At 66.1% G+C, this 57,252-nt stretch carries 50 protein-coding genes and 1 tRNA gene (2 of these 51 running past the window's edge); 24 read left to right on the forward strand and 27 right to left on the reverse strand.

The genetic code is table 11. The annotated features are described in order from the left end of the window. A protein-coding gene (locus tag AB1K63_RS11025) for a crotonase/enoyl-CoA hydratase family protein (RefSeq protein WP_366960197.1) crosses the window boundary here: on the forward strand, positions 1-483 show its 3' portion. The gene continues 315 nt to the left of window position 1, outside the view; only the last 483 of its 798 coding nucleotides appear in the window; its start codon lies off the left edge, out of view; its stop codon occupies positions 481-483. A gap of 3 nt (positions 484-486) precedes the next feature. Here AB1K63_RS11025 and AB1K63_RS11030 read toward each other — a convergent pair whose 3' ends face one another. From AB1K63_RS11030 to AB1K63_RS11050, 5 genes are all read right to left on the reverse strand, one after another. Then, entirely contained in the window at positions 487-1,158 is a 672-nt protein-coding gene (locus AB1K63_RS11030) for an NnrU family protein (RefSeq protein WP_366960198.1), read from the reverse strand. A gap of 102 nt (positions 1,159-1,260) precedes the next feature. Next, complete coding sequence (locus tag AB1K63_RS11035) at positions 1,261-1,785, reverse strand: FKBP-type peptidyl-prolyl cis-trans isomerase (RefSeq protein WP_366960199.1); 525 nt, start codon at positions 1,783-1,785, stop codon at positions 1,261-1,263. A gap of 19 nt (positions 1,786-1,804) precedes the next feature. Beyond that, the gene (locus AB1K63_RS11040; RefSeq protein WP_366960200.1) at positions 1,805-3,190 is read right to left on the reverse strand and encodes an amidohydrolase family protein; all 1,386 of its coding nucleotides are present in this window, start codon (positions 3,188-3,190) and stop codon (positions 1,805-1,807) included. Beyond that, complete coding sequence (locus AB1K63_RS11045) at positions 3,187-4,557, reverse strand: amidohydrolase (protein ID WP_366960201.1); 1,371 nt, start codon at positions 4,555-4,557, stop codon at positions 3,187-3,189. Before AB1K63_RS11045 ends, AB1K63_RS11040 begins: the two co-directional genes overlap by 4 nt. A gap of 38 nt (positions 4,558-4,595) precedes the next feature. Continuing rightward, positions 4,596-6,218, reverse strand: a complete 1,623-nt coding sequence (locus AB1K63_RS11050) for a peptide MFS transporter (RefSeq protein ID WP_366960202.1) — start codon at positions 6,216-6,218, stop codon at positions 4,596-4,598. A gap of 195 nt (positions 6,219-6,413) precedes the next feature. On the opposite strand from AB1K63_RS11050, the gene AB1K63_RS11055 reads away from it, so the two are divergent. The 7 genes from AB1K63_RS11055 to AB1K63_RS11085 all read left to right on the forward strand — a co-directional run bounded on the left by AB1K63_RS11055 (position 6,414) and on the right by AB1K63_RS11085 (position 11,922). After that, entirely contained in the window at positions 6,414-6,749 is a 336-nt protein-coding gene (locus AB1K63_RS11055; protein WP_366960203.1) for a GntR family transcriptional regulator, read from the forward strand. 102 nt (positions 6,750-6,851) lie between these two features. Further along, positions 6,852-7,133: an integration host factor subunit beta gene (locus AB1K63_RS11060; protein WP_366960204.1), complete on the forward strand. Its 282-nt coding sequence runs from the start codon at positions 6,852-6,854 to the stop codon at positions 7,131-7,133. A 38-nt stretch (positions 7,134-7,171) separates the two neighbouring features. After that, positions 7,172-7,256: transfer RNA gene (locus tag AB1K63_RS11065), tRNA-Leu, on the forward strand. Positions 7,257-7,390: 134 nt separating this feature from the next. Next, a complete protein-coding gene (locus AB1K63_RS11070) occupies positions 7,391-8,062 on the forward strand; it encodes a PilZ domain-containing protein (RefSeq protein WP_366960205.1) in 672 nt (223 codons plus the stop codon). A 56-nt stretch (positions 8,063-8,118) separates the two neighbouring features. Next, complete coding sequence (locus AB1K63_RS11075; protein WP_366960206.1) at positions 8,119-9,720, forward strand: NAD(P)/FAD-dependent oxidoreductase; 1,602 nt, start codon at positions 8,119-8,121, stop codon at positions 9,718-9,720. A 20-nt stretch (positions 9,721-9,740) separates the two neighbouring features. Then, the gene (locus tag AB1K63_RS11080; RefSeq protein ID WP_366960207.1) at positions 9,741-10,151 is read left to right on the forward strand and encodes a GtrA family protein; all 411 of its coding nucleotides are present in this window, start codon (positions 9,741-9,743) and stop codon (positions 10,149-10,151) included. Further along, positions 10,138-11,922: a hypothetical protein gene (locus AB1K63_RS11085; RefSeq protein WP_366960208.1), complete on the forward strand. Its 1,785-nt coding sequence runs from the start codon at positions 10,138-10,140 to the stop codon at positions 11,920-11,922. The genes AB1K63_RS11080 and AB1K63_RS11085 overlap by 14 nt, the downstream gene beginning before the upstream one ends. On the opposite strand, the gene msrB is transcribed toward AB1K63_RS11085, so the two are convergent. The 4 genes from msrB to AB1K63_RS11105 all read right to left on the reverse strand — a co-directional run bounded on the left by msrB (position 11,909) and on the right by AB1K63_RS11105 (position 16,154). Then, a complete protein-coding gene (gene msrB / locus AB1K63_RS11090) occupies positions 11,909-12,400 on the reverse strand; it encodes a peptide-methionine (R)-S-oxide reductase MsrB (RefSeq protein ID WP_366960209.1) in 492 nt (163 codons plus the stop codon). The genes AB1K63_RS11085 and msrB overlap by 14 nt on opposite strands. Before the next feature lie 80 nt (positions 12,401-12,480). Further along, positions 12,481-13,830, reverse strand: a complete 1,350-nt coding sequence (locus AB1K63_RS11095; RefSeq protein WP_366960210.1) for a cytochrome P450 — start codon at positions 13,828-13,830, stop codon at positions 12,481-12,483. Positions 13,831-13,908: 78 nt separating this feature from the next. Next, the gene (locus AB1K63_RS11100) at positions 13,909-15,147 is read right to left on the reverse strand and encodes an ABC transporter permease (protein ID WP_366960211.1); all 1,239 of its coding nucleotides are present in this window, start codon (positions 15,145-15,147) and stop codon (positions 13,909-13,911) included. Continuing rightward, positions 15,144-16,154, reverse strand: a complete 1,011-nt coding sequence (locus tag AB1K63_RS11105) for an ATP-binding cassette domain-containing protein (RefSeq protein WP_366960212.1) — start codon at positions 16,152-16,154, stop codon at positions 15,144-15,146. The genes AB1K63_RS11100 and AB1K63_RS11105 overlap by 4 nt, the downstream gene beginning before the upstream one ends. Positions 16,155-16,220: 66 nt before the next feature. Here AB1K63_RS11105 and queG point away from each other — a divergent pair, with 66 nt between their 5' ends. After that, positions 16,221-17,279 (forward strand): tRNA epoxyqueuosine(34) reductase QueG, encoded by a 1,059-nt coding sequence (gene queG / locus AB1K63_RS11110; protein WP_366960707.1) that lies wholly within the window; start codon positions 16,221-16,223, stop codon positions 17,277-17,279. Here queG and AB1K63_RS11115 read toward each other — a convergent pair. From AB1K63_RS11115 to AB1K63_RS11145, 7 genes are all read right to left on the reverse strand, one after another. Next, positions 17,263-18,492: an FAD-dependent oxidoreductase gene (locus tag AB1K63_RS11115; protein ID WP_366960213.1), complete on the reverse strand. Its 1,230-nt coding sequence runs from the start codon at positions 18,490-18,492 to the stop codon at positions 17,263-17,265. The two genes, queG and AB1K63_RS11115, sit on opposite strands and share 17 nt — an antisense overlap. Position 18,493: 1 nt before the next feature. After that, positions 18,494-23,227, reverse strand: a complete 4,734-nt coding sequence (locus AB1K63_RS11120; protein WP_366960214.1) for an NAD-glutamate dehydrogenase domain-containing protein — start codon at positions 23,225-23,227, stop codon at positions 18,494-18,496. 106 nt (positions 23,228-23,333) lie between these two features. Continuing rightward, positions 23,334-24,314, reverse strand: coding sequence for an LLM class flavin-dependent oxidoreductase (locus tag AB1K63_RS11125; RefSeq protein WP_366960215.1), 981 nt, complete (start codon positions 24,312-24,314; stop codon positions 23,334-23,336). Positions 24,315-24,316: 2 nt separating this feature from the next. Next, complete coding sequence (locus AB1K63_RS11130) at positions 24,317-25,150, reverse strand: hypothetical protein (protein WP_366960216.1); 834 nt, start codon at positions 25,148-25,150, stop codon at positions 24,317-24,319. Between the two features lie 15 nt (positions 25,151-25,165). After that, positions 25,166-25,900 (reverse strand): alpha/beta hydrolase, encoded by a 735-nt coding sequence (locus tag AB1K63_RS11135; protein WP_366960217.1) that lies wholly within the window; start codon positions 25,898-25,900, stop codon positions 25,166-25,168. A 160-nt stretch (positions 25,901-26,060) separates the two neighbouring features. Then, on the reverse strand, positions 26,061-26,258 hold the full coding sequence (locus AB1K63_RS11140; RefSeq protein ID WP_366960218.1) for a helix-turn-helix transcriptional regulator: 198 nt from the start codon (positions 26,256-26,258) through the stop codon (positions 26,061-26,063). Further along, positions 26,255-26,863, reverse strand: coding sequence for a hypothetical protein (locus AB1K63_RS11145; protein WP_366960219.1), 609 nt, complete (start codon positions 26,861-26,863; stop codon positions 26,255-26,257). The genes AB1K63_RS11140 and AB1K63_RS11145 overlap by 4 nt, the downstream gene beginning before the upstream one ends. 137 nt (positions 26,864-27,000) lie before the next feature. Between AB1K63_RS11145 and AB1K63_RS11150 the strand changes: the two genes are divergently transcribed. The 4 genes from AB1K63_RS11150 to AB1K63_RS11165 all read left to right on the forward strand — a co-directional run bounded on the left by AB1K63_RS11150 (position 27,001) and on the right by AB1K63_RS11165 (position 32,322). Beyond that, the gene (locus AB1K63_RS11150) at positions 27,001-28,650 is read left to right on the forward strand and encodes an alkaline phosphatase D family protein (RefSeq protein ID WP_366960220.1); all 1,650 of its coding nucleotides are present in this window, start codon (positions 27,001-27,003) and stop codon (positions 28,648-28,650) included. A 65-nt stretch (positions 28,651-28,715) separates the two neighbouring features. Next, positions 28,716-29,327 (forward strand): hypothetical protein, encoded by a 612-nt coding sequence (locus AB1K63_RS11155; protein WP_366960221.1) that lies wholly within the window; start codon positions 28,716-28,718, stop codon positions 29,325-29,327. A gap of 247 nt (positions 29,328-29,574) precedes the next feature. Then, positions 29,575-31,572, forward strand: coding sequence for a threonine--tRNA ligase (gene thrS, locus AB1K63_RS11160; RefSeq protein ID WP_366960222.1), 1,998 nt, complete (start codon positions 29,575-29,577; stop codon positions 31,570-31,572). Positions 31,573-31,575: 3 nt separating this feature from the next. Continuing rightward, positions 31,576-32,322, forward strand: a complete 747-nt coding sequence (locus AB1K63_RS11165) for a sulfite exporter TauE/SafE family protein (RefSeq protein ID WP_366960223.1) — start codon at positions 31,576-31,578, stop codon at positions 32,320-32,322. A 33-nt stretch (positions 32,323-32,355) separates the two neighbouring features. Here the strand turns inward: AB1K63_RS11165 and AB1K63_RS11170 are convergent, their stop codons facing one another. The 3 genes from AB1K63_RS11170 to AB1K63_RS11180 all read right to left on the reverse strand — a co-directional run bounded on the left by AB1K63_RS11170 (position 32,356) and on the right by AB1K63_RS11180 (position 35,316). Further along, a complete protein-coding gene (locus tag AB1K63_RS11170; RefSeq protein ID WP_366960224.1) occupies positions 32,356-32,496 on the reverse strand; it encodes a hypothetical protein in 141 nt (46 codons plus the stop codon). Between the two features lie 125 nt (positions 32,497-32,621). Beyond that, positions 32,622-33,602, reverse strand: a complete 981-nt coding sequence (locus AB1K63_RS11175) for an agmatine deiminase family protein (RefSeq protein ID WP_366960225.1) — start codon at positions 33,600-33,602, stop codon at positions 32,622-32,624. 19 nt (positions 33,603-33,621) lie between these two features. Continuing rightward, complete coding sequence (locus tag AB1K63_RS11180; RefSeq protein WP_366960226.1) at positions 33,622-35,316, reverse strand: M28 family metallopeptidase; 1,695 nt, start codon at positions 35,314-35,316, stop codon at positions 33,622-33,624. Positions 35,317-35,431: 115 nt separating this feature from the next. On the opposite strand from AB1K63_RS11180, the gene glnE reads away from it, so the two are divergent. From glnE to AB1K63_RS11200, 4 genes are all read left to right on the forward strand, one after another. After that, positions 35,432-38,131: a bifunctional [glutamate--ammonia ligase]-adenylyl-L-tyrosine phosphorylase/[glutamate--ammonia-ligase] adenylyltransferase gene (glnE, locus tag AB1K63_RS11185; protein ID WP_366960228.1), complete on the forward strand. Its 2,700-nt coding sequence runs from the start codon at positions 35,432-35,434 to the stop codon at positions 38,129-38,131. Continuing rightward, the gene (locus AB1K63_RS11190) at positions 38,128-38,601 is read left to right on the forward strand and encodes a peroxiredoxin (protein ID WP_366960229.1); all 474 of its coding nucleotides are present in this window, start codon (positions 38,128-38,130) and stop codon (positions 38,599-38,601) included. Before glnE ends, AB1K63_RS11190 begins: the two co-directional genes overlap by 4 nt. Positions 38,602-39,016: 415 nt before the next feature. Then, a complete protein-coding gene (locus tag AB1K63_RS11195; protein WP_366960230.1) occupies positions 39,017-39,655 on the forward strand; it encodes a M23 family metallopeptidase in 639 nt (212 codons plus the stop codon). Between the two features lie 145 nt (positions 39,656-39,800). Next, on the forward strand, positions 39,801-41,336 hold the full coding sequence (locus tag AB1K63_RS11200) for an acyl-CoA synthetase (protein ID WP_366960231.1): 1,536 nt from the start codon (positions 39,801-39,803) through the stop codon (positions 41,334-41,336). A 355-nt stretch (positions 41,337-41,691) separates the two neighbouring features. Here the strand turns inward: AB1K63_RS11200 and AB1K63_RS11205 are convergent, their stop codons facing one another. Then, positions 41,692-42,069 carry a hypothetical protein gene (locus AB1K63_RS11205; RefSeq protein WP_366960232.1) on the reverse strand — a complete coding sequence of 126 codons (378 nt, stop codon included), beginning with the start codon at positions 42,067-42,069 and terminating at the stop codon, positions 41,692-41,694. Between AB1K63_RS11205 and AB1K63_RS11210 the strand changes: the two genes are divergently transcribed. The 3 genes from AB1K63_RS11210 (at position 42,028) to AB1K63_RS11220 (ending at position 47,724) form a co-directional block, all read left to right on the forward strand. Further along, complete coding sequence (locus AB1K63_RS11210; protein WP_366960233.1) at positions 42,028-45,024, forward strand: type ISP restriction/modification enzyme; 2,997 nt, start codon at positions 42,028-42,030, stop codon at positions 45,022-45,024. The genes AB1K63_RS11205 and AB1K63_RS11210 overlap by 42 nt on opposite strands. A 197-nt stretch (positions 45,025-45,221) precedes the next feature. Beyond that, a complete protein-coding gene (locus tag AB1K63_RS11215) occupies positions 45,222-45,875 on the forward strand; it encodes an OB-fold-containig protein (RefSeq protein WP_366960234.1) in 654 nt (217 codons plus the stop codon). 49 nt (positions 45,876-45,924) lie between these two features. Further along, complete coding sequence (locus AB1K63_RS11220; RefSeq protein ID WP_366960236.1) at positions 45,925-47,724, forward strand: flotillin domain-containing protein; 1,800 nt, start codon at positions 45,925-45,927, stop codon at positions 47,722-47,724. 79 nt (positions 47,725-47,803) lie between these two features. Here AB1K63_RS11220 and AB1K63_RS11225 read toward each other — a convergent pair whose 3' ends face one another. Next, positions 47,804-48,691, reverse strand: a complete 888-nt coding sequence (locus AB1K63_RS11225) for a UTP--glucose-1-phosphate uridylyltransferase (RefSeq protein WP_366960237.1) — start codon at positions 48,689-48,691, stop codon at positions 47,804-47,806. A gap of 86 nt (positions 48,692-48,777) precedes the next feature. On the opposite strand from AB1K63_RS11225, the gene murA reads away from it, so the two are divergent. Then, positions 48,778-50,061, forward strand: a complete 1,284-nt coding sequence (murA, locus tag AB1K63_RS11230) for a UDP-N-acetylglucosamine 1-carboxyvinyltransferase (protein WP_366960239.1) — start codon at positions 48,778-48,780, stop codon at positions 50,059-50,061. 73 nt (positions 50,062-50,134) lie between these two features. Continuing rightward, positions 50,135-50,359, forward strand: a complete 225-nt coding sequence (locus AB1K63_RS11235; RefSeq protein ID WP_366960240.1) for a hypothetical protein — start codon at positions 50,135-50,137, stop codon at positions 50,357-50,359. Here AB1K63_RS11235 and AB1K63_RS11240 read toward each other — a convergent pair. From AB1K63_RS11240 to AB1K63_RS11265, 6 genes are all read right to left on the reverse strand, one after another. Continuing rightward, complete coding sequence (locus AB1K63_RS11240) at positions 50,353-50,604, reverse strand: ribbon-helix-helix domain-containing protein (protein WP_366960241.1); 252 nt, start codon at positions 50,602-50,604, stop codon at positions 50,353-50,355. The genes AB1K63_RS11235 and AB1K63_RS11240 overlap by 7 nt on opposite strands. After that, positions 50,605-51,411: a TerC family protein gene (locus AB1K63_RS11245; RefSeq protein WP_366960242.1), complete on the reverse strand. Its 807-nt coding sequence runs from the start codon at positions 51,409-51,411 to the stop codon at positions 50,605-50,607. A 40-nt stretch (positions 51,412-51,451) separates the two neighbouring features. After that, positions 51,452-52,261: an alpha/beta hydrolase gene (locus AB1K63_RS11250; protein ID WP_366960243.1), complete on the reverse strand. Its 810-nt coding sequence runs from the start codon at positions 52,259-52,261 to the stop codon at positions 51,452-51,454. 95 nt (positions 52,262-52,356) lie between these two features. Next, a complete protein-coding gene (locus AB1K63_RS11255; protein ID WP_366960244.1) occupies positions 52,357-53,202 on the reverse strand; it encodes a hypothetical protein in 846 nt (281 codons plus the stop codon). Between the two features lie 13 nt (positions 53,203-53,215). After that, positions 53,216-53,938: an acetoacetyl-CoA reductase gene (phbB, locus tag AB1K63_RS11260; protein WP_366960245.1), complete on the reverse strand. Its 723-nt coding sequence runs from the start codon at positions 53,936-53,938 to the stop codon at positions 53,216-53,218. A 121-nt stretch (positions 53,939-54,059) separates the two neighbouring features. Next, entirely contained in the window at positions 54,060-54,821 is a 762-nt protein-coding gene (locus tag AB1K63_RS11265) for a hypothetical protein (RefSeq protein ID WP_366960246.1), read from the reverse strand. Positions 54,822-55,147: 326 nt separating this feature from the next. Here AB1K63_RS11265 and AB1K63_RS11270 point away from each other — a divergent pair, with 326 nt between their 5' ends. Then, a complete protein-coding gene (locus AB1K63_RS11270) occupies positions 55,148-55,594 on the forward strand; it encodes a DUF3576 domain-containing protein (protein WP_366960247.1) in 447 nt (148 codons plus the stop codon). Positions 55,595-55,616: 22 nt separating this feature from the next. Continuing rightward, positions 55,617-57,252, forward strand: partial view of a leucine--tRNA ligase gene (gene leuS / locus AB1K63_RS11275; protein ID WP_366960248.1) — the 5' portion only. Its footprint extends 887 nt past the window's final position; 1,636 of the gene's 2,523 nt are visible here — the first part of the coding sequence; it begins with the start codon at positions 55,617-55,619; the stop codon falls past the right edge of the window.

Raw genomic sequence — 57,252 nt, forward strand, 5'->3', positions numbered from 1 at the left:
ATCGCGGCGGTCAACGGTCCGGCGATCGGGCTAGGCTGCGATGTCGCCTGCCTCGCCGACATCCGGATCGCGGGCGAGAAGGCGAAGTTCGGCGTTACCTTCCTCAAGCTTGGCATCATACCCGGCGACGGCGGGGCCTGGATCCTGCCGCGCGCGATCGGGATGAGCCGTGCGGCGGAGATGTTCTTCACCGGTGACGTGATCGATGCGGCGACCGCCCGTGACTGGGGACTCGTCAGCCGCGTCGTGCCGCAGGACGATCTGCTGGCCCAGGCGAACGTACTCGCTTGCAGGATCGCGGCGCTTCCGCCGCACGCGCTGCGGCAGACGAAGATGCTGCTGCGGCAAGGGCACGACATGAGCTATGACGGCGCGCTCGAGCTGGCGGCGAACACGCAGGCGATGATGCACCACACCGCCGATCACGCGGAAGGCGTCGCGGCATTGATCGAAAAGCGGGAGCCGCGCTTTACCGGCGACTAGGCCTCAGCCGATCCAGCGCCAGGGGCCGGCATCCATGCTGTGCAGCCAGGTGGCCAGCAGCCAGATAGCCGCCCCTGCCATCCACGAGAGCGGTCCCACCGCGAAAATCCGCTGCATTTTCGGCCAGTAGCTCGTGTTCGCTTCCCACTGCACCCAGGCTTCGCCCATCAGAGCTTCCTTCTTGCGGTCCTGGAGCTTCGCGCCGACGAGCGCGAGGATGCCTATCGCCAGTGCGACGACGATGGTGCGGGGGGTCGGCGCGGCGGCAAGGTGGGCGAGGGCCCAGAGCGCGAAGCCCCACATCATCGGGTGGCGGGTGACGCGGAAGACGCCGGAAGGCGCTTTCGTGGCCGCTTTCTCTGCCCGGGGAGCGGGTAGCGCGGGGTTGCCGACGAGCGAGCCTGCGAAGAGGACCATGGCGACGAGCGTGATCGCGCTTGCGAGGATCCAAACGCCATCGGAATAGCCGCCCCATAGCGGAATTCCGGGGCTTAAGGCCACGAAAGCGAGGTACATCCAGACCATCGCGGCGGCGCTCACGAGCGAGTAGACGGCCATGAAGCCTGCCTCTCCGAGCGCCCGGACCATGCCGGCCCGGAAGGGATGCGACATGGCGAAATGGCTGCCGACAAAGGCCGTGCTGGCCGCGATCAACGAGACGAGAGTCTGGTCCATACGGTGCCTCCCCGTGCCGTGTGCGCCCTGCCGAACCGTGTCAGCAGGGTGCGAATAAAGCGCTGCATTGCCGGCTTCGTACAGGCGAAACCGGCCGAAGTCTCAATTTCCGCTCGGCGCCGCCGCCTGCGGATCGACGATCGCGAGCAGTTCCACCTTGAACAGCAGCGTCGCACCGCCCGGAATGGGACCTCGGCCCTGCCAGCCATAGGCCATGCTGGCGGGCGCGGCGATCTCGATCGTGTCACCCACGCCGGCCTGCGGGATCGCAAGTTGCCAGGCCGGAATGAGGCTGCGCAGAGGGAAGGTCGCAGGCTCGCTGCGTTCGTAGGAGCTGTCGAAACCGGTGCCGTCCACGAAGGTCCCGGCGTAGTGCACGGTCACCCGGTCGGTCACGGCTGGCTTCGGCCCGGTGCCGTCGCCCGCGATGCGCCGCCACAGGAGGCCGCCGGACAGGAACTGCCAGTCGCCCGACCGCGCCCGGTCCTCCAGCGCCGCCCACTGCGCCGCCTGCCAACCGATCGTCGGTACGACCGGTTCGGCCGGCGGCGGCGCGGCGACATCCTGTGCGGCAGCGGGCATCGCCAGCGCGGCGAGGCCCATGGCGAGACCCAATGGTACTGTCACGGCCCGGCGACAGGAGATCCTACCAGTCATAGGCCTTGGGCAGATCGCTTTCGTCCAGGTCGCGATAGCGGTCGCGCAGCCGGGTCTGGTGGTTCTGCAGTGGCTGTTCGACGCCGTCGATGAAGACGCGTTCCGGTGCGCTGTCGAGTTCCAGCGGATCGCCGTCCCACATCACCACGTCGCCCGCCGCGCCATTGGCCAGCACGCCCAGGCGTCCTTCGAACCCGGCAATGGCCGCCGGGACCGAGCTGATCGCGGCAAAGGCCTGGCCCCAGCTCAGCCCGTCCGCCCCGGGCACCCGGCTCAGCGCGACGAGGTTGCCGGCATATTGCGTAGCCGTGCGCGGCTGCCCGTCTGTTCCGCCGTCGAGCCCGCCGATCGCCACCTGTACGCCCGCGCGGGCCATGCGCCCCACGTTCGACTGCGTGGCGGCCAGTTGTTCGAAGCTGACGGGCAGGTCGTTCAGGGCCCGCGCGATCACGGGTATGCCCGCCTGCGCGATCCGGTCCGCGACCATCCAGCCTTCGCTCGCGCCGACCAGCACGAGCCGCAGGTTGGGAAATTCGCGCGGGAGGGAAAGCACCTGACGGATGTCCGCGGCGCGTTCCACCAGCACGTAGAGCGGCTGCTGCCCGCGGACCACGGGGACCAGCGCGGCGGCATCGAAGCGGGTCAGCAGCGTGTCGCTGGCGCGCTCCGTCTCGTTGTCGAGCAGGCGCGTGTCGATCGGCAGGTCGTCACCGCTGCGGTCGCGTTCGGGCTGCACCGCGCGGCCGACCAGCTGCGAATCGTCGCCATACTGGCCCGCTTCGCGCAAGGCGTTGCGCAGCAGCGTGTGCGCGCCGGTGCGGCTGCCCCCGCCAAGCCGCGCGCCCGCTTCGCCGAGCGCCACCATCTGGAACGCGCGCGGCCGCACGACCATCATCGGATCGTCGCCCAGGTCCACGATCGCGCCCTGCCCCGCAAAGATCGAGCTGGACGGATAGCCGGTGACAGACGCGCGCGTCACGCCGCCCGCGCGGCTGACCAGCACGTGCTGCGAGGAAGGGTTGAGCGCGGGCGCCACGTCCAGCGCGGCGCTGAAGGGCGATCCGCGCGCGGCGGTGTCGTTCGATTCGTCGACCGCATCCACATCGGCGAGGCCGAGCGAGGTGACGGCGGCGAACAGGCCGGGCGTGACCCACTTGCCGGTGCCGTCCACGGCGGTGCCGCTGGCCGCGGGCGCGCCCGAAGCAGGCCCGGCATAGACGACGCGGCCACCGCGGACGGACACCGTGCCGCCTTCGATGGGGTCGCTGCCGTCGCCGGTGGCGACCGTCGCGCCGGTGATGTCGAAATCCTGCGCCGCGGCAGGCGTGCCGAGCGCGAGCAGGGCAGTTGCGGCGAGAAGGGCGGAGCGGATCATTTGACGTCTCCTTCACCGGGCTGGCCGAGCTCGAAATCGCTTACCGGGCGGCGCTTCGCGTCCATCGCGTCGTACATCAGGGCACCGTCGATCCAGACCTTTTCGGGCCGCGAATAGACGCTGAGCGGGTCGCCGTTCCACAGCACCACGTCGGCCATCTTGCCCGATTGCAGGCTGCCGGTCATTTCGTCGATGCCCATGGCCTTGGCCGCGTTCAGCGTGATCCAGCCGATCACGACCTCGTCCGGGATGGCGATGCCGATGCGCGCGCCGGCGGCCTGCGCCTTGGCGGCTTCCTGGTTCAGGCGCTGGATGCCGTCCTGGTCGTCCGAGTGGATGATGACGCAGGCGCCCGCCTGTTGGAGCAGCGCGCCGTTTTCGGGAATGCCGTCATAGCTTTCCATCTTGAAGCCGTACCAGTCGGCCCAGACGGCGCTGCACACGTCGTTTTCGCGCAACAGATCGCCGATCTTGTAGCTTTCGACCGCGTGGTGGAAGGCAGTGACCTTGTAGCCCATCTCCTTCGCCATATCCATGACGAGCGCCATTTCGTCGGCGCGGTAGCAGTGGTTGTGGATCAGGATTTCTCCGTCGAGAACGCCGGCCAGCGTTTCGTTGGCGAGATTGCGCTTGGACCGGTCGCCATCGGCATAGGCCTTGGCATCCAGCCACATCTGCCGGTTGACCGCGAAATTGCCCATCCGGGTGGAAGGCGCGCGCCCGCGCCCGCCATAGACGCGCTTGGGATTCTCGCCGCAGGCCATTTTCATGCCGTAGGGCGCGCCGGGGAACTTCATGCCCTGCACGGTGCGCGATGCGACGTTCTTGAGCGTGACGGAGCGGCCGCCGGTCAGGTTGGCGGAGCCGGGCAGGATCTGCAGGCTGGTCACGCCGCCATTGGCGAGCGCGCGGCTGAAGCCGGGGTCCTGCGGCCAGACCGAATGTTCGGCCCACACTTCGGGCGTCATCGGGCTGGTCGCCTCGTTGCCGTCGGAATGCGCGTCCACGCTGGGGCTGGGATAATCGCCCAGGTGCGAGTGGATATCGATGACGCCCGGCGTCACGAACTTGCCGGCCCCGTCGATCCGCTGATAGCCGTCGGTCGAAAGGTCCGCCCCGCCGACCGCCACGATCTCGCCGTCGCGGAACAGGACCGTGCCGTTGTCGATCCGCCCGCCCGCGCCGTCATAGACGGTCGCGCCGACCAGCGCGGTCGGCACGCCCGGATACGGCTCGTAGGTGGAGGCATAGGGCACGTCGCCCGTGTCGGCGGCCGAACCGGTCGACGCGGCGCTTTCATTGCCCCCGGTCGTGCTGCACGCGGAGAGGGCGATGACCGCCGCCCCCATGAACACGCGGCCCGTCATCGCTCTCAATCGCATTGGTATTCCCCCCTTGGTCGATATCAGGGCTGGCGAGTGGCCGGGTGAACACCCGCGCCCTGCGGCTCGCCCGGGCCTTCGGCTTGGCCCTCGAGGTCATCGTCGGCCAGCGTCTCGAGATGCATCCACCGTTTCACGAAACGCGCGATCAGCATGACGACCAGTCCGACACCCATCGCGACAAGCCCGATTTGCCAATAGACATCGAGCGTGCCCTGGCGGGTCATTTCGCCGTCTTCTCCGCCGGTAGCGGCGCCGATCATGCCTGCCACGTAGTTGCCGCCGGCAGTCGCAAAGAACCATGCACCCATAATCAGGCTTGCCAGATGCTTGGGCGCCAGTCGGTTCATGGCCGAGAGGCCCACCGGGGAAAGACACAGCTCACCCGTCGTGTGGAACAGGTAAATGCCGAACAGGAAGATGACCGGTATCTTGGCATCGACCCCAACCGTCTCGGCACCCCAGACGAGAACGAGGAATCCGAAGCCCAGCTGAACGAGACCGAGGCCGAACTTGGCGGGCGTGGAAGGCTCCCAGCCGCGCCTGCCCAGCCATGTCCACAGAGCTGCGAAAACGGGGGCCAGCAGGATGATGTATATCGGGTTGATTGACTGGAAGATTGGAGCCGGGACGCCGCCAAGATCGATGTAGCGATCTGTGAACAGGTTCAACGAGCCGCCCGCCTGTTCGAACAGACCCCAGAAAAGCGGCTGAAGCGCGATCAGGAACAGGATCGCGAACATCCGCTCGCGCGGTTCCTTGTCGAGCTTGAACGCTTCGAAAAGAACGTATGCCAGCAGTGCGATGCCGGACAGCAGCATCAAGCCACCGACGACGGACTGGAACTGGATCAGCAGCCACATGATCGCAACACCCAGGATGCCCACGCCATACATCACCAATTCGGTGGACTTGGAAAGCGGTCTCGGCGGTTCACCCTGACCCAGAAGCAGTGGTTTACCGATCACGAAGACGATCAGGCCGAGCAGCATACCGATACCCGCTGCACCGAATCCATACGCCCAGCCAAGGGTAATGCCGAGGTAGCCGGCAATGATGGTTCCAACCGCCGCGCCTACGTTAATTCCCATATAGAAGATCGTGTAGGCGCCATCGCGACGGACGTCGGTCCGCGGATAAAGCTGGCCGACGATCACGGAAATGTTGGCCTTGAGGAAGCCTGAGCCGACGATGATGAAAGCGAGCGCAAGCCAGAAGATGTTGATGGTGGGATCGTTCTGACCGCCGGTGCCTTCGAATGCCATGAAGAAGTGACCGAAGGTCAGCAAGATCGCTCCGAAAAGTACGGCCTTGCGCTGCCCGAGATAACGGTCGGCCAGCCATCCGCCCAGAACGGGCGTGATATAGACGAGGCTGACATAGGCACCGTAGATGATGTTCGAAGCGCTGTCGTTATAGAGCCAGTGCTGTGTGAGGTAGAAAATCAGCAGGGCGCGCATGCCGTAGTAGGAAAAGCGCTCCCACATTTCGGCGAAAAAGAGAATGTAGAGACCCTTGGGGTGCCCGGCGACTTCCGGTGTCTTGCGCGTGACTGCGAGTGCACCGGCAATCAGGAATATGGCCAACACGACCGAGGCGATCGCTGCGATCCAGTCCCCCTGATTCCAAAGAGCCATGTCCTTCATGCAGTGTCCCCGTCGTATCTGTCGAATGTTTCGACCAGTTCCTCAAAGCGCGCACCCTAACGCCTGTTTCAGTTCTGTGAAGCCGTAGTTTCATTCGAAACTTCGAATGGTTGGCACGTTTTCCCCCGCGCCAGGCGCATGACAGGAACTTGACCCGCTCTGGTGTATTATGCCAGTGAGGCACCGGAGAAACCCATGAGCAACCGTCCCGTCTATCTGAAACTGCGCGACAGGATCGCGGCCGCGATCCTGGAAGGGCGGTATGCGGAAGGGGACATGCTGCCCTCCGTCCGCGCCTTTGCCGCCGAGCAGGGAGCGAACCCGCTGACCGTCGCCAAGGCGTACCAGCAGTTCCAGGCGGATGGGCTTGTGCGGGTGCAGCGGGGCATCGGCATGTTCGTGGTGCGCGGCGCGGCGGAACGGCTGCGGCAGGCGGAACGGGCCGATTTCATCCAGCGCGAATGGCCCGAGATCCGCGCGCGGCTGGACCGGCTGGGCATCGCGCCCGAAGACCTGCTGGAATCCTCCTGACGTATCGTGCGTGCCCGCCCTCGCGGAGCGATATTGCGCTATCGGGACGGCTCTGGCAGGGGATGGCGGAGGGTCACTCTCTAATCGGACGGGAGAGGTGAAATGATACGATCGGAACTGCTGCAGGCGCTTGCAGACGACAATCCGGAACTGCGGGCCGAAGAGATCGAACATTTGGTCGATATCTTCTTCGAGGAAATCACCGCGCGGCTGGCCGAAGGGGGCCGGGTCGAATTACGCGGCTTCGGCGCATTTTCCACGCGCCAGCGCGATGCGCGCACCGCGCGCAATCCGCGGACGGGCGAACCCGTCGAGGTGCCCGCCAAGTCGGTGCCCTATTTCAAGCCCGGCAAGGAAATGCGCGAGCTGCTCAATCCGGCCTGACGGGGCGATTTTCGCCGCGCCGGGGGCGCCGGTTCGATGCGGGTGTGGCGGAATGGTAGACGCCAGGGACTTAAAATCCCTTGTCCTTCGGACGTGCGGGTTCGAGTCCCGCCACCCGCACCAGTCTTTCCAAGATAAATGCATCTGCGCGGTGGGAGCGCAACCACGTCCTTTTACGTAGGGGCGCGTGAGGGTTCGCGTAGGTCGCCTTGCGTATTACGGCTCCAGGGAGGGCGGATTTTCGCAAGGAACTGCCTATGCAAATCGAACAGAGCGGGCCCAGGCCCGAAGCAGCGTCTAAGGTCGTCGTCGACGATCGGGGCGCGCCGCGTGTGACCACGCTGTACCGCCCGGCGAAGCTGATTTCCCACAAGGCCGAATATCTGTGCATCCTGCGCGATATCTCCGCGAGTGGCGCGAGTTTGAGACTGCTGCACGCGCTGCCGTCCGAGAAGGATCTCTCGCTGGAGTTCGAATGCGGCCTCAGGGTCGCGGTCGACCTCGTCTGGACCTCGGACGATACGGCGGGCGTCAAGTTCCGCGATCCGGTCGACGTACAGAGCGCGCTCGGCACACTGAGCCTGTTTCCGCGGCGCGACCTGCGTTTCTCGCTCCCGCTGCCGGTGGTGCTGACCACGCCGCGCCGGTCGCTGCGCGGGCGGATGGGCAACCTGTCGCGCGAAGGGGCGATGGTGCGATGCCCGGCCTTCCTCGCGATAGGGCGGGCGGTCCGCTTGGAGGCACGCGGCCTGCCGCCGATCGACGCGCATGTGCGCTGGCGCAAGGGCAACCGTTACGGCTTCGTCTTCGCGAACACCTTCCCGCTCGACGTGCTGGCGCAGACCATCTTCCGCCTGCAGAGCGATTGCCCGTTCCTGCTCGCGCCGCGGGCGGATTATCCCGATGCGATGCGCGAGAGGGCATCTTAACCACCTCCTAACCATTTTCTTTCACATCCGGCTCACACCACCAGAGGGGGCTGGAAATGAGCACACCGGGCGCGCAGGCTCTCGACGTAGACGTAGCCATCATCGGAGCGGGACCCGCGGGCCTTACGGCCGGCTACCTGCTGACGAAGCAGGGCAAGTCGGTCGCGATCATCGAGCGGGACGAAACCTATGTCGGCGGCATCAGCCGCACGGTGGAACACGAAGGCTATCGTTTCGACATCGGCGGCCACCGCTTCTTTTCCAAGAGCAGCCAAGTCGTCGACCTGTGGAACGAGATCCTGGGCGAAGACGACTTCATCCAGCGCCCGCGAATGAGCCGCATCTATTACGAAGGCAAGTTCTACAGCTATCCTCTGCGCGCATTCGAGGCGCTGTCCAACCTCGGCCTGCTGCGATCGACCGCCTGCATGGCGAGCTACCTGTGGTCCCGGGCCTTCCCGATCCGCGACGTGAAGAGCTTCGAGGACTGGACCACCAACCAGTTCGGCCAGAAACTCTATTCGATCTTCTTCAAGACCTACACCGAGAAGGTGTGGGGCATGCCCTGCGACGAGATGAGCGCGGACTGGGCGGCGCAGCGCATCAAGGGCCTGTCGCTCTGGGGCGCGGTGACCGACGGGCTGAAGCGTTCGCTCGGCCTCAACCGCAAGCCCAACGACGGGCAGGCGGTAAAGACCCTCCTCGAAACTTTCCGCTATCCCCGGCTCGGCCCGGGCATGATGTGGGACGCCGCGCGCGACAAGATCGTGGCAGCGGGCAGCCAGGTGATCATGGGCCATTCGCTCGACCAGCTGGCGAGCGACGGGCGCGGCGGCTGGCGCATGACGGCCAAGGGCGCGTCAGGTCTGGTCACGATCCGCGCGCGCCATGCCATCAGCTCCGCGCCGATGCGTGAACTGGCGAAGCGGATGCATCCGCTGCCGCAATCGACCTTCCAGGCGAACGAGCTCAAATATCGGGACTTCCTGACCGTCGCGCTGATGGTGGAAGGCGAGGACCTGTTCCCCGACAACTGGATCTACATCCACGACAGCAAGGTGAAGGTCGGCCGGGTGCAGAACTTCCGCAGCTGGTCCCCACACATGGTGCCGGACGAGGACATGGCCTGCGTGGGGCTGGAATATTTCTGCTTCGAAGGCGACGGGTTGTGGTCGATGGCCGACGACGATCTCATCGCGCTCGCGACGGCCGAGATGGAAACGCTCGGCCTGGTCGATCCCGCGAAGGTGCGCGGCGGCGCGGTCGTGCGGCAAGAAAAGGCCTATCCCGTCTACGACGAGGATTACGCGGCCAATGTGCACGCGATGCGCACCGAGCTGGAGGAGCAGCATCCCACGCTGCACCTCGTCGGGCGCAACGGCATGCACCGCTACAACAACCAGGACCATGCCATGATGACCGCCATGCTGACGGTCGAGAACATCCTGACGGGCGAGCGCATCTACGACACGTGGTGCGTCAACGAGGATGCCGAATATCACGAGGCCGGGGCGGAAGGGGCCGAAAAGACCCTGCCCGCGCGCGAGGCGATCACTCCCGACCAGGCCGCGGCTCTGGGTTCGCTGATGCCGGTGCCGGAACGGCTGGCCGATACCAAGTCCGGTGCCAAGTCCGACAAGGATCGCAAGGCAGCCTGACCGATGGGCGGAACGCAGTCATGACGCGCCTGTTCTGGCGTGCGGCCGATATCCGGCTGGTCCGCTACCTGATGGCCAGCGTCGGCGCGCTGGCCGTGGATGTCGGCCTGTTCCTGCTGCTGCTTCAGGCTGGGTTGCTGGCCGCGCTGGCATCGGCCGTCGGCTATTGCGCCGGGATCCTGGCGCACTGGCTGCTGTCCAGCCGGACCGTGTTCCAGGACCGGGTCGCCATCACGGCACGCGACCGCACGCGGCAGAAGGCGCTGTTCGTCGCATCCGCACTGCTCGGCCTGGCCATCACCACGCTGATCGTGGGGGCGGCGGATGCGGCTTCGCTCGATCCGCGCCCGGCCAAGCTGTTCGCGATCGGGGTGAGCTTCACCGCGACATGGGTTCTGCGAAGCAAGGTGGTTTTCCGTGCGCGCATATGAACGCGGCGCCGACCGCCGGTTGCGCAGCGGCGAACATCCCAACCGGGCGATAGCGATCGCCTGGCTCGGTCTCAGCCTGCTGCTGTGCCTCGTCGCGCTGCCGAATATCATGGCGGGGCGCTTGCCAGATCCCGACGACGCGCTGCGACTCGTGCAGGTTCGCGACCTGATGGCGGGACAGGGCTGGTTCGACGTGACGCAGTACCGGATCGCGGGCCCCGACGGCACGCCGATGCATTGGTCGCGCCTCGTCGACGTCCCCGTGGCGCTGGCGATCGCCTTTTTCGACCTGTTCCTTGCGCACCCGCAGGCAGAGACCGCCGCACTGGTGCTCGTCCCGCTGCTGACCTTCGGCGCGACGCTCGCCTGTATCGGACGGCTCGCATGGCGACTGTTCGACATGCAGGTGGCCGTCCTCAGCTGCCTCGTCACCGGCCTGCTGACCGCGCTCGTCTTCCAGATCCAGCCGCTCCGGATCGATCACCATGGCTGGCAAATTGCCGCCGTGGCCTTCGCCGTCTGGGCGATATCCTGGCGCAGCCATGTGCGCGGCGGGGTCGGCGCAGGCCTCGCCATGGCGTTCGGGCTGGCGATTTCCATTGAGCTACTGCCCGTTGCCGCCGCTTTCGCTCTCGTCCTGTTCGTGCGCTGGTGGCGCGAGCGCGCAGCCCGCTGGTGGCTCGTGGTCTATCTGCAGGCTCTGGCCCTGGGGCTGGGCGCGCTGTTCCTCGCAACGCGCGGGGTGGGCGATCTTGCGCCCTATTGCGACGCCCTGTCGCCGGCTCACCTCGGCTTCTTCCTCACCGCCGCGCTCGGCACCGGAGTGGTCGCGGCGATCCCCGGACTGCAGCGCCTGGGCGCGTTCGTCCTGCTGGGCGCAGTCGGAGTGGTGGCGCTCGGCTTTTTCGGCCTGTCCGCGCCGCAATGCCTGCGCACGCCGTTCGGCGCGCTCGACCCGCTGGTGCGCGATTTCTGGTATCTCAACATCGCGGAAGGCCGCCCCGTATGGGAGCAGCCCTTCGCAGACATCGCGCCGAAGATCGTCCATGCGCTCGCCGGATTGTTCGCCATCGCACTGCTGGTCGGCCGGTCCTCCGATTGGGTACGGCGCTGGTGGACCGAATATGCCCTGCTGTACGCGCTGATACTGCTGCAGGCGATCTTCGTCGCCCGGTCGTTCGCCTTCGTGGCGGTGCTGGCGGCGGTGCCGCTCGGCTGGCTGCTGTCGCGGATGCTGGTCCGCCTGCGGCAGGCGGACGGAGTTCCGGGCAAGGCAGCCGTGGCCGTGGCGCTTGCCGCCATGCTCGTCCCGGGCGGCCTTATCGCCGCCGTTTCCTCCATCGCCTCGGTCGGACAGGCAAGGGCGTCCGCACCGGTTCGCGAAGCGTCCTGCGACCCGCTGGCGCGGGCGCGTAACATGGACCGCCTGCCTGCGGGCACGGTATTCGCGCCCTTGGACATCGGCCCTGCGATCCTGCTCGAAAGCGACCATTCGGTCGTCGCCACCAGCCATCACCGCGCGGAAGATGCGATGCGGGACGTGATCGCGGCCTTCATTGCGAAGCCCGCCGATGCGGAGCCTATCGTCCGCCAGCGGGGTGCGCGGTATCTGGCGCTCTGTTCCGATCTCGCCGAAGCGCGGCTTTATGCCGCGGCCCGTCCGGACGGGCTGGCGGCGCAGATCATCGCCGGTCGCGAGCCCGAATGGCTGGAGCCGATCGCGATGCCCGGAGCGGACGAATTCCGCCTCTACCGGGTCAGGCCGCGATGAAATCCATCGCGACGCCGTTCATGCAGTAACGCTTGCCGGTCGGCTGCGGCCCGTCGTTGAAGACGTGGCCCAGATGTCCGCCGCAATCGGCACAGTGCACTTCGGTGCGCGGATAGCCGATCTTCAGATCGCGCTTCGTGCCGATCGCACCCGGCAGGGGCCGCCAGAAACTGGGCCAGCCGGTGCCGCTGTCATACTTGGTGGAGGAACTGTAGAGCCGGTTGCCGCATCCGGCGCAGGTGAAGGTTCCCTTGCGCTTTTCCTTGTCCAGCGGCGAGGAATAGGGGCGTTCGGTCGCTTCTTCGCGCAGGACGCGATATTCCGCCGAGGTCAGCTTCTTGCGCCATTGCGCCTCGCTCCGCTTGACGGGGAAGGACTTCGCTTCCGCTGGCGATCCGCCGCAGGAGGCGAGGATTGGGACGGATACCCCGGCAGCCAGCCAGGCGAGTGCGCTGCGGCGGTCTGGTTCGATTGTCATGGTCCGTTCCCTTCGATTTCCTGGCCGGACCTTAGCGGTCCGCACCTGAATATACGCTTGGGAGCGCCATTTGTTACCGGTCAGAAGCCGGTGACCTCGACTTCCAGCTTGCGGAAACCCTCGACGAAATTGGCTTTCACCCGTTCAACGTCGCCCGCGACATGCACTCGCATCCGGCGGGCGTGCATTTCTTCCAGCAGGATGCGCAGTTGCAGTTCCGCCAGCCGCGCGCCGACGCAGCGATGGATGCCGTAGCCGAAGGCGAGGTGGCGCCGCGCATTCTCGCGCGTGATGTCCAGCCGGTCCGCATTCTCGAACACCTGCCCGTCGCGATTGGCGGAATTGTACCACAGGACCATCTTGTCGCCCTGCTTCACCTGCTGCCCGAACAGTTCGGTATCCTCGGTGCAGGTGCGGCGCATATGCTTGAGCGGGGTCTGAAAACGGATGCATTCCTGCACCGCGTTCGGGATCAGGTCGGGGTTTTCCTCGAACAGCTTGCGCTGGTCCGGGAAGCGATCGAAGGCATGGACGATGCCGCTCATCGTGTTGCGCGTGGTGTCGTTGCCGCCCACGATCAGCAGCACCAGATTGCCCATGAATTCCTGCGGATCCATCTGATTCATCGCCGGGCTGTGGATCATCATGGAGATCAGGTCGGGCGCGGCATCGGCCTGCGCGCGCTGGCCCCACAGCTGCATGAAATAGCCTGCCATCTCGTGCAGGATGCCGCGGCGCATCGCGTCCAGTTCGCGCACCGTCGCCAGTTCGGTATCGCCCGACCAGTCCGACCAGAAGGTCAGCAGGTGCCGGTCCTCCCACGGGAAATCGAACAGCAGCGCGAGCATGCCGGTCGTCAGTTCGATGGACACCCGGTCCACCCAGTCGAAGGTCTCGCCGCGCGGCAGGCTGTCCAGCAGTTCGCCGGTGCGGCGGCGGATGTCGTCGTCCATCCGCTTCATCTCGGCCGGGGTGAAAGCGGGGGCGACGGTGCGGCGCTGGCCGGTGTGCTTGGGCCGGTCCATCGCGATGAACATCGGCAGTTCCAGCCGCTCTTCCTCCGGAATGTCCTGCCGCCGGTCGAGGATCGTGATGCCGCCATGTTCCCAGCTGGAGGAGAACAGTTCCGGCAGCGATTCGACGTGCTGGATCGCCTTGTGCTGCACCACGCTCCAGTACGGGCCGAAGGGGCTCTCAGGGACGTAATGCAGCGGGCCCTTGGCGCGCAGGTCCGCGAAGATCGGCTGCCACCGGTTCTCGGCATAGATGTCCGACCGGCTCGTATCCCATTCGCACGGGTGGTCCAGCCGGTCTTCGGGATGCTGCTCGAAATGCTCCTGCAGGGCGCGATAGGCGCTGGGCGAAGTGCGCCACTGCGCACCGCCCGCCATTTTCGGGGCCGGGGGTTTCTGCGAAAGCTGCGTCGCCATCTCTCTCTCCGTGCGCCGCGCCTTTTCCCGCGCGGTCGTCAGTCCGGCATCCTGACGGAACCGGGCGGAGAGTCAAGATTAGGTTGCGATCTGCGACCCATCCTTGCGGCGCCTGGCGAACAGGCCGCCCTTGCGCGTCTTCGCACCGCGCGGGCCCGATTTCATCACGCGCTTGCGGAACAGGTTCGCGCCGAACTTGACGAACACGATCACCCACAGCGCCTGCCAGGCGAGCATCACCGGGTGGATCCAGAGCGTCGCGTCCTGCGCGCCGCGCGCCAGCATCGCGAAGGGCGAACTGAGCGGGAAGAGGACCGCGAAGGTCTCGACCGGCGAACCCTGGTCGGTCATCGCATAGGTGGCGAGGAAGAAGACCAGCAGCTGCAGGAAGGTGGCCGGCATGGAAATCGTCTGCACTTCGCGCACCGTCGGGGCGAGCGATCCGACGGCCAGGAAGACGGAGCCGATCAGCAGATAGGCCATCGCGAAGTAGAGCAGGAACAGCGGCGCGAAGAGAGGCCAGCCGATTGCGGGCGGGGTGATGTCCGGGATCGCGTCCCCGCCGAGCAGCAGGATCGCGCCGGCAACGCTGCCCCAGACCGATATGCCGACCAGGCTGATGCCCAGCATTGCGACGAGCTTGCCGAGGAACACCGCGTCCATCGGGATCGCGGCGGCAAGGATCTCGATGATCTTGTTGCCTTTTTCCTCGACCAGATTGGACAGGACCATCCCGGCGAGCAGCATGGTGAGCAGGAAGAGAAGCATGAGGCTGGCCGTGGCGATGCCGGTGCGCGAACTGCGTTCGCTCGCGATGCTGCTGGCCGTTGGCGCCAGTTCGATCGCGGGCGGTGTGAGCGCACCCGTGTCCCCGCGCGCCCGCGCGATTGCCAGTCCGACCTGCCCGCGCCATTCCTCGATCCGGTCTTGGGGACCGACCAGCCGCGGTTCGGCGAGGCTTCCCGCGAGCACGGCGTCCACATTGTCCTCGCCGTCCTCGAGCAATTGCGCCGCGTCGGCCGCCCCGTCCGTGTTCAGCGATGCCAGCTGCGGCATGGCGGTGAATTCGGACAGTTCGCCATGTGCCTCGCGAAAAGCCATCCGGTCCGCATCGGGGAGGTCGAGCGCGAGCGTGGGCTCCGCGGCACTGCGCGCTGCATTCGCGCCGAGCACGCCGGCGCCGCCGCTGATGCCGAGGAAGAACAGCGGGCCGATCAGGAAGAACAGGAACGCCTTGCTGAACAGGATCGCCGTGAAGTCGCGGCGGGCGATGACCCAAGCGGCCTGCAAGGTCGTGAGGCGGGAACCGGATTTCATCGCGTTACCACCTCCTGCGGATCTGCCTCGAGCGCGCGCGCGGCCGCCTCGCCGGCGATTTCCACGAACGCGTCATGCAGCCCGGCCCGCTCGATGGAAAGCGATAGGATGCCAGCCTCCCCTTCGATGAGAGCCCTCAACAGGGGTTCGATCCCGCATTCGGGCAGCGAGAAGTACCAGAAATTGCCGCCGCCCTTCTTGGTATCGCGGCGGGCATCTTCGGGCAGCGCGGCGCGCCAGCGGCCGTCGCCGGCCCGCGTTTCGAGCCGCACCTGTGCGGGGATGCGATCGCGCGCCTCGTCGACCGATCCCGCATAGGGGACCTTGCCGCCGGCAATGATCGCCACGCCTTCGCACAGCCGTTCCGCGTGCTGGATGACGTGGGTGGAGAAGATCACCGTGGTACCGTTGTCGGCCAGCTGCCGGATGACGCCTTCCAGCCGCCCCTGGTTGATTGCGTCCAGCCCTGAAAAAGGTTCGTCCAGCACGACCAGCTTCGGTTCGTGCACCAGCGTGCCGAGCAGTTGCACCTGTTGGGCCATGCCCTTGGAAAGCTGACGGATCTTCTTCTCGACCGCGTGGCCGAGATTGTTCTCTTCCAGCAATTGCCGCCCGCGTGCCTTGCCTTCTTCCAGCGGCAGTCCGCGCAGCGCGCCCATGAAACCGATCGCCTCGTAGGCTTTCATGTTCGGGTAGAGGCCGCGTTCTTCCGGCAAATAGCCGACGAGCTTCGCGACATGGTGGGGATTGTCGTGCCCGAGAAGGCGCCGTTCGCCCTCGTCCGGATCGATGATCCCCAGCAGCATGCGAAGCGTGGTGGTCTTGCCCGCGCCATTGGGGCCAAGGATGCCGTAAATCGAGCCTTCGGGAATCGCGATGTCCACCCCGTCGACCGCGGTCGTGCCTTCGAAGCGTTTGACAAGGCCCCGCGCTTCGATGGCATAGCGGGGGCCGTGTCCTGAATCGGTGCCCGGTTCGTGCAAGGAAGAAGCTTCGCCTAACGCCATGGTTGATCCCGCCCTAGCCATGCCCCCTGAACGGGAGCAACCCCAATCGTGGTAAACGCCTCGGCAATGCCCGGTATCGAGGATAGGCTGCGCGCAAAGGCGACGGAACTCGGCTTCGCCGCGATCGGCATCGCCCCGGCGGAGGACGATCCACTACGGGCCGAACGGCTCCATCGATGGCTGGGCGAAGGCTATCACGGCAGCATGGAATGGATGGCGGAACGGGCCGGCCAGCGGCAGGGCGTCCGTTCTCTGTGGCCCGAGGCAGGATCGGTCATCGCTCTCGGCATGAGCTACGCCCCGTCGGGCGATCCGATGGCGCTCGGCGACCATCCCGACATCGGCAGGATCTCGGTCTATGCGCAGGGCCGCGACTATCACGTGACCGTGAAGAAGGCGCTGAAAGCGCTGGCGCGATGGCTGGTGGAGCAAGAACCGGACAGCGAACTGAAGGTGTTTGTCGATACCGCGCCCGTCATGGAAAAGCCGCTCGGCGAAGCGGCGGGGATCGGCTGGCAGGGAAAGCACACCAATCTCGTCAGTCGGGAACACGGCAGCTGGCTGTTTCTGGGCGCTATCTATACGACGCTGGAGCTGCGGCCGGACGGCCCGCACGCGGACAATTGCGGCAGCTGCCGGGCGTGCCAGGATGCCTGCCCGACCGATGCCTTCCCGCAGCCCTACGTGCTCGATGCGCGGCGGTGTATTTCCTATCTCACGATCGAGCATCACGGGCCGATCCCGCACGAATTTCGCAAGGCGATGGGTAACCGCATTTACGGATGCGACGATTGCCTGGCCGTCTGCCCGTGGAACAAGTTCGCCGATACGGCGGCCCGCCATCGCGCCTTCCTGCCGCGCGCTGAACTGACCGCGCCCCCGCTGGCGGACCTCCTGCAACTGGACGATGCAGGTTTCAGGCAGCTTTTCTCCGGATCGCCGATCAAGCGGATCGGCAGGGACCGGTTCGTGCGCAATTGCCTCATAGCGGCGGGCAATAGCGGGGATGAGAGCCTCCTCGACCAGGTCGAGGCGCTGTCGGGGGATCCGGACGATACCGTGGCGGAAGCGGCGCGCTGGGCCCGGGCCGAACTGGCCGGGGTCGAAGCTACAGCAGCGACTTGAGCGCGACTTCCGGGTCGGCGAGCGTCGCCGGCTCGACGACCGACCCGGCCTCGATCAGCTTGCGACCCTGCACGTAACTGCGCGTATCGTTGACGCAGTCGAAAGCGATGACCTTGCCGCCCCTGAGATAGATCACGGAGAATTTACGGTCCTCCGGACTGCCACGCAGCACGGTCGCGTCATAGCCTGCCGAAATGCCGGCGGTCTGCAGCTTGAGATCGTACTGGTTCGACCAGAACCAGGGAAACGCGCGATAGGGCTGCGGATCGCCGCAAATGGCGCGCGCGACCGTCATCGCCATGTCGTGCGCGTTCTGGACCGATTCGACCCGCAGTACGGCACCGTCGGCCCACACATTCGCATGGGCGGCGCAATCGCCGATCGCGTAGACATCCTCAATGCTGGTGCGGCACAATTCGTCGATATCGACCCCGTCCGCGCCTGCCGCGCCGGCGGCGATGAGCGGTCCGACCGACGGGATGATGCCGATACCCGCGATCACGATGTCGGCGTCGATCGTCTCCCCGTCGGACAGCGTGACGCCCGCGACCCGGCCGTCCCGTTCCACGATTGCCTCGACCGAAGCCGAAAGGCGCAGGTCCACGCCCTGCCGCGCGTGTTCGGCCTGGTAGAAGGCGGACAATTCCTCGCCCGCCACGCGTGCGAGGACGCGCGGCTGCGCTTCGACGAGCGTGACGTCACGATCGAACTTCCGCAGCACCGCGGCCGCTTCCAGCCCGATATAGCCCCCGCCGACGACGACGGCACGGCGGGCCCCGGCATCGAGCTCGGCGCGCAGGAGGTCCACGTCGGCGCGGTTGCGAATGGTGTGGATGCCGGGAAGATCGGAGCCGGGACAGGACAAGCGGCGCGCATCACCGCCCGTCGCCCAGATCAGGGTCCCGTATCCGTGTTCGGTATCGTCCGACAGCCGCACCGAGCGCGCCTGCGGATCGACCCCGACTACCGCGACACCGGACCGGATAGCGATCCCTTTTTCCGGCCAGAAGGCAGCGGGACGAATGGCGATCCGGTCAAACGGTTTGTCGCCCGCCAGGTATTCCTTGGAGAGCGGCGGGCGTTCGTACGGCAGTTCGGTCTCGCGGCCGATCATGGCGATCGATCCCTCGAACCCGTTCTGCCGCAGGGCGATGGCGGCGCTGGTGCCGCCATGGCCCGTGCCGACGATCAGGACATCCGACCGGTCTTCCAAATCACCGTCCCATGAGGTTGCGAGCCTGGCTGGCGACCTGTGCCAGCACGGCGGGCGCCACCGGGCTGTTCGCCTGTGCGCGGCCAATCATCGCACGGAACTGGCGGATCGGATCGGCATGGTCTTCTGCCCATTTCTCGACCGCGGCCAGCAGATCGTCCTTCGCGCCCTTGCGACGGGACAGCCGCCGCAGGAAGTCGAGCCGCATCTGCTGGAAGTCGCGGGCGAGCCCTGCAACCAGCAGGCGTTCCCAGACGTCCGAAGGGTTCATCAGCGCAGCCGTGCCCTGTGCCCAGTCGAGGCCGAGCCGACGCCCGAGATCGGTGAACGCCTCGGTCAGCGGGCGCACGGACATCTCGACTTCATTGGCAAGCCGGGCGAGCCCGACGGCCCCGTCCATGTCGTACAGATGGACTGCCTTGCGAGCGAGGTCCGCAGGCGCGCCGGCATCGACGAAGCTGTTGAGCAGCTTCTTCGACTGGCGGCTGGTTTCTTCCGCGAGGAAGCCTGCGGTTCCTTCCGACAGTTCGCCCACGCCCTTGCTCAGGTTCCCGACCGCCTCGGCCGGCGGGCGCAGGGTCGCGCCGACGCGCAGCAGGTCCGCCATGTGGCTGCGCATGGCCGAAGCCAGATGCGCGAACAGCAGCAGGCGGGCGTTCTCGGGCATCGATGTGCTGTCGACCTCGGCCCAGATCGCTTCCATGCCGAACAGGTCGTTCGCGCAGACGAATGCCGCCGCGATGTCGGCGAGGCCCACGCCTTCTTCCTCGGCCAGTTCGAACGGATGTACGATGCCGAGCCGGTTGACGATGCGATTGGCGATGACCGTGGCGACAATTTCCCCGCGCAGGCGATGTTCGTCGATTTCCTTGCGGAACTTGTCGCGCATCGGTTCGGGGAAGTACTCGAGCAGCAGGGGCTCGAGCGTGTCGTCGGTGGCGAGCTTGCTGCGTTCGATCGCGTCCTGCAGCACGAGCTTGGTCGACGTGAGCAGCACGGCGAGCTCGGGGCGGGTCATCCCGATCCCCTCGCTGGCCCGGCGCGACAGCGCATCGCTGTCCGCAAGCCCTTCGGTACGCCGGTCGAGCGAACCGCGGTCCTCCAGCGTCTCGATCAGGCGCGCGACGGAATCGGTGGCTTCCGAACCGCCGAGTTCGGCGATCGACAGCGCGAGGGCCTGCAGCCGGTTGTTCTCCAGCACCAGCTGCGCGACTTCCTCGGTCATCTCCTCGAGCAACGCATTGCGCCGGCTTTCCGAAATACGGCCCTTCGCACGCGCGTCCTGCAGGGCGATCTTGATGTTGACCTCATGGTCGGAGCAATCGACGCCGGCGGAATTGTCGATGAAGTCGGTGTTGATCCGACCGCCGTTGATCGCGAACTCGATCCGCCCGGCCTGGGTCACGCCAAGATTGGCGCCTTCACCCACGACCTTGGCGCGGACCTGTTCGGCATCGATTCGCAGGGCATCGTTGGCCGGGTCGCCCACTTGCGCGTTGTTCTCGCGCTCGGCCTTGATGTAGGTGCCGATGCCGCCGAACCAGAGAAGGTCGACGGGCGCCGCCAGGATCGCGGAGATCAGGGCATCGGGTTCGAGTTCGCGATCCTCGATCCCGAGCATCTTCCGAACTGCCGGCTTGATCGGAATGCGCTTCATCGACCGGGGGAAGACACCGCCGCCCTTGGAAATCAGATCCTTGTCGTAATCGTCCCAGCTGGACCGTGGGAGAGCGAACAGCCGCTGCCGCTCCTTGAACGATGCCTTAGGATCCGGATCGGGGTCCAGGAAGATGTGCCGGTGGTCGAACGCCGCCTTCAGCAGGATGGATTTCGACAGCAGCATGCCGTTGCCGAACACGTCGCCCGACATGTCGCCGCAGCCGGCCACGCTGACCGGATCCTTCTGCACGTCGACGCCCATTTCCAGGAAGTGACGCTGGACGGAGACCCAAGCGCCGCGGGCGGTAATGCCCATGGCCTTGTGGTCGTAGCCGTTCGATCCGCCGCTCGCGAAGGCATCGCCCAGCCAGAAGTCCTGCTCGATCGCGATAGCATTGGCGACGTCGGAGAAGCGGGCGGTGCCCTTGTCCGCAGCCACCACGAAATACGGATCGTCGCCGTCGCGACGGACCACGCGCTCGGGATGCATGACCTTGCCTTCGGCAATGTCGTCGGTGACCGACAGCAGGCTGCGGATGAAGACTTCGTAGCTCGCCTGGCCTTCGGCCGCCCAGGCGTCGCGATCACGGACCGGGTCGGGCAGCTGCTTGGGATAGAAGCCACCCTTCGCGCCCGTGGGCACGATCACCGCGTTCTTGACCCGTTGCGCCTTAATCAGGCCGAGGATCTCGGTGCGGAAGTCGTCCCTCCGGTCGGACCAGCGCAGCCCGCCGCGCGCCACGGGCCCGGCCCGCAGGTGGATGCCTTCCACGCGGCGCGAATAGACGAAAATCTCGCGCCATGGCACGGGTTTGGGCAGGCCCGGCACGTCTTCGGACCGTATCTTGAATGCCAGCGCTTCCTGCCCCGCCGGGGCGAAGGCGTTGGTCCGCAGGATCGCCTCGGTCAGCGAGTGGTACAGGCGCAGGAGCCGGTCGTCGTTGATCGCAGCGACATTGGCGAGGCCGGCCTTGATCGCGTCGTTCGCCTTGCGCGCCGCGGTATCGCGATCACCGTCGAAATCGGGATCGTGCCGCGCCGTGAACAGGTCGACGAGCGCATTGGTGACGTCCGGCGCACGGCTGAGCGCGTCGACCACGGTGTAGATCGTGAAGCCCATGCCGGTCTGGCGCAGGTACCGGTAATAGGCGCGCAGCCAGTCGGCCTGGCGGGCGCTGAGTGCGGTTCCCAGCACCAGCCGGTTGAACGGATCGTCCTCGGACTGGCGGTTGAGCACCGACGCGATGGCTTCTTCGATGGCCGTGTCGCGTTCGAGGATTGCCTCGCTCTGGTCGCCTTCGGGAAGCTGGAGGCGGAAATCGTGGATCGTGCCCAGCTTCCCGTTGTCGATGGCGCTGGGAATCTCCTCCAGCACGCGGAAGCCGAAATTCTCGAGCGCGGGGACCGCGTCGGAAAGCGGGAGCGAGCCCTCGCTTTCGTAGATTTTCAGGCGAAGCTCGTTTTCCGGGTCGGTCTGCAGCCGATAGAGACGCGCGTCGCGCGGTTCGACCTCGCCGCTTTCGCGATCGGCGTCGACCGCCATCAGGTGACGCATTCGCCGGATGTCGCGGGCGGCTTCGACTGCGCCGTATTCGGTCCGGTAGCCGGCAGGGAAGGCATCGGCATATCGCGAGGCGATCGCCGCGGCGCGGCCCGGTTCTTCCAGTTTCGCCAGTTCCTGCTCGACCGCTTCGGACCAGCCGCGCAGCATGGTCTGCAGGCGTTCCTCGGCGAGGTCTTCCGTCCCCGGCTCCAGGCTGTCCATGCCACGCAGGTCCAGCACGAAACGCAGAGTCGCGAGGTTGCCGCCTTCGACCGTCAGGCTCCAGTCGAGGAGTTCGGCGCCGGTCACTTCCTCCAGCATAGCCTGGATGTTGAGCCGCGTGGCCGTCGAAAGCAGGTCGCGCGGAAGCCAGACGAAGGCGAACAGGTGGCGGGCCAGCGGCGCCTCAACCAGCGACAGGCGCGGCCGCGGACGGTCGACCAGGCTCATCATGGTGGTCGCCACCCGGGCGATGTCGCGTTCCGCGAAGCCGATGACCAGATCGTGCGGTAGCGCGGTCAGCGCATGCACCAGCGCCTTGCCCGCATGGCCGTTGGGATCGAAGTCGAAACTTTCCATCAGCGCCGCCAGGTCGCGCCTCAGCATCGGCACCTTGCTCGGGGCCTGTGCGAGAGCCGCGCTGGTCCAGACGCCGGCATGCATGGAAAGCGCCGCGACTTTTCCGTCCTCGAGAACCGGCACGATGAAGAGGTCCAGCGGCACGCGGCGGTGCACGCGCGATGCCAGATTGGCCTTGATGATCAGCGGAAGCGTCCGGCGCGGATTGTCCGGGTTGTCGAACCAGGCGACCGCCCGTTCGAAAGAGGCATCGGCGAGGATCGACTGCGCGCTCTTGCGGCAGATACCCAGCCGCTCGGTCTGCGTGCCGTCGCGCGAGCGGGTGACATGGCCCAGTTGCGTCAGCATGCCGTCCTGCAGCCAGCAGAGCAGTTCGGCGCCTTCCTCGTCCTCGATCCGTTCGGCATCGCGCGCCATCGCTTCGCGCATCTTCTGCCAGTCGGACACGGCCGCACGCACGTCGCCCAACGTTTCGCGCAAGGCCGCTTCCAGCGCGCGCCGCCGCCTGGCATCGACCCGGGCGGTCTCCATGTAGATCATCGATTCGCGCTGCGAGGCTTCGCCGGTCGCGTCCTTGCCGATGGCGGTCATGTTGCCGTCCGCGTCCCGCTCCACCGCGATGATCGGGTGGACCATGCAGTCGATCGTCAGGCCGTGGGCGGCGATGGTTCCGGCAACCGAATCGACCAGGAACGGCATGTCGTCGTTGACGACCGCGATCCGCATGAAGCGCCGGTCCTCGCTTGCGGACTCAAGCGCGATGGCGGAGCGTTTCTCGTCGCGTCGTGCGGCGGTTTCCAGCATGAAGGTCGCGACATCGCGCGCCGTGTGTTCGGCGAAAGGCGTATCGCCGGGAAGGCGCGACTGCGCGATCTGTTCGGCCAGGATGCGGATCGCACCCTTCGACGGTTTCGGGGCTTCGGTGGGCTTCGGGGTCGCGGATTTGGCCGCCATGCATGCGCTCCGGGCAGTAATTTCGTGTGACACCAATGCTTGGAAAGCGTCACAGTGCCAGCGCTCTAGGCGCGCCAAATGGTCGCCGCAAGCGGTCGCGCGCGGGTCAGGCGGCGAGCGCCTCCATGGTCAGGCGAAGCGAACGCTCCCGCGCCTCCGGATCGAAGGTCGAACCTGCGCAGACGATCTCGTCCGCACCGGTGCGCGCCACGAATGCGTCGATCCTTTCGCGTACCGTGGCAGGCGCGCCCACGGCGCTCGCCTGTCCCAGATGCTGGAGCATCCGCCGGGCCGGGTCAGGAAGGGTTTCCTCGTAGTCGCGGATGGGCGGCGGCAGCTTGCCGGGGCTGCCCGTACGAAGCCTGACGAAGGATTGCTGCTGCGAGGATGCGAGATAGCGGGCTTCCTCGTCGGTTTCGGCCGCCATCACCGTCATCGCGGCCATGACGTGGGGCTTTTCCAGCGCTTCGGAGGGCCGGAAATCGCGCCGATAGACCGCCAACGCGGCATCAAGATGGTCGGGCGCGAAATGGCTGGCAAAGGCGTAGGGCAGCCCGAGCTGCGCTGCGAGTTGCGCCCCGAACAGGCTGGAGCCGAGCATCCACATCTCGATATTGGCGCCGAGACCGGGAGTGGCGCGGATCGGAAGATCGATGTCGCCCGTCAGGAGCGCGCGCAATTCCACGACGTCCTGCGGGAAATTTTCCGCCGCGCCGCGCAGGTCCTTGCGCAGGGCACGCTGCAGGCTGCCATCCGCCCCGGGTGCACGGCCAAGGCCCAGATCAACCCGGTCTGGGAACAGGGCATCGAGCGTGCCGAACTGTTCGGCAATCTGGAATGGCGTATGGTTCGGGAGCATGATTCCGCCCGATCCGATCCGGATGGAAGACGTCGCGTTACCGATGTGCGCGAGCACGACCGAAGTCGCGCCGCCGGCGATACCGTCCATCGCGTGGTGTTCGGCCACCCAGAACCGCTTGTAACCCGTATCTTCCGCCATTCGGGCAAGGGCGGTCGACGCACGCAGCGCTTCGCCCGCGTCGGCGCCTTCGCGCACGGGCACGAGGTCGAGGACGGAAAGGGGCACGGTCACTCCTCGGTTCCCCCTACCGAAAGTTGGGCAAGATAGGCGCGGGCGGACGCCGCGGTTTCGCTGTCGGGCGCGAGAGCCACGGCCGAATCGAAGCTCCTGCGGGCCGCGTCGTCCCGGCCCTGCAACGCAGCGATGACGCCTGCCTCCAGCGCGATTTCGGGATCGGTCCGGTCGAGCTCGGCAGCCCGCTCGATGAAGGCCTGCGCCTGTGCCAGATCGTCGGTTCGCCGTGCCAGCGTCGCAGACAGGAGCCAGACGCTCGCGGCATTCGCGGCGGTTTCGCGCGCGCCGGCAAGCGTTGAAGCGGCAGCGCCGATATCGCCTGCAGCGACTTCCGCCCTCGCCTTGTCGGAAAGGATCTGTCCCGCGAGGTCCTGATCGCCTTCGATTGCCGCAAGCGCGGCGGCGGATTCGAAGGCCGACAGGGCTTCGGCAGAGCGGTCCGCAGACAAAAGGGCGTGCCCGCGCTGCGCGCCGATTACGGCACGCCAGCGGCCTTCATCGAACTCCGACGCAAGCTGCGCCGCCTCGGCAAAGCTGTCCGCGGCGCTGTTCCACTGGGAAAGGTCGGCCTGCGCTATACCGAGACACTGGAGCGAGGCGGCCTTTTCCAGCCCGCGCTGGCTTTCAGCACGGCGGCGGGCGGACTGCACGACCTGTTCCGCCGCTTCGGAGCCCGAAATCACCGGACATGGCGGCAGCGACACCGGGCGCGCTGCGCTATCCTGCCGGACGATCGCGTCGCGGGGATCGGGTGGGGGCACCGACCTGATATCGGCGGGATTGGGGCCGACCTGCATGAGGGCGGCGACGAGAAAACTGGGAATCATGACTACCTCGGCAGGTCACGTGGGCATCGCGGCCAGGGTTCGCAACAGCACTGCGATATCCTCCGTTCGCGACAGACGATGGTCGCCATCCTTGATCAGCGTGACCTGTACATCGTCCGAACGCAGCGCCTGCGCGAGGCGCAGGCTGGTTTCCCAGGGCACGTCGGGATCGTCCTGGCCGTGGATGAGCCGAACGGGGCAGTCGATCGCGACAGGTGACCCCAGAAACCTGTGGTCCTGCGCATCCTGCCAGAAGCGAGCATGGGTCGGCGTCGGCTCGGGGCCGTACGGATTGTCCTCATACACGGTCGATCCTGCTCGAAGTGCAGTCTTCTGCGTGTCGTCGTATCCCCATTCCGAGAAATCAGGCGCCGCTGCGATCCCGACCATGCCGGCAACGCGCGCCTGGAGTGCGAGAGCGACCAGCAGCATCAGCCAGCCGCCCATGGAACTGCCGACGAGCAGGACCGGCCCTTGCACCTGCGCGTCCAAAAGCGAGACGATCTCGTCCCGCCATCCCGACAGGGTTCCGTCCGCGAAATCGCCATCGCTCGAACCGCAGCCGGAATAGTCCAGCAACAGGCAGGCGCGGCCGTGTTCGCGGGCCCAATGCAGGGTCGATGTCGCCTTTCCGCCGTCCATGTCGGACATGTAGCCGGGCAGGAACACGATGGTCGGGCCTTCACCGGCCAGATGGCGAAAGGCGATGCGGCGTCCGCCGGGCAGGGTGTGGAAGCGGATGTCTGTCATGCGGCGCGCATCGGCGTTCCGCACCGCATCATCAAGTCCGAAGCGTCAGTAGATCTCCGGCAGATAGACCGGATCGGACTTCGCCGGCTTGGCGGGTGCTTCGGAAAAACACGCCGAAAGCGCGAGCGCGAAGACAAGGACCAGATATCGCATTGGTACGCTATTCCCCGTCGCGGTCGAAAATCTCTTCGATGGTCATAGCAAATACTTCCGCAATCTTGAAGGCCAATGGTAAAGACGGGTCGTAGCGGCCCGTTTCGATGGCGTTGACGCTCTGGCGACTGACGCCGAGCCGTTCGGCCAGTTCCTGCTGGCTCCAGCTTCGTTCGGCACGAAGCACCTTTAAGCGGTTCTTCATGGGCCTTCTGCCGAAGGTCCGTCGCGGTCGAACAGGAACTGTGCGATCCCCATACCGACGGCCCAGAGCGGGAAGACCCACCAGGCGGGCACGTGCGGTACCGGTGCGAAGGTCTCCAGGAAGCCGTAGATGATGCCCACGACGAGCACGAGCCAGAGTCCGCCGAGTGCGCTGCGACCTATCCGGTGGCGCAGATACTCGTCCGTTTCCGAATTCACGTAGCTGCGGAAGGACAGCGCCATTGCAACGGCCGGGATTGCGGGCAGCATGGCAATCGCGGCCAGCAGGACCGGGTCGTCCGTTTGCTCGAAGAGCACGAGAGCGCCTCCCATTCCGACCAGGTAGAGGCCGGTGGCGATCATGAACCGCTTGATATAGCGCTTCTCCTGCGGCGATCCTTTCCCGGGTCCCGCATCGCGAACTTCCCGCCAATAGGCCGTCGATCGCACGATCGTGAGAACGCTCAGCGCGATCGGGATGGCAAGCAGCACGTAATAGCCGGGCGGCTCGACCGCGCCGCTCGCGCCGAGCGCGAGAATGATCCCTAGACTCGCTCCGGCAAGTCCGGCCAGTGTCCCGGGTGCCTTGCGCTGCGTTTCGATCATGACTCGTACCCTTTCCTTTGTGTAAAGGTCATTTGTCATGATTGGCACACGATGTCAATGGTGCTTTCCAAATTGATTGGCGACCTTGTCGCTCAGGCTGTCTTCCTTCGGTCACGCTTGCGCGCTAATTCCTGCCAATGAGCTTCCCGACCGAACCGCCCGCCCTGGCGATTTCCCGCCGCGACATTTTCCGGCTCGGCGGCGCATCGGCTGCACTCGTCGCCACAGCGCCACTCGCCGCGCAAACCCGCACGGGCTTCACGCACGGCGTGGCCAGCGGGGAGCCGGGTCAGGACAGGGTTCTGCTGTGGACGCGGTTCGTGGGATCGCAGGACACGCCTCTCGACTGGGAGGTGCGGACCAACGATGCCGAGCGAAGGCTCGTTGCCGAAGGCTCCGTCGTCGCGTCGCCGGACAACGACTGGTGCGCCAAGGCGCAGGTGACGGGGCTCGAGCCGGATCGCTGGTACTTCTACCGGTTCACCGCGCCCAATGGCGAGCAGTCCGCCGAGGGGCGCACGCGCACCTTGCCGGCAGGGGAAACGGCGGCGTTCCGGATGGCTGCCTTCAGTTGCTCGAATCTCGGCTTCGGTTGGTTCAACGCCTATCGCCACGCGGCCGAGACGGGCGATTTCGACCTCGCGCTGCACTTGGGCGACTATTTCTATGAATACGCGCCCGGGACCTATCCCGACGACGAGCGGCGCCTGCCCGAACGAACGGTCTACCCAGAGACCGAAACCGTAGCGCTCGCCGATTATCGCCTGCGTCATGCGGCCTATCGCGACGATCCCGACCTTCAGCGCCTGCACCAGATCGTGCCCTGGATCATGGGCTGGGACGATCACGAGAGCGCGAACGACAGCTGGACCGGCGGGGCGGAGAACCACCAGCCCGACAGCGAGGGTGAATGGTCCGCGAGGAAGCGCGCCGCGATGCGGGCATACCGCGAATGGCTGCCGGTGTCCGACAACCCGTGGGAAGCCTACGACATCGGTGATCTGGCAACGCTCTTCCGACTGGAAACCCGGCTGGAGGCCCGCTCTGAGCAATTCAGCCTCTCGACGATACTGGAAGGCAATGCGACGCCGGAAGAGGCGGCGGCCGCGCTCACGAGTTTTCGGGACGGCGATTATCGCGATCCGGCGAGGACGGTCCTGGGCAGTGCGCAGGAAGCGTGGCTCGCCTCGGGCCTCTCCCGTTCGCGGAGCGAAGGGAAGACTTGGCAAGTGCTGGTCCAGCAGGTGCTGATGGGCAAGGTGGCCAGCCCCGAACGACTGCTGGAGCCGCTGACGCAGGCCGCGCCCGAAGCGGTCCGGCCGCGACTGCTGGCCGCGATCCTCGCGAGCAAGGCGGGGCTCCCGCTCAACATGGATGCCTGGGACGGATATCCGGCTGCGCGCGATCGGCTGCTCGATGCCGTCCTGGCGGCCGACGCCAACCTGATTTCGCTGGCGGGCGACACGCACAACGCATGGGCGTTCGACCTCACCCACAGGGGCGAAGCGGCAGGCATCGAGTTCGCGGTGCAGGGGGTGACGTCGCCGGGCCTCGAGACCTATCTCGACCCGCTGCCGCCGGAAACGCTTGCCCGCGCGCTGGTGCAGCGCAATCCGGAACTGCAGTGGATGGATGCGAGCCAGCGCGGCTACATGGTCGTCGAACTGACGGCGTCGAGTGCAAGCTGCGAGTGGCGGTTTGCCGGGACCATCCGACAGCGCACCAGTCGCCTTGCCGGAACCAGCCGCCTTTCCGCGGAGGCCGGTCGGAACGCGCTGACGGTTTAACCGGACGCCAATCTTTCCCCGCTATCCGCTAGACGGGATTTTTGGGGGAGATGCAGGTGCGCACGATGATCGGTCTGGCCCTGGCAGGCGCTGCCGGGGGTGGCATTTACATGACCGGCGCTGCCGGTTCGCAGGGCGAATATTACGAGCGGCCCCCGACGGAGATCGAGAACTCGCTCAAATCCATGCGCATGCCGGACGATTTCGGCGGTCCGACATCCGCCACGTCCGCGCTGCAGCGCCGGGCGTCGGAACCCGGCACCGTGAAGTGGGTGCTGATCGAAAACCGTTACCCGGTCGCGGAAATCCTCGCCACCGTCGCTCCGGAAGGATCCGGCGCGCGCGTGTCGGTCGATTTCGAACTGACCGACCAGATGCCGCAGGAGATGCGGGACAGCGAATTCGTCAACGACGTCGCCGAGATCGTGGTTCTCGAGCAGATCGATGCCACGATCGAGCAGCGCGAATTCGATGCCCGCACGATCATGGCCAAGCTGGCCGGCAAGGTCTGGTCGGACCCAGCAACGCTCGAACGCTACAAGAAGTCGATCGAGGATCTCGAGAATGCGGAGATGAGCCCTGCTGCCAAGGAGCGCCTGCTTCGCGAGCACGACTTCTACGCTGACGAGGCGACCGGTAGTTCGTCGGAATGGGGCGAGCATACGTCCTTCGAATAGGCGCTTCGTTCTTGCGCGGGGCGTAGGCCGCCCCTAGCTTGCGGGCCATGGCGAACGGATTTCCCATCACGACTACGACCACCCCGGGCTCCCGGGGGCGGTCGGTCGCGGGCTGAGGCCCGGCCCCGCCACCCGGCTTCGGGTGGCGCGGCGTTTGCTCCCGAAACCGGTTTCCCTTCCCACGCCGCATCTTGCGGGTATGCTCGGCATTCGCCAAAGCGCCCGCGACGAACGGACGGTGGACACAATGACGGAACTGCTCAAGATCAGCCTGCCCGACGGGTCGGTGCGCGAACTGGAACGGGGTGCGACCCCGGCCGATGTCGCTGCCGCGATCGGTCCCGGCCTTGCGAAAGCGGCGCTGGCGGCCCGCGTCGACGGCGAGCTGCGCGACATCAACCGCCCCTTCGAAGGGGATGCGCAGCTGGAGCTGGTGACCAGCAGGGATGTCGATGAAGCGCTCGAACTGGCGCGGCACGACTATGCACACGTACTGGCCGAGGCGGTGCAGAACCTGTTCCCCGGAACGCAGATCACTTTCGGTCCGGCAACCGATGACGGCTTCTATTACGACTTCGCACCCGCCCCCGATCGCGGTCCGTTCACCGACGACGACCTGCCGACAATCGAGGAGGAGATGCGTCGCATCATCGCCGCCGATACGCCGCTGGAGCGCGAGGTGTGGACTCGCACGCAGCTGATCCAGTGGTTCAAGGACCATGGCGAGACCTTCAAGGCCGAGTGGGCGGCCGAACTTCCCGAGGGCGAGGAACTGACGGTCTATCGCCAGGGGGAATGGCTGGACATGTGCCGCGGCCCGCACCTTGCCAGCACCGGCAAGCTGGACCCGCAGGCGTTCAAGCTGACGCGCGTGTCCGGCGCCTACTGGCGCGGCGACCAGAAGAACGCGATGCTGAGCCGCATCTACGGCACCGGCTGGCTCAACAAGAAGCAGCTGAACGAGCACCTCCACCGGATGGAGGAAGCCGCCAAGCGCGACCACCGCAAGCTGGGCCGCGAGATGGACCTGTTCCACCTGCAGGAAGAAGCGCATGGCAGCGTGTTCTGGCATCCGCAGGGCTACAAGATCTGGCGCCAGCTGGAAGCCTATATGCGCCGCAAGATGGACGGCGCGGGCTATCGCGAGATCAAGACCCCGCAGGTGATGGACGCGCGCCAGTGGGAGCAATCCGGACACTGGGGCAAGTATCGCGAGAACATGTTCGTCATTCCCGACGAGGTGCCCAATACGGAGGACGAAGGCGAGCTGGTGTCCAAGGACGCCGACTGGATGGCGCTCAAGCCGATGAACTGCCCCGCGCACGTGCTGGTCTTCAAGCAGGGCATCACCTCCTATCGCGACCTGCCGATCCGGCTGGGCGAGATGGGCTGCTGCCACCGCAACGAACCGCACGGCGCGCTGCACGGGCTGATGCGCGTGCGCCAGTTCACGCAGGACGACGCGCACATCTTCTGCACCGAGAAACAGGTGGTCGAGGAAGTGCGCGCCTTCATCGAACTGGCGGACAGCGTCTACAAGGATTTCGGCTTCAGCTACGCCATCAAGCTCGCGCTGCGGCCGGAACAGCGATTCGGCTCCGATGCGGACTGGGACAAGGCGGAACAGGAAATGCGCGACGCCGTGGCCGAGGCGGGCATGGCGAACGACGACTACGGCTGGGAAGAGCTGCCGGGCGAGGGGGCGTTCTACGCGCCGAAGCTCGAATGGCACCTGACCGACGCCATCGGGCGCACCTGGCAGGTCGGCACGATCCAGGGCGATCGCGTCCTGCCCGAACGGCTCGATGCGACCTATGTGGGCGAGGATGGCGAGAAGCACCGCCCGGTGATGCTCCACCGCGCGATCTTCGGTAGCTACGAACGGTTCATCGGCATCCTGATCGAACATTTCGCCGGTCGCCTGCCCGTCTGGCTCGCCCCGACGCAGGCGGTGGTCGCCACCATCGTCTCGGACGCGGACGACTATGCCAACGAAGCGCTGGCCAAGCTGCGCGCGGCCGGCATCCGTGCCGAAGCGGACCTTCGCAACGAGAAGATCAACTACAAGGTGCGCGAACACAGCCTCGCCAAGGTCCCGCAATTGCTGGTCGTCGGCAAGCGCGAGGCGGAGGAAGGCACCGTCGCGGTTCGCACACTGGGCGAGAAGGAACAGCGCGTCTTGCCGCTGGACGAGGCCATCGCGGCCCTGCGCGAAGCGGGAACGCCGCCGGACCTTCGGGACTGACGCTTGGACGTACTGGCCGGTTTCACCGCGTGGCAGCTGGCCGCGGCGCTCGGCACGGGTCTTGTCGCCTCCTTCATCCGCGGGCTGGCGGGGTTCGGGCTGGCGATCATCCTCGTGCCGGTGCTGGCGCTCGCGCTGACCCCGGTCGAGGCGGTGCTGACCACCAATGTCGTCGCGATGCTGATCGGCGGGGTCGAACTGCCCCGGCTGCTGCGCGAGGCGGAGCGCAGCGTCTGGTTCATCATCGGGGCGGTCCTGCTGACCACCTTGCCCGGCCTCGTCCTGCTTGCGGCGACCCCGCCCGACATCGCGCGCGTGCTGATCGCGCTGGTGGCCCTGTCCGCCTTCTTCGCGGTCCTGTTTCCCGTGCGCGAGGCGACGCAGCCCGGGCCGCTCACCACCGGATTGACGGGGGCGGCCACCGGCATATTGACGGGATTTGCTGGCATGCCGGGGCCGCCGGTCGTCCCCTATTACGTGGGGCGCGCCATTCCGCGGCAAGTCGCGAAAAGCTCCATGCTGCTGATCTTCACCGTGGCGGCGGTCATCGGGATCGCCTCCGGCGTGGCGATCGGGGAAATGGAATGGCGGCTGGCCCTGCTGGGCGCGATGCTTTTGCCTATCGTGTTGTTCGGCACATGGCTGGGCCGCCGTGCCGACGGCTACATTTCGGACCGGGTCTGGCGGGGCTTCGTCGGGCTGGTCCTGGCCGCGGCGGCACTGGCCGCGATCGCCAAGCTGTTCGTCTAGACCATCAGGGCAATCGGCACGCCAGCGCGGGCTTTACGCGTCGCGTTGCTCGTCATCGGGTGCGGCCGCATGCGTGGTGGCGTTCTCGTTCTGCGCGGTGACGATGCCGGCGCCTGCCGAAACGACGAACAGGATGCCGAGACCGGCGGCGAACAGCTTGCGGGTGAAACGCATGGACAAATCCTCATCTGTCCCCTCGTTTTCAGATACGCACGAGATCGTGTCCCGGGTGTGGCGGGGAGGCCGGCCGCCCGCCGATTATCGCTTATCCGACACGGCCCGGCGATTCCGTCACGGATTCAGGCTGAGGCGGGCATCTGCTGGCTGGCGCAATGGAAGCCGCCGCCGCCCGCCAGCACGGCATCCGCCGGCACGCCGATCGCGGTCCGTCCCGGGAACAGCGCATCCAGCGCTTCGACGGCCGCATCGTCCTGCGCCACGCCGAAAGTGGGGACGATGACGCAATGCGTCGCGATGGCGAAATTGGCGTAGCTCGCCGGTTCCACCATGTCGCCGCGCGTCACCAGGCCGGGGGAGGGGATGCGGATTACGTCCACGCCGAAGGCCCCGGCCCGCGCCGCGGCATCGGCATAGATTCCGGCGTTTGGATCGTCCGCGCCCGACGGTTCGGCCAGCACGAGCGTGTTCGGGGCCACGAAGCGGGCGAGATTGTCGACATGCCCGTCGGTGTGATCGTTGAGGAGGCCGTCGCCCAGCCACAGCACCCGGTCGAAGCCGAGGTCGCGTTCGAGCCGCGCCTCGATGTCCTCGCGCGTCAGATGCGGATTGCGATTGGGATTGAGCAGGCATTGCTCGGTCGTCACGACGAGGCCGGTGCCGTCACCGTCCACGGCGCCGCCTTCCAGGATCCAGTCGGACGTCTCCAGCGCAATACCCAGGTCGCCGGCAAGTTCGGCGCCGATGGTCCGGTCGCCCGGCATTTCGTATTTGCCGCCCCAGCCATTGAAGCCGAACCGGCGGGCCTGTCGGGCGGTGCCGTCGCGCACGATCAGCGGCCCCGTGTCGCGCAGCCAGATATCGCCGTATGCGCGCCTCTCCAGCACGACATTGCCCGACACGAGCGACTTCGCGCGTGCCTCGTTCGCGGCGTTGCGGACCAGAAGCCGCACTTCCTGCCCGGTTTCGGCCACCGCGTTGGCGAAGGCGGCGATCTGCTCCTGCGCGCGATCGAGATAGCCGGGCCACTCGTCCGCATCGTGCGGGAAGCCGATCCACAGCCAGTCCTGCGGTGCCCATTCGGGCGGCATGCGAAAGGTCATGGCGTGTCTTCGGCGTGGCTCAGCAGCCGCCTTCGGCAGCGCAGGCCTCGTCGCGGACGGCGCGGAATTCGTCGCCCTCGTTCCAGTTAGGCCAGCTGGTGCTGTTGGCCATCATGCGGCCCAGGCGATAATAGAGCTGCAGGTCCTGCATGACGCCGGACCAGTCCCAGTTCTCGTCGAACTCGTCCTTCGGACCGTGATAGCGGTTGGCACGGTATTCGTCGGCAATCGCCTTGCCCGCGGTCCGGCCGCCATCCTTCAGGTCCTCTCCCCCGTCGATATAGAGCATCGGCACGCCGAGCTTGGCGAAGGCGAAGTGGTCGGAGCGGTAGTAATAGCCGGCCTGCGGTTCGGGATTGGGCGTAGCGACGCGCCCGTCCGCCTTCAGCGCGGCGTCGAGGAACTGGTCGAGCTGCGACTTGCCCGGACCGACGACGGTCACGTCGTTGCTGGGACCGGCGACCAGGAAGGCGTCCATGTTGATGCCGCCGACCGTTTGGTCGAGCGGGAAGACCGGGTTCTGCGCGTAATAGTGTGCGCCCAGCAGGCCCGATTCCTCGGCGGTCACGGCCAGGAACACGAGGCTGCGATCGGGTGCGCCGGCCTTGGCATGCGCCTCGCCCAGAGCGACCAGCGCGGCCGTCCCGGTGGCGTTGTCCACCGCGCCGTTGCAGATGTCGTCCCCGTCATCGGCCGGGGTGCAGCGGCCCAGATGGTCCCAGTGCGCGGTGTGCATGACATATTCGTCGGGCCGTTCGGCGCCTTCGAGCATGGCGATCACGTTCTGCGATTCGAACTTGCGCACATCGTTGCTGAAGGCGGTGGAGGCCGTGATGCCCAGCGGCACCGGCTTGAACCCAGGCTGCTTCGCCGCGGCGACCAGCGCATCGAAATCCTGTCCGGCCGCTTCCACGATCTGGCGCGCGACCTGGTTCTGCACCCAGCCGTTCATCTGCGTGCGGGGCGGGGCGTTGGCGCCGTATTGCGGATAGGCCTGCGGTCCGGACCAGCTCGATTCGACTACGTTCCAGCCGTAGGAAGCCGGTTCGGTATCGTGGACCACCAGCGCGGCCGCCGCGCCCTGCTCGCCCGCTTCCTCGAACTTGTAGGTCCAGCGCCCATAATAGGTCATCGCGCGGCCGTTGAAGGTGCCTTCCAGCCCGTCCGATTCCCAGTCGGGATCGTTGACGAGGATGACGGCGGTCTTGCCCGCCATGTCGACGCCTTCGTAATCGTTCCACTCGCGTTCGGGCGCGTTGATGCCGTAGCCCACGAAGACGAGCTCGCTGTCCTCCAGACTGCTCTGCGCTTCCTCGCGGTAGGTGACACCGACCCAGTCCTCGGCGAAGTCGAAGCTCAGATCGACCCCGTCGCCCGCGATCGTGAGCGGCGCGTAATCGCGGCCCGTGATCTCGACCAGCGGGACCTTCTGTACCCAGCTGTCGCCATTGCCCGGCTGCAGGCCGGCCGCCTTGAATCGCTCGATCAGCAGGGCGACGGTCTTCTCCTCGCCCACCGTGCCCGGCATGCGGCCCTCGAACGCGTCGCTGCTCAGTTCGCGCGTAATGTCGACCATGGTCGCTTCGTTCAGGTCACCATCCTCGACCTCCGGGATGTCGAGCGATGCGGTCGGCTCCTCCCCGGCCTCGCCGGGCATCTGGCAGGCGGAAAGCGACATCAGCGTCGCGGCGGCGAAGGCAAGGCGAATTCTCATGGGGCGGACATCCTCTGTTCTGCGCGCGAACGGGTCGATGCGTTTGGCAGATGCGGGGCTTTTTGCAATTTGCCGGGCTTGTCGCAAGGGGGCGGGACGGGCAGGACGCCAGACGATGGAGACGAACTGGGCAGACGCGGTGGCGCGGGCGAGACGCAATTCGCCCTTCCTCTCCCGCGCGCTCGACCGCCAGCCAGAGCTTGCCGGCCTGCTCGAGGCAGGCGACGGCGACGCCGCCCTCGCTTGGGCCGGGCAGGCAGGACACGGCATAGACGATGTCGGGGTCTCGCTCCGGCGAGAGCGGCTGGCGCTGGCGACCGCACTGGCGATCGGGGACCTGGCGGGCGCTTTCTCGCTGGCGGACGTGACGGGCCGGCTGTCGGATTTCGCGGACCGGGCGCTGGAACGGGCCATCGGCGCGGCGATCGCCCGCCGGGTGCCGGATGCCGACACCGGGGTCGGCATCACGGGTTTCATCGCGCTGGCACTGGGCAAGCACGGGGCGTGCGAGCTCAACTACAGCTCGGACATCGATCCCATCCTGCTCTACGACCCGGAAACGCTTCCGCGCGCGAAGCGCGACGAGCCGGGCGAAGCGGCGCAGCGTTACGCGCGCGACGTCGTGCGAATTCTGTCGGAGAACACGGAGGAAGGCTACATCTTCCGGGTCGATCTTCGCCTGCGCCCCGCATCGGAAGTCAGCCCGCTGGCGATTTCGCTCAACGGTGCGATCTCGCACTACGAATCGAGCGCCCTGCCGTGGGAACGGGCGGCGTTTATCCGGGCGCGGGTCGCGGCAGGAGATCGCGCAGCCGGGGAGGAGTTCCTCGACACGATCGAATCCTTCGTCTGGCGGCGGAGCCTCGATTTCGGGGCGATTGAGGAGATCGGCCGTCTCACCGAACGGATCCGGACCGACCATTCCGGACCCCGCACCGTGGGCCCCGGCTTCGACGTCAAGAAGGGCCGCGGCGGCATCCGTGAAGCAGAGTTCTACGCCCAGACGCACCAGCTGATCCATGGCGGGCGCAACGAGGCCCTGCGCCTGCGCGGCACGCGTCAGACGCTGGATGCCCTGGCCGCAGCAGACATCATCGGCGCGGACGATGCACGCGACGTGGGCGAGGCCTACGAGGGCCTGCGCACGATCGAGCACCGCATCCAGATGCTCGACGACCGCCAGACCCACTCGATACCGGACAAGGACCGGCTCGACGCGCTTGCCTCGCTTTCGGGTTACGACACGCCTGCGAGCCTGCTCGCGGAGGTGGAGAGGCTGACCGCCGCTGTCGGAAAGCGCTTCGATCGCCTGCTCGATGCCGCGGCCAGCGATTCCGAGGGACTGAAGGTCGACGAGAAGCTCGTGGATCGCCTGCGCACGGCAGGGTTCGACAAGGCGGACGAGCTCGCCGAGCGAATCGAGCGTTGGCACGGCGGTGGTGTACGATCGCTGCGAAGCGAGGCGGCCCAGACCGCGCATGCGGCGCTATTGCCGGACCTGATCGAGGCGTTCGGCCAGGCGCCCGATCCCCGGCGTGCGCTGCTGCGCTGGGGCGAGCTGCTCGAAACCGCGCCCAGCGCGATCAACCTGCTGAAACTGCTGGAAGCGCGGCCGGCCCTGCTGGGGCAGCTGGTCGGGATCATCACTCTCGCGCCGCCACTCGCCGCACAGCTGGGGCGCAGGCCCGTCCTGTTCGACGCGCTGATCGACCGCAGCGCTCTCGACCTGCCCGGAGACGTCGAATCGCTGGAGCGCAAGATGGCGACCGACGGGGATTACGAGGACCAGCTCGACCGTCTGCGCATCGTGACCAACGAGACGCGCTTCGCACTGGGCGTACAGCTCGTTGAACAGGCTCACGACCCGCTCGAGATCGCGGAGGCGCTGGCGCGGCTGGCCGAAGCCGGACTGCGCGTCGCGGCGCGAGCCGCGGAACGGGAGTTCGCGCGCAAACACGGCCGCATCGGGGGGGCGGAGTTGCTGATCGTGGGTCTGGGCCGGCTCGGGGGACGGGCGCTGACCCATGCATCGGATCTCGACATCGTGTTCCTATTCACCGGCGATTTCGCGCGCGAATCCGATGGCGATCGGCCCCTGGGCGCCACGCTCTACTTCAATCGGCTCGCCCAGCGGATTGTCGCCGCGCTCAGCGTGCCGACCGCGGAGGGTGCCCTCTACGAAGTCGATACGCGGTTGCGACCGCAAGGGGCGCAGGGTCCGCTGGCGGTCAGTGTCGAGAGTTTCGAGCGCTACCAGCTCGAACGCGCGTGGACGTGGGAACACATGGCGCTGACCCGGGCGCGGGTGCTGACCGGATCAGACACAGCACGGCGCGATGTCGAACAGGTCATCGAAGGTGTCCTGTGCCGCAGCCGCGACGCGGGTGAACTGCGCGATGCCGTCCTCGCGATGCGGTCGGAGATGGCGCAGCACAAGGCGGCGCGCGGGAAACTGGACGCGAAGCTTCTGCGCGGTGGCCTGGTCGATATCGAGTTCCTGACCCATTTCCTGCAGCTGCGGGAGGAAACGGCGCAGCGACCCGAGCTCGAAAAAGCGATCGCGCGACTGGTGGAACAGGGACTGGTCGGTAGGGGCGTGGCCGATGCCCATGCCTTGATGACCCGCCTGCTGGTTTCCGCGCGCCTCATCGCGCCCGACCTGTCCATGCCGCGAGCCTCGGCCGCGCGAGTCCTGGCGAACCTGTGCGGTCAGCCCGATCCGCTGACCCTGCTGGAGGCACTGGACCGGGCCCGCCGGGATGTCGCAGAGGCATGGCAGGAAATTTTCGGCGAACCACTGGAGATCGAGACATGAGCAAGACTTACGAGGCGGGCGACGAGATGCCCGATATCGCGATGCAAGGCGTCGACGGATCGACTATCAAACCGTCCGACTATCGCGGTCGCAAGCTGGTGCTGTTCTTCTATCCGAAGGACAATACGCCCGGCTGCACGAACGAGGCGAAGGATTTCAGCGCTTTGAAACCGCAATTCGAGCAGGCGGGCGCGGCCATACTGGGGATCAGCAAGGATTCGGCGAAGAAGCACCAGAATTTCATCGCCAAGCATGGCCTCTCGGTCGACCTGGCGACGGACGCGCAGGAGGACGGCCTGTCCGACACGCTCGGTATCTGGACCGAGAAGCAGATGTACGGGAAGACCTTCATGGGCATGGTCCGCACGACATATCTCGTGGACGAAGACGGCCGGATCGCGGGAGTGTGGCCCAAGGTGAAGGTGAAGGACCACGCCGCTGACGTACTCGAAGCGGTCGAAGCCATGTAACGCTTGCCGACAGGCAAGGGGGGTGTTCCGACCGAAATCGGCCCTCCAGGTACGCGCGAGGTGTCGGGAAAGTTTACAGAACCTTTATTTTCGGGAGCGTGTGGTCGAGCGGCGAAACGACTCAACCCGTTAAAGGGCCAGCCCATCGCTCGCATCCGGTGCGCCTGTTGCATCGGAAACGAACCTCACGTTACCCCACAATCACCGAAGCGGAGGATCGTTCCCGTTTCGGTCTGATTGGGGTCGGCCCCGCTCTATCGGGGCAGGTCGGCCGGGAAGACGGGACAGAGTTTTATATATGGTCGCTCGGACATTTGGTCGCACTCTTGGAATGTGCCTGGCTGCAGCAGGACTATCTTTCACCGCCACGCCGGCATTTGCCGAAGACGATCCGGACGCCGGTTCGGTAGTGGTCATGGCGGCTGACTCCGCCTCCGACGCCACCCGCCCCCTGCCCCCGGTCAAGGATGTGGTCGAACTGGGCAACGACGCGCAGTTTTCCGAACTCTTCGCCAAGTGGAAGGATCTCGACACGAAGGGCGCCGACGGCCAGTCCGTCACGGCGACCGACGTTCGCCAGCTCGCCGCGATGAACATGCCCGCGGCCACGCCTTCGCTGATGCCGATCGCCACCGCCACGCTGACCAGCGGATACGGCATGCGCGACCATCCCGTGCTGCGCCGCCGCGCCAACCACAAGGGGGTGGACCTTGCCGCAGCGACCGGCACGCCGATCTACGCCACGGCCGACGGTACGGTGAGCCGCGCCAATTACTCGGGCAGCTACGGCAATGTCGTCTATATCGAGCATGCCGGCGAGATGCAGACCCGCTACGCCCACATGAGCCGCATCGCCACCGCCGACGGCGCGCAGGTGAAGAAGGGTGACCTTATCGGCTATGTCGGATCCACCGGCCGTTCCACCGGTCCGCACCTGCACTACGAAGTCCGCATTTCCGGCCGCGCGGTCAATCCGGTCCCGTACATGAAGGACACGCATTCGCACGGCGAACTCGCCCTGGTCGAAGGCGAGGGCGGCCGCGGCGGCGATTGATCCGCGGCGCCCGCGAGAGGGCAACGAAACGGTTTCACGAAGGGCGCCGGTACGAACCGGCGCCCTTTTTGCTTGCGGGCCGCCGGTGCAGCTTTAGGCTTCCTGCCAGGTGCGACGCCATGACGTCGGGGGGGAAGAGGACAGCATGCATCCGATACTTCACGCACAATCGCGTCCGGACCGGCCCGCGGTCATCATGGGCGGCTCCGGCGAGACGGTAACCTATGGCGAGCTCGACCGGCGGGCGAACCGCGTGGCGCATTTCCTGCGCGCGCAGGGGCTGGCGGCGGGAGACGGCTTCGCGATCCTGCTGGAGAACCGGGCCGAGTATTTCGACCTCGTCTGGGGATCGCAGCGGGCGGGCACCGTGCTGGTCCCGATCGCGACGCGGCTGGCGGCGCCGGAGATCGCCTACATCCTGCAGGACAGCGGCGCGAAGCTGCTGGTGACCTCGCGCCAGTTCGAGCATCTGCTGGCAGGGGTTAGGGAGGCATGCCCGGACCTGCCGATCCACGTGCTGGGCGGTACGCCGGACCTGGCGGACGACCTCGCCAAACAGTCCGCCGATCCCATCGACGATCCCGCGCCCGGCCTGAACATGGTCTATAGCTCAGGAACGACTGGCCAGCCCAAGGGCGTGCGCCCCGCACCGCCCGCCGAACCCGAAGTGACCGCAGGAACGCCGCTGGTCGGCCTTGCGGTGATGGGCGCCGGGATGCCGGCCGACGGGGACATGACCTACCTCTCGCCCGCCCCGCTCTACCACGCGGCGCCGCTTGCCTGGAGCAGCACGGTGCAGCGGCTCGGCGGGACGGTGGTCGTCATGGAGAAGTTCGATCCCGAGCAGGCGCTCGCCCTGATCGAGCGGCACCGCGTCACGCACAGCCAGTGGGTGCCGACCCATTTCGTGCGGATGCTCAAGCTGCCCGACGACGTGCGCACGCGCTACGACCTTTCCAGCCATCGCAGCGCGCTCCATGCCGCCGCGCCCTGCCCGGTGCCGATCAAGCGGGCGATGATCGACTGGTGGGGCCCCATCATCACCGAATACTACGCCGGGTCCGAAGGCATCGGCATGACGCTGGCCCGCTCTGCGGAATGGCTGGAGCGGCCCGGCACGGTCGGGCGCCCCATCTACGGCAAGCTGCATGTCTGCGGGCCGGACGGGGCGGAACTGCCGCCGGGCGAGGACGGGCTGATCTATTGCGAGGTCGACGTCATGCCGACCTATCACAACGATCCCGCCAAGACGGCCGAGGCGATGCATCCCGAAGGCTGGATGACCATCGGCGACATCGGCCACGTGGACGAGGACGGGTACCTCTTCCTGACCGACCGCAAGAGCCACATGATCATCAGCGGCGGGGTCAACATCTACCCGCAGGAGATCGAGAACCTCCTGATCAGCCACGACAAGGTGATGGATGCCGCCGTGATCGGCGCGCCCGATCCCGATTTCGGCGAGAAGGTCGTCGCCGTGGTCCAGCCGGTGGACATGGCGGAAGCAGGTGAGGCGCTGGAGGCGGAGCTGCGCGCCTATCTCGACGGGCGGCTGGCGGCGTTCAAGATGCCCCGCCTGTTCGACTTCCGCCCGGAACTCCCGCGCGAGGCGAACGGCAAGCTCTACAAGCGCGAATTGCGAGACGAGTTCGCCCGCGCCGCGGAGCAGGACACCGGGTAACGCCCGGCAGGCGGGCGGGACATGGACCGCCCGATGCCTTTCGAACGAAATCCCCGGGGGCCGGGAAAGTCCCGCAATTCCGCGGGTTTGCGGCGAGCGGCGGCGAGCAACCCGTGGCCTTTGCGATCAGGCGAAAGTCACACCGGAGTGACCTTCCCATGCGCCGGCGAGGTCCGGGCAAGCAGGATGCGACGAGTGAGAAAGAACGCCTGCGCCCCTACCACCGCCTCCGGCATGTAGGACAGCGCGAAATACGTCGGGGGCAGCGGCGGCCCGGATGGAGCCACGGCCCGTCCGGCGCACCGGGTAATTCTCCCGTGCGGCCAGCGCGTTGTTGGCAAGCGCATACGCGGCGCTAGAAGCGGTGGGGAAGGGGAGTGTTTGAGTGGACATCGCAGGCTATCTCGAAGAAATCACGGACATCTATGCCAGCGGCGACGCGACGGAGCACAGCTACCGCGCGCCCCTGCAGCGATTGTTCGAAAGCATCGACGACAGCGCCCGCGTCATCAACGAACCCAAGCGTTCCGAAGGCGGGATGCCGGATTTCCTGTTCCACCGCGACGGCGTGCCGTTCGGCTGGGCGGAAGCGAAGGACCTGCCGAAGGATGTCGTCAAGCTGAAGGGCTACAGCGTCGAGCAGCGCAAGCGCTACGAGGCGGCCTATCCCAACCTGATCTACACCAACGGGGTGGACTTCGAATTCATCCGCGAGGGCGAGGTGATCCACCATACCTCCATCGCCTCGTTCCTGGGCGATCTGGGCAAGCTGCAGCCGCTCCCGGAAACCTTCGCTGACCTCGAGCGCCACTTGCGCCTGTTCGCCGCGGAACAGCCGATCAGCATCCGCAGCGCGAAGCGGCTGGCGGAAATGATGGCCAGCAAGGCGGCGATCATAAAGGGCGAAGTCGACATCGCCTTGAAGGACGATCCCGAATTCCAGACCACGCTGGGCCGCCAGTACACGGTGTTCAAGCAAAACCTGCTGCCCAACCTGACGCCTGAAGAATTCGCGGACCTTTACGCGGAGACCATTACCTACGGCATGTTCGCGGCCCGCCTGCACGATACGCGGACGCCGGAGGATTTCACCCGCAGCGAGGCGCTGGAACTGCTGCCCAAGTCGAACCCGTTCCTGCGCGGTCTTTTCCAGACCATCGCCGGATACGATCTGCCCGAATGGCTGCGCTACGCGGTGGACGACCTCGTGGCGGTGCTGCGCGCCAGCCGGCCGCACGACCTGTTCAAGGACTTCGGCCAGTTCACTGCCCGCAACGATCCCTTCATCCACTTCTACGAGACGTTCCTGGCGGAATACAATCCGAAGAAACGCAAGGCGCGCGGGGTCTGGTACACGCCGGAACCGGTGGTCGATTTCATCGTGCGGGCGGTTGACGATGTGCTGAAGTCCGAATTCGGCATCGCGGACGGGCTGGCCGATACGCAGAAGGTGACGGTGGACTGGGATACCGGTCAGGACGATCCGAAAACCGGCAAACCGCGCACGATCCGGCGTGACGTTCACCGCGTGCAGATACTCGATCCCGCGACGGGCACGGGCACTTTTCTGGCGAAGACGGTGCAGACCATTGCCGACCGGGTAAAGCCGCGCGCGCCGGGGCAATGGTCCCGCTACGTGGAGCGGGACCTGCTGCCGCGCCTGCACGGTTTCGAACTGCTGATGGCCAGTTACGCCATGTGCCACATGAAGCTGGACATGCAGCTGACCGAAAGCGGATATACGCCCAGCACCGGCAAGCCGCCGGAGGACTGGCCCACTGGCAAGCAATGGCCCCCGCGCCTCTCCGTCTGGCTGACCAACGCGCTGGAGCCCGCCGAGCGCGAGGTGAAGGACCTCTTCGCGCTACAGGCGCTGGCCGACGAAGCGCGCGGCGCGGGTGATGTGAAACGGCAGACGCCGATCATGTGCGTGATCGGAAACCCGCCGTATTCCGGTGAAAGCGCCAATAAGGGCAAGCACATCATGGGGCTGATGGAAGCCTACAAGATGGAGCCGGGAGGGAAGGAACGGCTAAAGGAGCGCAATCCGAAATGGATCAACGACGATTACGTTAAGTTCATCCGCATGAGCGAGGAGTTGATTGCCAAGAACCCGTCAGGCGGGGTGCTCGGCTTCATCACCAATCACGGCTATCTCGACAACCCGACCTTTCGCGGGATGCGCTGGCACTTGCTCAAGACCTTCGACAAGATTTGGGTGCTGGACCTGCACGGCAACGCCAAGAAGAAAGAGGTGAGCCCGGACGGTTCGCCGGACAAGAACGTCTTCGATATCCAGCAGGGTGTGGCGCTGATCGTCGCGGTTAGGAAAGGCGAGGGCAGCGATAAACTGGCGGAGGTCTGGCATGGAGACTTGTGGGGAAGTCGGCACGCGAAGAGCCAATCACTCGATAAGAATTTGCTCTCTCTATCTAGCACCGAGCTTGAGGCCCAGCCCTATAACTTTCCATTCGTGCCGCGCGATTGGGCCTTGAGGGAACGGTACGAAGAAAGCTTCGCAGTTAACGACCTTCTTCCCATCAACTCGGTCGGTATCGTTACGGCTCGTGATGCACTGGTGATTGACGGCAGTCGATCAGAATTATGGAAGCGTTTACAAACGTTTTCTCTTAACGAAACAGAATCTTTGCGCGAACAGTTTCGGCTGGGGAATGACGTCAGAGACTGGCGAGTTGAATGGGCGCAAAAAGATGTTCGGGCTAATCTTGATAGATCAAAGATTGTTCCAATTGCATACCGACCTTTCGACAGCCGATGGACGTTTTACACCGGTAATTCACGGGGTTTTATGTGCTATCCCCGGCACGAAGTTATGCGTCAAATGCTACGTGACAACTTGTCGCTCATGTCGCCGCGACAAGCCATCCAAGGCGGCGCTCCTTATTCTCATGTCACAGTCATCGATGAGATTGTCGATAACCGATACGTTTTCTCCAACAAGGGTATAGCCCAGCAATTCCCGCTTTACCTTTATCCCGACGAAGACATTGATCAATCGGACGCGCTCGCCCCCAAGCAACGCGCCGTCAATTTCGACCCCAAGCTCTACGCCGCCATCTGCAAGGCCGCCGGGATCGATCCTGCCGACCAGGCCGGCCCGGAGGACGATTTCCGCGCGGCGACCGGCGATGCGCGCCCGTCGGAGGTCAAGGTGTTCGACTATATATACGGCGTGCTGCACTCGCCCGATTACCGCGCGACATTCGCCGAATTCCTGAAGATCGACTTTCCGCGCATCCCTTATCCCGCCAGCCCGGACGTATTCCACCATGTCAGCGAAAAGGGCGAGGTGCTGCGCCGCCTGCACCTTATGGAACCCGCCGTCATCGGAGAGGCGCTCTATCCCTTCGCGGGTGACGTGCCGGAAGGCGAGGAGGACAGCGTCGTTGCCGCAGGGCATCCGAAATTCGTGTCACAGACAAGCGGGTCAGGGTCCACGGTGGGCCGCGTCCATATCAACGCGCAACAGTATTTCGACAGCGTACCGGAAACCGCGTGGGAGTTCCATATCGGCGGATACCAGCCGGCCCAGAAATGGCTGAAGGATCGCAAGGGCCGCACGCTCTCCTACGAGGACCTCAACCACTACATGCGGATCGTCAAAATCCTGCTCGAAACGGATCGGATCATGCGGGAGATCGAACTGCCGCTGGAATCGGGGACGTAGCAGCGGTTCTCGTCTGGCAACCGCGCCGGCGACTGCCTTGAAATCGCTCATGCACCCAATCTGTCACATCGCAGTCCACCCCGAATTCCGCCGGCAAAAGGCCCGAATTTCCTTCCCTATTCCGGACCTGTCTGGCATATGAATGGCATGGGCAAAGCGGGGAAAATCAAGGCGTCCGGGGGGACCGGGGCGAATCCGTGAGCTTGCTTGCCGACCATAACCTGCCCTTTGCCGTCGCGCTCGCATTCATGGCGCTGCTCGCGCTGGTGCAGGCCATCGGGCTCGATTTCGGTGGGGATGCCGATGCGGACATGGACCTGGACGCGGACGGCGATCTGGAAGGCGGCAGCGCGATGCCCGATGGCGGGATCGGCGCGGCGGCGGCCAGCATGCTCGGCCTGGGGCGGGTCCCGATTACCGTGTGGCTGGCAGTGTTCCTGTTCGTGTTCGCAGCGCTCGGCGTCGGTATCCAGGGGTTTGCGACCAGCCTGACCGGCGGCCCGCTCGACCGGTGGCTCGCCGCGCTGTTCGCGGCCGGCGCGGCCCTGCCGGTCACCGGCGTGGTGGTCAGGCCCATCGGGCGGATATTGCCGAAGGACGAGACCAGCGCCGTCACGCTCGACACTCTTGTCGGACGCCGGGCGGAAATCGTGACCGGCACCGCCCGCCATGCGTCCCCGGCGCGCGGCCGCGTGATCGACGCGTTCGGCCATCCGCACCACGTCATGATCGAGCCGCACGCGAAGGACGGGCAGATCGTGGAAGGGGAGCAGGTCCTGCTGGTCCGCCGCGAAGGCGAGTTGTTCTTCGGGCAGGCCCTCGAAACGCGCAACCTTTCGCCGGCGCGATGACCCGGATCGACATTTATACGCTGCACCCTTGCCGCATCACGGAGGATGAATGGAAAACCTGACCGACATTGCGATCTGGGCCGGCTCCGCGCTGTTCCTGTTCCTGCTGATCGTGTTCACGATCACCCGGCTCTACCGCCGGGCGAGCAAGGAAACCGCCTTCGTGCGCACCGGCTTCGGCGGGGAGAAGGTCGTGATGAACGGCGGCGCGCTGGTCCTGCCGGTGCTGCACGAGACGATGCCGGTCAACATGAACACGCTCGTCCTGTCGGTGATCCGGCGCGATAGCGAGGCGCTGATCACGCTCGACCGGCTGCGGATCGACGTGAAGGCGGAGTTCTACGTCCGCGTGCGGCCCGATGCGGGCGCGATCGCCATGGCGGCGCAGACGCTGGGCCAGCGGACCATGCAGCCGGAAATGCTGAAGGATCTGGTCGAAGGCAAGTTCGTCGACGCGCTGCGCTCGGTCGCGGCGGGCATGAGCATGAACGAGTTGCACGAGCAGCGGGCCGATTTCGTGCAGAAGGTGCAGCAGGTCAGTTCCAACGACCTCGCCATGAACGGGCTGGAGCTCGAATCGGTCTCGCTCACCGGGCTCGACCAGACCAGTATCGAGCATTTCAACGCCAACAACGCCTTCGACGCCGAGGGCCTGACCAAGCTGACCGAGCAGATCGAGGCGCGCAAGAAGCTGCGCAACGATATCGAGCAGGACACGCGCGTGCAGATGGAAGCGAAGAACCTCGAGGCCGATGCGCGCAGCTTCCAGATCAGCCGCGACACCGAATATGCCCGGCTGGAGCAGGAGCGCGAGGTCGAGGTGCGCCGCGCCGCGCAGATGTCGGAAATCGCCAGCCAGCAGGCCGAACGCCAGCGCGAGGCCGATGCCGCACGGATCGAAGCGAAGAAGCTGGTCGATGCGCAGCAGATCGAAGCCGACCGGCTGGTCGAGGAAGCTAGGATCGACCAGGTCCGCGCGCTCGAGATCGCCCGGCAGGAACAGCAGATCGCCGTGCAGAACAAGAGCCGCGAGGAAAGCCAGGCCAAGGCCGAAGCGGACGAGGCCCGTGCCAAGGCGGTCCAGGCCGAAGAACAGGTGGCGACCGCGCGCGAAAGCGAAATCGCCGAACGACAGAAGAAGATCGAGCTGATCGAAGCGGCCAAGCAGGCCGAGCGCGACGCGATCAAGATCAAGGTCGATGCCGAGGCCGAGCGTGACGCGGCAGCCAACCGCGCCGAGGCGATCCGCCGCGAGGCCGAGGGCGAGGCGGAAGCGGAAAAGCTGCGCGCGGAAGCCGCGCGGGTGCGCTTCGAAGTCGAAGCCGCGGGCCAGCGCGCCATCAACGAGGCCGCCAACATCCTGTCGATGGACCAGATCAGCCTACAGACGAAGCTCGCGCTGCTGAAAGTTCTGCCGGAGCTGGTGCGCGAAAGCGCCAAGCCGATGGAAGCGATCGATTCGATCAAGATCGTCCAGGTGGACGGCCTCACGAACGGCGGCCGCAGCGCGGCGGACGGGTCCGGTGTGCACAATGGCGGCGGCAGCGGCGGCAACCTCGCCACCGATGCGGTCAGCGCGGCCCTCGCCTACCGGGCACAGGCGCCGGTCCTCGACGGGCTGATGAAGGAGCTGGGCCTCGACGGCAGTTCGCTGGGCGGACTTGTGCGCGAAGCGGCCAGCGATGCGAACGGCAAGGACGCGAAGCCGTCCCGCACCGAAGGCAAGCCCAGGTCCGAAACGCCTTCGCGCGCACTGTCCCAGCGCAAGGAGGACCGGCCCTCCGAAGCGAAGTCCAAATCCGACGGAAAGGATGCGCCGGATGGCAAGTCCGAGGCGTTGTCCGACTGACGGTTAGCGCAAGCGGTTCGATAGCGGCCGGGGATGGGCGGTTGCCCGCAAGTCCATCCCGGCCACCGGTCCGGCCGGCCTAGCCCAGCAGGCGCCGGGCGATGGCCCTGACCTCGTCGCCCATGTCCTCGCGCTCCATGGCGAGGGCGAGGGTGGCTTCGACGAAGCCGGTCTTGCTGCCGCAATCGTAGCGGCGGCCGTCGAAGGTGACGGCGTGGAAGGGCTGGGTGCCGATCATGCGGGCCATCGCGTCGGTCAGCTGAATCTCCCCGCCGGCGCCCTTTTCCTGGTCTTCCAGCACCCGCATCACTTCGGGCTGCAGGATATAGCGGCCCGAGACGATCTTGTTCGAGGGCGCCTGATCCACCGGGGGCTTTTCCACCAGCCCGGTCACTTCGGTGAGCGTGTCCGACACCTGCGCACCCGGGTCGATCACGCCGTAGCTGCTCACTTGGTCGCGCGGGATTTCCAGTACGCTGATAAGGTTGCCGCCGGTCTGCGCGTAGGCATCCACCATCTGCTTCATGCATCCGGTGCCGCCGCCTTGCCTTGCGATCATCAGCTCGTCCGGCAGGAAGATCGCGAAGGGTTCGTCCCCGACGATGGCGCGCGCGCACCAGATCGCATGGCCGAGGCCCAGCGGCACCTGCTGGCGCACGGTGATGATGTCGCCCGGGACGAAGCGGCTCGATTCCAGCACGCCCAGGTCCTTGCCCCGCTCGCGCATCGTGTCCTCGAGCTCGTAGGCGACGTCGAAATGCTCGACGATGGCGGTCTTCCCGCGCCCGGTGACGAAGATCATCTGCTCGATCCCCGCCTCGCGCGCCTCGTCCACCGCGTACTGGATCAGAGGGCGGTCCACGATCGGCAGCATTTCCTTGGGAATGGCCTTGGTGGCGGGGAGGAAGCGCGTGCCGAGACCCGCGACGGGGAAGACGGCTTTCTTGATCGGTTTCGGGCTGCTCATGGCTTCGGGGGTAAGCAGGGGCACGCGGCGCGGCAAGGGCGGACCGCTCGCCTTGCTCAAAAAGCAATTTTGTCTAAACCGCCGCGATGGACAAGATACGCATCATCGGCGGCAAGCGCCTGTCGGGCACGATCCCCGTGTCCGGCGCGAAGAACGCCGCGCTCACCCTCATTCCCTGCGCGCTGCTGACGGACGAGCCGCTGACGCTGCGCAACCTGCCGCGATTGGCGGATATCGACGGGTTCCAGCACCTGATGACGCAGTTTGGCGTGTCGGTGAACATCGCCGGCGGGCGGCCGGAGGATTTCGGCCGGGTGGTGACATACGAGGCGACGCGGCTGACCAGCACCGTCGCGCCCTACGACCTGGTGCGCAAGATGCGCGCGTCCGTCCTGGTGCTGGGCCCGATGCTGGCCCGCGCGGGCGAGGCGACCGTGTCGATGCCCGGCGGCTGCGCCATCGGCAACCGGCCCATCGACCTGCACCTGAAGGCGCTGGAAGCCTTCGGCGCGGAAATCGAACTGGCGCAAGGTTATGTGAAGGCGCGCGCGCCCGATGGCGGCTTGCCGGGCGGGGACTACGATTTCCCCGTGGTATCCGTGGGCGCGACGGAGAACGCGTTGATGGCGGCGGTGCTGGCGAACGGGACCAGCCGCCTCAACAACGCCGCGCGCGAGCCGGAGATCGTGGACCTGTGCAACCTGCTGGTCGCGATGGGCGCGCAGATCGAGGGGATCGGCACGTCGGACCTGACGATCCACGGGGTGAAGCGGCTGCACGGCGCGACCTACCGGGTGATGCCGGACCGGATCGAGGCGGGCTCCTACGCCTGCGCCGCGGCGATCACCGGCGGGCAGGTGCGGCTGGACGGCGCGAAGGCGGACGACATGCTCTCCACCATCCATGCGCTGCGCAATATCGGCATCGAGGTCGAGACCGATGCGACCGGCATAGACGTCGCGGCCAACGGCCCGCTGAAGGCCGTCAACCTTTCCACCGCGCCGTTCCCGGGCCTTGCCACCGACATGCAGGCGCAGTTGATGGCGCTGCTGTGCCGCGCGGAAGGCACCAGCGTCCTGACCGAGACGATTTTCGAGAACCGCTACATGCACGTACCCGAACTGGCGCGCATGGGAGCGGACATCGACGTGCAAAGCCGCACGGCGATCGTGAAGGGCGTGCCGTCAATGACCGGGGCGCAAGTGATGGCGACCGACCTGCGCGCCTCGATGAGCCTGGTGATCGCCGGGCTCGCCGCCGAAGGGGAGACGCAGGTGAAGCGCCTCTACCACCTCGATCGCGGTTACGAGCGGCTGGAAGAGAAGCTCGCCCTGCTCGGCGCCGAAGTGGAGCGCATCGGCGACGAATAGACCTTCGTTAAGTGGACCTTTCCCCCGCTTGCGGAGTTGAAGGGGAAGAGTGTCCGCAAGGAGGAACAGGACAATGATCTTGAGATTGGCCGCACTGGGCGCGCTGGGCTACGGCGCGTTCAAGTATTTCGAACAGCAGAAGCGCGACAACAACGGCGTCGCCTTTGCCAAGGGCGAGCCCGAAGGCGCGTTCCGCAATGCAGGGTCCGATGCGACCCGCACCCACGATAAGATGAGCAAGACGGACGAGGAACTCGACGAGACCTATCCGGCGAGCGATCCGCCCGCCAATTACTGACCGGGCCGTCCGGCCCTGAGCTCCTCGACGAGCCACAGACGGATCGCGCTTGCCAGCCCCGGCGGGGTTGGCGAGGCGATCCGTTCTTCGTCTATCCGCGCGACGAGCGCGTTGATCGGCACGCCCTCACGCTCCGCCGCCTCGCGCAGCATGGTCCAGAACACGGGCTCCAGACTCACGGACGTCTTGTGCCCTGCGATCTCGACCGATCGCTTCGCCGGAGGATGGTAGGCTGCGCCTCCCAATCAGGTACCTTCCGCGGCCGCATTCGTCCGCCGATTGCGCTGCACCATGTTGAGCAGTTCCACTGCGATGGAGAAACCCATCGCCGCGTAGATGTAACCCTTGGGCACGTGGAACCCGAAGCCGTCGGCAATCAGCACGAGACCGATCATCACCAGGAAGGCGAGGGCGAGCATTACCAGCGTCGGGTTCTTCTCGATAAACTTCGCGAGCGGCGTGGCGGCGACCAGCATGATGCCGACCGTGATGACGACCGCGGCGACCATGATCGGGATCTGGTCGGTCATGCCGACCGCGGTCAGGATCGAATCGATCGAAAAGACGAGGTCGATGGCGATGATCTGGGCGATCACGGCACCGAAAGTGGCGGTCGCGGCCTTGGCGACGGAAGGCGTCTTGTCGAGCAAGTCACCGCTATTGTCGGCCGGTTCGACCGCGTGATGGATTTCCTTGGTCGCCTTCCAGAGGAGGAACAGCCCGCCCGCCAGCAGGATCAGGTCGCGCCCGGAAAAGGCGGTTTCGAAACTGGCCTTGTTGGTCCCTTCGACCGGCGGCCCCTGGATGCCGAGATCGAACAGCGGCGTCTGCAGCGTGACGATCCAGCCGATCAGCAGCAGCAGCCCGATTCGCATGACCAACGCCAGCATCAGGCCGATGCGCCGCGCCTTTTCCTGCTGGTGCTCGGGCAGCTTGTTGGACAGGATCGCGATGAAGATGAGGTTGTCGACGCCCAGGACCACTTCCAGCGCGATCAGGGTCAGCAGAGCGAGCCAGGCCGCGGGGTCGGACAGGAGGGCGAGAATATCCATCGCTTTCGCGCTTATCGCGCGGCGCGCCTATCGCAAGTCTCTATTTGTCGGTGGACCCGGCCACATTCTCTTCTGATGCCTCCCACGCCTGCCAGATCCGCGCGGCGATGCCGTCCAGCGGAACCCAGTGCGTGCCGCCTGTCAGGTTGACGCGCGTGACGTTCGGCCCGCCCGCCTTTTCCAGCTTCGCCGCGTGGTCGAAATCGACCACCTCGTCCTTGGTCCCGTGCATCAGCAGCAGGGGCTCGCTGACCCGGGCGATCTTCTCGCGGTTGTCGTAGCGCTCCTTGATGAAGGGGCGCGCAAGGGCCGGTGCCGCATCGCGCAGGCTGGTGAACGCGCCGAGGGTCGCGACGCCCGCGAACTCGTTGCGGCTCGCCATTTCCAGCGCGACCGCCCCGCCCATGGAAAAGCCGAACGCGTACAGGCGGACGTCGGGATGCAGCGTGCGCGCCTTGGCCAGCCATGCCTCGGCATCGCGGTACAGGCCTTCTTCGGACGGCTTGCCAGGATTGTCCCCGAACCCGCGATAGGACGCGACGAGGACGCCGCGCCCGCCCACCCGCAAGGGTTCCGCGCGCACGGCCATGACGAGATGGTTGTAGGAATTCCCGTGGAAGACGACGACCAGCTGGTCCACGCCTTCCGCCGCCGGCCAGTACGCGCCTTCCAATTCGAGCCCCTCGGCGGTGGTCGTACGCACGGCCTGCGGCGGTTCGCCGGCGTACGTCACCTCGGTATCGGCCAGCGAAACCGGTTCGTACACCTTGCCCTGTGCCGCGGCCGGCGCGGCGTATTGAAGCGCCGCGAAGGCCGAGATGGCCAGAACCCACTTGCGCACGAAATTCATGTCCGTCCCCCCTTCAAGAGATCCCCTTAGGCGCCAGGCGACCCGTATGACAGATGAACCGGGGGGGCGGCCCAGTCGCAGGCGTTTGCCGCGCGCTATTCGAAATCGGCTTCTGCCGCCGGAATGCGCGTCAGGGTCCTTTTGGCGGTGCGTTCTTCATCGCCACGGTCGAGGCCGGTCACCAGCATTTCGACCGTTTCGGTCTTCTTCCACACAAGGCCGGCTTCGTCGATTTCGAATTCGATTTCGATGGTGCCGGACGCGTCGATTTCCGATCCCGATGAAGTGTCATCGACGGGAAGCGTTCCGCCACTTATTTCGGCGACGATCTCTCTCGTGCGCGCTTCCTGATCGCGGACGGTTTGCGGATCGACCGGCGCGGACAGGAAGAGAACCTGTCGACCATTACGCGTTCCACGGTCTTCCAGCAGGCCGCTGATTCCATACTCCGGCAGTTCGAACTGCGTACCCGGCCGCAACGGCGCGGGCCTCAGGCCGTAACCTTCGATGCTTTCCAGCACGGCCTGCGGATCGCATTCGATCTTCACGGCCGTCCAGGTGAACAGCCATCGCCCGCACTGCTCCTTCGTCCAGCCCGCCTCGTCCAGCCACAGGTCCCGCCGCGCAATTATCTCGCTCTCGTTGAGCAGGCGCTTCGAACCGTCCGGCCTCACGAGAACGCGCGCGGGGTACATCCACATGTCGTTCCCGCGCACCTCGTCCGGATCGCCCGGGATCGAATATTCGATCTCCAGTCCCTCGGCCGTGGTCGCAATCGCATGTTCCGCCAGCGACTGCGTGCCGCCACTGCTCGACTGACCGTGACCCGAGACCTCCTGCGTGCTGGTCTCGTATTCGTATTGCAGGAGATAACCCTGCTCTCCCGCGGTCAGGCCGCTTGCCGCGCCGAGCGCGGCCAGCGCGGCGAGCGATCTGAACATCGAACCGGCCCTCTCAGTACATGTGCTGCCCGCCATTGATGCTCATGGTGGAGCCGGTGACGAAGCCGGCCTCGTCGCTGCACAGGAAGGCGACTCCGCGCGCGATTTCCTCCGCCTTGCCGAGGCGGCCGACGGGGATCTTGGCGACGATCTTCTCCAGCACGTTGTCGGGCACGGCCGCGACCATGTCGGTGTCGATGTAGCCCGGGGCGATCGCGTTCACAGTCACGTTGTAGCGCGCGCCTTCCTGCGCCAGCGCCTTGGTGAAGCCGTGGATGCCGGACTTGGCGGCGGCGTAATTCACCTGCCCGTACTGGCCCGCCTGCCCGTTGATGCTGCCGATATTGACGATCCGCCCCCACTGGCGCTCACGCATGCCGGGGAAGCATGCCTTGGCCATGTTGAAACACCCGCCCAGGTTGACGCGCATCACGTCGTTCCAGTCGTCGAAGCTCATCTTGTGCAGCGTGCCGTCGCGCGTGATCCCGGCATTGTTCACGACGATGTCGATCGGGCCGACTTCGCTGGCGACTTTCGCGCAGCCTTCCATCGTCGCTTCGTGGTCGCCCACGTCCCACTTGTAGGCTTCGATGCCGAGTTCGTCCGCGCATTTGCGCGCGGCATCGTCATTGCCGGCATAGTTGGCGACCACCGTGTGGCCCTGCGCCTGCAGCGACTGGCAGATCGCCTTGCCGATACCGCGCGTACCCCCGGTCACGATTGCTACCCTCGCCATCCTCAGTCCCTTTCAATTGTTTCTATGCCTTCCGTAACGTCACGCTACGAAAGGGGATTGGACAAGGCAAAGAAAAACCCCGCCGAAGCGGGGCCTTGTGCGTTTTCGACTGGCGGTCCGGTCAGAAGCGGAACTGGGTCCCGACATAGACGGCCTGATTGTCCTGCGCCTCGTCCGGAACGATGCGGTTGCGTTCCTGCGAAACGCGCACGCCTGCGGTCACGTCGATATTGCGCGTGACGCGGTAGGACCCGCCCACATCGACCGACTGGTCGGAAGCATCCTCGATCGTTCGGGGCGAACGTCCGGCCTGGCGTTCCTGCTCCAGCGAAATACGCGGCTGCAGGCGACCCGGGCGGTCGGTGCCGCTGTCGGGACGGAATTCGGACAGGTCCGGCATGCCTTCGATCTTGCGGACCGAATCGGGCAGCTGCGCCGGACGGGCGAAGCTCTTGTAACCGCGCGCGATGCCGAGATTGTAGGTTGAAGGCTGCAGCGCGGCGATGCGCGTCGCGCCGCCTGTGCCGACCGTATCGGGAATGCCGGAAGTCGAGGAACGGCGGCGTTCGAAGACCTTGGCGGTCGCTTCGTCCACCCGGACGGCGACCGTCACGGTCCGCTCGCCCGACGTTTCTGTGCGGGCCGGCGTGAAACGCGTGGCGACGCCGCCTGCGCGCAGCTGCTGGCTGACGCGAGCGGCTTCGACGGGATCGATGGAGGCGGGCGTGAACTGGACGAAATCGAGGATCGGGCGTGCGACATCGGCCGAATCGGATGCGAAGGCGGACCCGGCCGCGAGGGAGGCGAGCAGCGCGAAGCCGGCGGTGGTCGCGCCGAGCGCGCCGCCTTTCGCGAATGTCCCGATTTTCCGGTTCCTGCTCATAATACCTGCGTTTCCTTCCCCCCTTGAACCGCAGTCACGGTGAACCGTTCCTGAGCGACTCGTCGGCACCCGAGAAGGCACCGGACCTTGTTGATAAGTCGAAGCAAGCGGCTTTGACCATCCATTTAGGGTCCCGGGGCGCAGACTCCTTGCGCAGTGTTGCAACTGGCACACACGCGAGCCGGCGCTGAAGGCACTATTCAGTGGCGGTTCACGCGCCGGAGGCGCCTTTGCGCCAATCGGTCCCGCCCTGCTTGCCGCCTGCAATATGGCGCGATAGAGGGGCCGTGTAGCAAACCCTTGTCATTTTCTGGCTGGATATCTCGATGGCCCTTTCCAAGACCTTCCTTCCGCGCCTTGCCCGTATCGGCCTTGCCGGAACCGCCCTGGCCGCTCTCGCCGCGTGCGGCGGTGCCGACCGTCCGCGGGCGGATCTCGCTGCGGCGAACGTGACGCAGATCGGGGTCAATTCCTATCTCTGGCGCGCCAGCCTCGAGACGATCAGCTTCGCGCCTCTGCTGCAGACCGACAGCGCGGGCGGCGTGATCGTGACCGACTGGTACGCCAATCCGCGCAATCCGGCGGAGCGGGTGAAGCTCACCGTCTCGATCCTTGACCAGGACCTTCGCGCCGACGCCCTGCGCGTCGCGGCGAGCCGCCAGGTCAACCAGAACGGCAGCTGGGTCGATGCGCCCGTGCAGGCCGCGACCGTACAGAAACTGGAAGACATCATCCTGACCAAGGCGCGCACGCTGCGCCGTCAGGCGATCTGATACCGCGAAAGGCGGGGGCACCATGAGCGAGAGCCGGTTCGAAAACCGATTCGATCCGGAGCAGGCGGAACCGCGCTGGCAGGCGGCGTGGGACGAGGCGCGCTGCTTCGAAGCGGACAGCAACAGCGACAGGCCCAAGAGCTACGTGCTCGAGATGTTCCCCTATCCTTCGGGGCGCATCCATATCGGCCACGTACGCAATTACACGATGGGCGACGTGCTGGCGCGCTACAAGGCGATGACCGGGCACGAGGTGCTTCACCCGATGGGGTGGGACGCCTTCGGCATGCCGGCCGAAAACGCCGCCATGGAAAAGGGCGTGCATCCGGGCGGATGGACGCGCGACAACATCGCCACGATGAAGGCGCAGCTGAAGCGGCTGGGTTTCGCGCTGGACTGGAGTCGCGAATTCGCGACCTGCGACGCCGAATATTACGGGCACGAGCAGGCGCTGTTCCTGGCGCTGTACGAAGCCGGCCTCGTCTATCGCAAGGAAAGCCAGGTCAACTGGGACCCGGTCGACATGACCGTGCTCGCCAACGAGCAGGTGATCGACGGCAAGGGCTGGCGCTCGGGCGCCGAGGTCGAGAAGCGCAAGCTCAACCAGTGGTTCCTCAAGATCACGCAGTTCGCCGGCGACCTGCTGGACGGGCTCGACACGCTGGAGGACTGGCCGGACAAGGTCCGCCTGATGCAGCGCAACTGGATCGGCAAGTCGCAGGGCCTGGAATTCTCCTTCGAACTGACCAGCGGGCAGCGGCTGCCGGTCTATTCGACGCGTCCCGACACGATCTTCGGCGCCAGCTTCGTGGCGGTGGCCGCGGATCATCCGGTCGCGCAAAGCCTTGCAGGCGAAGATGCGGCCGCGGCCGCCTTCATCGAGGAATGCAAGCGCGGCGGGACGACCGCCGCGGAGCTCGAGACGGCTGAGAAGCTGGGTTACCGCACGCCGATCGCCGCGAAGCATCCCTTCACGGGCGAAAACCTGCCGGTCTACATCGCGAACTTCGTGCTGATGGATTACGGCACCGGCGCGGTGATGGGCGTGCCCGCGCACGACCAGCGCGATTACGAATTCGCGACCAAGTACGACCTGCCGATCCCGCGCGTCGTCGCGGCCAGCCCGGACGAGGCGGATGCCCCGCTTGCCGGCGAGGCGGAGAGCGGAGAGGGCGTGATCGTCAACTCGCAGTTCCTCGACGGCATGGACGTGGAAGCCGCCAAGGCAGAAGTCATCGCCCGTGCGCAGGACGAAGGCTGGGGCGAGGGCAAGACCGTCTGGCGCCTGCGCGACTGGGGCGTTTCACGCCAGCGTTACTGGGGGACGCCGATCCCCTTCATCCACTGCAAGGCCTGCGGCGTGCAGCCGGTGCCGGTGGACCAGTTGCCGGTCGAATTGCCCGAGGATGTCGATTTCGCGACGCCCGGCAATCCGCTGGAACGCCACCCGACCTGGAAGCACGTCACCTGCCCCGACTGCGGCGGGGAGGCCGAGCGCGAGACCGATACACTCGACACCTTCATCAACAGCTCGTGGTACTTCCTGCGCTTCGCCAGCCAGCCCGCCGACCGTCCGTTCGACGCGGGCGAGATCGCCAGCTGGCTGCCCGTCGAGCAGTATATCGGCGGGGTCGAGCACGCGATCCTTCACCTACTCT

Origin of the sequence: Qipengyuania sp. JC766 (assembly GCF_040717445.1) — a bacterium.
In the GTDB taxonomy this organism is placed as follows: domain Bacteria; phylum Pseudomonadota; class Alphaproteobacteria; order Sphingomonadales; family Sphingomonadaceae; genus JC766.

What these genes read in the sequence shown, in the direction of transcription:
- AB1K63_RS11030 (WP_366960198.1), bottom strand. Translation starts at nt 1,158, where the DNA reads ATGGACCAGACTCTCGTCTCGTTGATCGCGGCCAGCACGGCCTTTGTC.
- AB1K63_RS11040 (WP_366960200.1), bottom strand. Translation starts at nt 3,190, where the DNA reads ATGATCCGCTCCGCCCTTCTCGCCGCAACTGCCCTGCTCGCGCTCGGC.
- AB1K63_RS11045 (WP_366960201.1), bottom strand. Translation starts at nt 4,557, where the DNA reads ATGACGGGCCGCGTGTTCATGGGGGCGGCGGTCATCGCCCTCTCCGCG.
- AB1K63_RS11050 (WP_366960202.1), bottom strand. Translation starts at nt 6,218, where the DNA reads ATGAAGGACATGGCTCTTTGGAATCAGGGGGACTGGATCGCAGCGATC.
- AB1K63_RS11055 (WP_366960203.1), top strand. Translation starts at nt 6,414, where the DNA reads ATGAGCAACCGTCCCGTCTATCTGAAACTGCGCGACAGGATCGCGGCC.
- AB1K63_RS11060 (WP_366960204.1), top strand. Translation starts at nt 6,852, where the DNA reads ATGATACGATCGGAACTGCTGCAGGCGCTTGCAGACGACAATCCGGAA.
- AB1K63_RS11070 (WP_366960205.1), top strand. Translation starts at nt 7,391, where the DNA reads ATGCAAATCGAACAGAGCGGGCCCAGGCCCGAAGCAGCGTCTAAGGTC.
- AB1K63_RS11075 (WP_366960206.1), top strand. Translation starts at nt 8,119, where the DNA reads ATGAGCACACCGGGCGCGCAGGCTCTCGACGTAGACGTAGCCATCATC.
- AB1K63_RS11080 (WP_366960207.1), top strand. Translation starts at nt 9,741, where the DNA reads ATGACGCGCCTGTTCTGGCGTGCGGCCGATATCCGGCTGGTCCGCTAC.
- msrB (WP_366960209.1), bottom strand. Translation starts at nt 12,400, where the DNA reads ATGACAATCGAACCAGACCGCCGCAGCGCACTCGCCTGGCTGGCTGCC.
- AB1K63_RS11095 (WP_366960210.1), bottom strand. Translation starts at nt 13,830, where the DNA reads ATGGCGACGCAGCTTTCGCAGAAACCCCCGGCCCCGAAAATGGCGGGC.
- AB1K63_RS11100 (WP_366960211.1), bottom strand. Translation starts at nt 15,147, where the DNA reads ATGAAATCCGGTTCCCGCCTCACGACCTTGCAGGCCGCTTGGGTCATC.
- AB1K63_RS11105 (WP_366960212.1), bottom strand. Translation starts at nt 16,154, where the DNA reads ATGGCGTTAGGCGAAGCTTCTTCCTTGCACGAACCGGGCACCGATTCA.
- queG (WP_366960707.1), top strand. Translation starts at nt 16,221, where the DNA reads ATGCCCGGTATCGAGGATAGGCTGCGCGCAAAGGCGACGGAACTCGGC.
- AB1K63_RS11120 (WP_366960214.1), bottom strand. Translation starts at nt 23,227, where the DNA reads ATGGCGGCCAAATCCGCGACCCCGAAGCCCACCGAAGCCCCGAAACCG.
- AB1K63_RS11130 (WP_366960216.1), bottom strand. Translation starts at nt 25,150, where the DNA reads ATGATTCCCAGTTTTCTCGTCGCCGCCCTCATGCAGGTCGGCCCCAAT.
- AB1K63_RS11135 (WP_366960217.1), bottom strand. Translation starts at nt 25,900, where the DNA reads ATGACAGACATCCGCTTCCACACCCTGCCCGGCGGACGCCGCATCGCC.
- AB1K63_RS11140 (WP_366960218.1), bottom strand. Translation starts at nt 26,258, where the DNA reads ATGAAGAACCGCTTAAAGGTGCTTCGTGCCGAACGAAGCTGGAGCCAG.
- AB1K63_RS11145 (WP_366960219.1), bottom strand. Translation starts at nt 26,863, where the DNA reads ATGATCGAAACGCAGCGCAAGGCACCCGGGACACTGGCCGGACTTGCC.
- AB1K63_RS11150 (WP_366960220.1), top strand. Translation starts at nt 27,001, where the DNA reads ATGAGCTTCCCGACCGAACCGCCCGCCCTGGCGATTTCCCGCCGCGAC.
- AB1K63_RS11155 (WP_366960221.1), top strand. Translation starts at nt 28,716, where the DNA reads ATGATCGGTCTGGCCCTGGCAGGCGCTGCCGGGGGTGGCATTTACATG.
- thrS (WP_366960222.1), top strand. Translation starts at nt 29,575, where the DNA reads ATGACGGAACTGCTCAAGATCAGCCTGCCCGACGGGTCGGTGCGCGAA.
- AB1K63_RS11170 (WP_366960224.1), bottom strand. Translation starts at nt 32,496, where the DNA reads ATGCGTTTCACCCGCAAGCTGTTCGCCGCCGGTCTCGGCATCCTGTTC.
- AB1K63_RS11175 (WP_366960225.1), bottom strand. Translation starts at nt 33,602, where the DNA reads ATGACCTTTCGCATGCCGCCCGAATGGGCACCGCAGGACTGGCTGTGG.
- AB1K63_RS11180 (WP_366960226.1), bottom strand. Translation starts at nt 35,316, where the DNA reads ATGAGAATTCGCCTTGCCTTCGCCGCCGCGACGCTGATGTCGCTTTCC.
- glnE (WP_366960228.1), top strand. Translation starts at nt 35,432, where the DNA reads ATGGAGACGAACTGGGCAGACGCGGTGGCGCGGGCGAGACGCAATTCG.
- AB1K63_RS11190 (WP_366960229.1), top strand. Translation starts at nt 38,128, where the DNA reads ATGAGCAAGACTTACGAGGCGGGCGACGAGATGCCCGATATCGCGATG.
- AB1K63_RS11195 (WP_366960230.1), top strand. Translation starts at nt 39,017, where the DNA reads ATGGCGGCTGACTCCGCCTCCGACGCCACCCGCCCCCTGCCCCCGGTC.
- AB1K63_RS11200 (WP_366960231.1), top strand. Translation starts at nt 39,801, where the DNA reads ATGCATCCGATACTTCACGCACAATCGCGTCCGGACCGGCCCGCGGTC.
- AB1K63_RS11205 (WP_366960232.1), bottom strand. Translation starts at nt 42,069, where the DNA reads ATGGTGGATCACCTCGCCCTCGCGGATGAATTCGAAGTCCACCCCGTT.
- AB1K63_RS11220 (WP_366960236.1), top strand. Translation starts at nt 45,925, where the DNA reads ATGGAAAACCTGACCGACATTGCGATCTGGGCCGGCTCCGCGCTGTTC.
- AB1K63_RS11225 (WP_366960237.1), bottom strand. Translation starts at nt 48,691, where the DNA reads ATGAGCAGCCCGAAACCGATCAAGAAAGCCGTCTTCCCCGTCGCGGGT.
- murA (WP_366960239.1), top strand. Translation starts at nt 48,778, where the DNA reads ATGGACAAGATACGCATCATCGGCGGCAAGCGCCTGTCGGGCACGATC.
- AB1K63_RS11235 (WP_366960240.1), top strand. Translation starts at nt 50,135, where the DNA reads ATGATCTTGAGATTGGCCGCACTGGGCGCGCTGGGCTACGGCGCGTTC.
- AB1K63_RS11245 (WP_366960242.1), bottom strand. Translation starts at nt 51,411, where the DNA reads ATGGATATTCTCGCCCTCCTGTCCGACCCCGCGGCCTGGCTCGCTCTG.
- AB1K63_RS11250 (WP_366960243.1), bottom strand. Translation starts at nt 52,261, where the DNA reads ATGAATTTCGTGCGCAAGTGGGTTCTGGCCATCTCGGCCTTCGCGGCG.
- AB1K63_RS11255 (WP_366960244.1), bottom strand. Translation starts at nt 53,202, where the DNA reads ATGTTCAGATCGCTCGCCGCGCTGGCCGCGCTCGGCGCGGCAAGCGGC.
- phbB (WP_366960245.1), bottom strand. Translation starts at nt 53,938, where the DNA reads ATGGCGAGGGTAGCAATCGTGACCGGGGGTACGCGCGGTATCGGCAAG.
- AB1K63_RS11265 (WP_366960246.1), bottom strand. Translation starts at nt 54,821, where the DNA reads ATGAGCAGGAACCGGAAAATCGGGACATTCGCGAAAGGCGGCGCGCTC.
- AB1K63_RS11270 (WP_366960247.1), top strand. Translation starts at nt 55,148, where the DNA reads ATGGCCCTTTCCAAGACCTTCCTTCCGCGCCTTGCCCGTATCGGCCTT.